Source organism: Pseudonocardia lutea (genome assembly GCF_042658055.1).
Taxonomy (GTDB): domain Bacteria; phylum Actinomycetota; class Actinomycetes; order Mycobacteriales; family Pseudonocardiaceae; genus Pseudonocardia; species Pseudonocardia lutea.
In genome coordinates this window covers 1-53,398 of sequence record NZ_JBHSQK010000062.1, presented here as the reverse complement: position 1 = coordinate 53,398, position 53,398 = coordinate 1, and the positions used below count along the sequence as shown (strand labels likewise).

General features: G+C 73.9%; 63 protein-coding genes and 1 pseudogene (1 of these 64 cut by a window edge). 9 read left to right on the top strand and 55 right to left on the bottom strand.

What is annotated here, in order from left to right; all coding sequences use genetic code 11:
• From ACFQH9_RS22705 to ACFQH9_RS22680, 6 genes are all read right to left on the bottom strand, one after another.
• Positions 1 to 330, bottom strand: the 5' end (the start) of a protein-coding gene (locus ACFQH9_RS22705; RefSeq protein ID WP_379568679.1) for an HAD family hydrolase. 381 nt of this gene lie to the left of the window's left edge; 330 of the gene's 711 nt are visible here — the first part of the coding sequence; its start codon is at positions 328 to 330; its stop codon lies beyond the left edge, outside the window.
• Positions 327 to 782 (bottom strand): tRNA (adenosine(37)-N6)-threonylcarbamoyltransferase complex ATPase subunit type 1 TsaE, encoded by a 456-nt coding sequence (gene tsaE, locus ACFQH9_RS22700; RefSeq protein ID WP_379568677.1) that lies wholly within the window; start codon positions 780 to 782, stop codon positions 327 to 329. Before tsaE ends, ACFQH9_RS22705 begins: the two co-directional genes overlap by 4 nt.
• Positions 779 to 1,897, bottom strand: a complete 1,119-nt coding sequence (locus tag ACFQH9_RS22695) for an alpha/beta fold hydrolase (RefSeq protein WP_379568675.1) — start codon at positions 1,895 to 1,897, stop codon at positions 779 to 781. Before ACFQH9_RS22695 ends, tsaE begins: the two co-directional genes overlap by 4 nt.
• A complete protein-coding gene (gene alr, locus ACFQH9_RS22690) occupies positions 1,894 to 3,066 on the bottom strand; it encodes an alanine racemase (protein WP_379568697.1) in 1,173 nt (390 codons plus the stop codon). The genes ACFQH9_RS22695 and alr overlap by 4 nt, the downstream gene beginning before the upstream one ends.
• 368 nt (positions 3,067 to 3,434) lie before the next feature.
• Positions 3,435 to 4,916 carry an NAD(P)H-hydrate dehydratase gene (locus ACFQH9_RS22685; protein WP_379568673.1) on the bottom strand — a complete coding sequence of 494 codons (1,482 nt, stop codon included), beginning with the start codon at positions 4,914 to 4,916 and terminating at the stop codon, positions 3,435 to 3,437.
• 30 nt (positions 4,917 to 4,946) lie between these two features.
• Positions 4,947 to 5,246, bottom strand: coding sequence for a DUF4333 domain-containing protein (locus ACFQH9_RS22680; protein ID WP_379568671.1), 300 nt, complete (start codon positions 5,244 to 5,246; stop codon positions 4,947 to 4,949).
• 198 nt (positions 5,247 to 5,444) lie between these two features.
• On the opposite strand from ACFQH9_RS22680, the gene ACFQH9_RS22675 reads away from it, so the two are divergent.
• The 3 genes from ACFQH9_RS22675 to ACFQH9_RS22665 all read left to right on the top strand — a co-directional run bounded on the left by ACFQH9_RS22675 (position 5,445) and on the right by ACFQH9_RS22665 (position 6,917).
• On the top strand, positions 5,445 to 6,275 hold the full coding sequence (locus ACFQH9_RS22675; protein ID WP_379568669.1) for a poly(ethylene terephthalate) hydrolase family protein: 831 nt from the start codon (positions 5,445 to 5,447) through the stop codon (positions 6,273 to 6,275).
• A 70-nt stretch (positions 6,276 to 6,345) separates the two neighbouring features.
• Positions 6,346 to 6,609, top strand: coding sequence for a hypothetical protein (locus ACFQH9_RS22670; RefSeq protein WP_379568667.1), 264 nt, complete (start codon positions 6,346 to 6,348; stop codon positions 6,607 to 6,609).
• Positions 6,606 to 6,917: a hypothetical protein gene (locus ACFQH9_RS22665; RefSeq protein ID WP_379568665.1), complete on the top strand. Its 312-nt coding sequence runs from the start codon at positions 6,606 to 6,608 to the stop codon at positions 6,915 to 6,917. The genes ACFQH9_RS22670 and ACFQH9_RS22665 overlap by 4 nt, the downstream gene beginning before the upstream one ends.
• 62 nt (positions 6,918 to 6,979) lie before the next feature.
• On the opposite strand, the gene glmM is transcribed toward ACFQH9_RS22665, so the two are convergent.
• The 7 genes from glmM to eccCa all read right to left on the bottom strand — a co-directional run bounded on the left by glmM (position 6,980) and on the right by eccCa (position 15,315).
• Positions 6,980 to 8,326, bottom strand: a complete 1,347-nt coding sequence (glmM, locus tag ACFQH9_RS22660) for a phosphoglucosamine mutase (RefSeq protein ID WP_379568663.1) — start codon at positions 8,324 to 8,326, stop codon at positions 6,980 to 6,982.
• Positions 8,327 to 8,338: 12 nt separating this feature from the next.
• Positions 8,339 to 8,875: a 30S ribosomal protein S9 gene (gene rpsI, locus ACFQH9_RS22655; RefSeq protein WP_379568661.1), complete on the bottom strand. Its 537-nt coding sequence runs from the start codon at positions 8,873 to 8,875 to the stop codon at positions 8,339 to 8,341.
• A 32-nt stretch (positions 8,876 to 8,907) separates the two neighbouring features.
• Positions 8,908 to 9,351 carry a 50S ribosomal protein L13 gene (rplM, locus tag ACFQH9_RS22650; RefSeq protein WP_379568659.1) on the bottom strand — a complete coding sequence of 148 codons (444 nt, stop codon included), beginning with the start codon at positions 9,349 to 9,351 and terminating at the stop codon, positions 8,908 to 8,910.
• 269 nt (positions 9,352 to 9,620) lie between these two features.
• Positions 9,621 to 9,908: a WXG100 family type VII secretion target gene (locus tag ACFQH9_RS22645; RefSeq protein ID WP_379568657.1), complete on the bottom strand. Its 288-nt coding sequence runs from the start codon at positions 9,906 to 9,908 to the stop codon at positions 9,621 to 9,623.
• 11 nt (positions 9,909 to 9,919) lie between these two features.
• Positions 9,920 to 10,249 (bottom strand): WXG100 family type VII secretion target, encoded by a 330-nt coding sequence (locus ACFQH9_RS22640; RefSeq protein WP_379568655.1) that lies wholly within the window; start codon positions 10,247 to 10,249, stop codon positions 9,920 to 9,922.
• 105 nt (positions 10,250 to 10,354) lie between these two features.
• On the bottom strand, positions 10,355 to 11,521 hold the full coding sequence (locus tag ACFQH9_RS22635; protein WP_379568653.1) for a type VII secretion-associated protein: 1,167 nt from the start codon (positions 11,519 to 11,521) through the stop codon (positions 10,355 to 10,357).
• A gap of 131 nt (positions 11,522 to 11,652) precedes the next feature.
• On the bottom strand, positions 11,653 to 15,315 hold the full coding sequence (gene eccCa, locus ACFQH9_RS22630; RefSeq protein WP_379568651.1) for a type VII secretion protein EccCa: 3,663 nt from the start codon (positions 15,313 to 15,315) through the stop codon (positions 11,653 to 11,655).
• Positions 15,316 to 15,425: 110 nt separating this feature from the next.
• Here eccCa and eccD point away from each other — a divergent pair, with 110 nt between their 5' ends.
• Positions 15,426 to 16,841 carry a type VII secretion integral membrane protein EccD gene (gene eccD / locus ACFQH9_RS22625; RefSeq protein ID WP_465269540.1) on the top strand — a complete coding sequence of 472 codons (1,416 nt, stop codon included), beginning with the start codon at positions 15,426 to 15,428 and terminating at the stop codon, positions 16,839 to 16,841.
• Entirely contained in the window at positions 16,835 to 18,007 is a 1,173-nt protein-coding gene (locus ACFQH9_RS22620; RefSeq protein WP_379568647.1) for a S8 family serine peptidase, read from the top strand. Before eccD ends, ACFQH9_RS22620 begins: the two co-directional genes overlap by 7 nt.
• On the opposite strand, the gene ACFQH9_RS22615 is transcribed toward ACFQH9_RS22620, so the two are convergent.
• On the bottom strand, positions 17,946 to 18,530 hold the full coding sequence (locus ACFQH9_RS22615; RefSeq protein ID WP_379568645.1) for a hypothetical protein: 585 nt from the start codon (positions 18,528 to 18,530) through the stop codon (positions 17,946 to 17,948). The genes ACFQH9_RS22620 and ACFQH9_RS22615 overlap by 62 nt on opposite strands.
• 89 nt (positions 18,531 to 18,619) lie before the next feature.
• On the opposite strand from ACFQH9_RS22615, the gene ACFQH9_RS22610 reads away from it, so the two are divergent.
• On the top strand, positions 18,620 to 19,492 hold the full coding sequence (locus ACFQH9_RS22610; protein ID WP_379568643.1) for a LysR family transcriptional regulator: 873 nt from the start codon (positions 18,620 to 18,622) through the stop codon (positions 19,490 to 19,492).
• Here ACFQH9_RS22610 and eccB read toward each other — a convergent pair.
• The gene (gene eccB / locus ACFQH9_RS22605; RefSeq protein WP_379568641.1) at positions 19,489 to 20,817 is read right to left on the bottom strand and encodes a type VII secretion protein EccB; all 1,329 of its coding nucleotides are present in this window, start codon (positions 20,815 to 20,817) and stop codon (positions 19,489 to 19,491) included. The genes ACFQH9_RS22610 and eccB overlap by 4 nt on opposite strands.
• Positions 20,818 to 20,866: 49 nt before the next feature.
• On the bottom strand, positions 20,867 to 21,319 hold the full coding sequence (locus tag ACFQH9_RS22600) for a nucleoside deaminase (RefSeq protein ID WP_379568639.1): 453 nt from the start codon (positions 21,317 to 21,319) through the stop codon (positions 20,867 to 20,869).
• A gap of 94 nt (positions 21,320 to 21,413) precedes the next feature.
• Here ACFQH9_RS22600 and ACFQH9_RS22595 point away from each other — a divergent pair, with 94 nt between their 5' ends.
• Positions 21,414 to 23,303, top strand: a complete 1,890-nt coding sequence (locus ACFQH9_RS22595; protein WP_379568637.1) for a PT domain-containing protein — start codon at positions 21,414 to 21,416, stop codon at positions 23,301 to 23,303.
• Here ACFQH9_RS22595 and truA read toward each other — a convergent pair.
• The 8 genes and pseudogenes from truA to infA form a co-directional block, all read right to left on the bottom strand.
• Positions 23,281 to 24,156 carry a tRNA pseudouridine(38-40) synthase TruA gene (gene truA, locus ACFQH9_RS22590; RefSeq protein ID WP_379568695.1) on the bottom strand — a complete coding sequence of 292 codons (876 nt, stop codon included), beginning with the start codon at positions 24,154 to 24,156 and terminating at the stop codon, positions 23,281 to 23,283. The genes ACFQH9_RS22595 and truA overlap by 23 nt on opposite strands.
• A 184-nt stretch (positions 24,157 to 24,340) precedes the next feature.
• Positions 24,341 to 24,871 (bottom strand): annotated as a pseudogene (gene rplQ, locus ACFQH9_RS22585) (50S ribosomal protein L17); the annotation flags it as partial.
• 2 nt (positions 24,872 to 24,873) lie between these two features.
• Complete coding sequence (locus tag ACFQH9_RS22580; protein WP_037046151.1) at positions 24,874 to 25,923, bottom strand: DNA-directed RNA polymerase subunit alpha; 1,050 nt, start codon at positions 25,921 to 25,923, stop codon at positions 24,874 to 24,876.
• A 104-nt stretch (positions 25,924 to 26,027) separates the two neighbouring features.
• Complete coding sequence (gene rpsD, locus ACFQH9_RS22575) at positions 26,028 to 26,633, bottom strand: 30S ribosomal protein S4 (RefSeq protein WP_379568635.1); 606 nt, start codon at positions 26,631 to 26,633, stop codon at positions 26,028 to 26,030.
• 21 nt (positions 26,634 to 26,654) lie between these two features.
• Positions 26,655 to 27,062: a 30S ribosomal protein S11 gene (gene rpsK / locus ACFQH9_RS22570; protein ID WP_013677438.1), complete on the bottom strand. Its 408-nt coding sequence runs from the start codon at positions 27,060 to 27,062 to the stop codon at positions 26,655 to 26,657.
• A complete protein-coding gene (gene rpsM, locus ACFQH9_RS22565; protein ID WP_379568633.1) occupies positions 27,062 to 27,442 on the bottom strand; it encodes a 30S ribosomal protein S13 in 381 nt (126 codons plus the stop codon). Before rpsM ends, rpsK begins: the two co-directional genes overlap by 1 nt.
• A 163-nt stretch (positions 27,443 to 27,605) precedes the next feature.
• Complete coding sequence (gene rpmJ / locus ACFQH9_RS22560; protein ID WP_015883600.1) at positions 27,606 to 27,719, bottom strand: 50S ribosomal protein L36; 114 nt, start codon at positions 27,717 to 27,719, stop codon at positions 27,606 to 27,608.
• 118 nt (positions 27,720 to 27,837) lie between these two features.
• Positions 27,838 to 28,059 carry a translation initiation factor IF-1 gene (gene infA / locus ACFQH9_RS22555; protein ID WP_010228514.1) on the bottom strand — a complete coding sequence of 74 codons (222 nt, stop codon included), beginning with the start codon at positions 28,057 to 28,059 and terminating at the stop codon, positions 27,838 to 27,840.
• A 303-nt stretch (positions 28,060 to 28,362) separates the two neighbouring features.
• Between infA and ACFQH9_RS22550 the strand changes: the two genes are divergently transcribed.
• On the top strand, positions 28,363 to 29,646 hold the full coding sequence (locus ACFQH9_RS22550) for an MFS transporter (protein ID WP_379568630.1): 1,284 nt from the start codon (positions 28,363 to 28,365) through the stop codon (positions 29,644 to 29,646).
• A gap of 76 nt (positions 29,647 to 29,722) precedes the next feature.
• Here the strand turns inward: ACFQH9_RS22550 and ACFQH9_RS22545 are convergent, their stop codons facing one another.
• From ACFQH9_RS22545 to rpsL, 31 genes are all read right to left on the bottom strand, one after another.
• Positions 29,723 to 31,117: an NAD(P)(+) transhydrogenase (Re/Si-specific) subunit beta gene (locus tag ACFQH9_RS22545; RefSeq protein WP_379568628.1), complete on the bottom strand. Its 1,395-nt coding sequence runs from the start codon at positions 31,115 to 31,117 to the stop codon at positions 29,723 to 29,725.
• Positions 31,117 to 31,470, bottom strand: coding sequence for an NAD(P) transhydrogenase subunit alpha part 2 (locus ACFQH9_RS22540; RefSeq protein WP_379568626.1), 354 nt, complete (start codon positions 31,468 to 31,470; stop codon positions 31,117 to 31,119). Before ACFQH9_RS22540 ends, ACFQH9_RS22545 begins: the two co-directional genes overlap by 1 nt.
• Positions 31,470 to 32,582: a Re/Si-specific NAD(P)(+) transhydrogenase subunit alpha gene (locus ACFQH9_RS22535; protein ID WP_379568623.1), complete on the bottom strand. Its 1,113-nt coding sequence runs from the start codon at positions 32,580 to 32,582 to the stop codon at positions 31,470 to 31,472. Before ACFQH9_RS22535 ends, ACFQH9_RS22540 begins: the two co-directional genes overlap by 1 nt.
• Before the next feature lie 101 nt (positions 32,583 to 32,683).
• A complete protein-coding gene (gene map, locus ACFQH9_RS22530; protein ID WP_379568621.1) occupies positions 32,684 to 33,508 on the bottom strand; it encodes a type I methionyl aminopeptidase in 825 nt (274 codons plus the stop codon).
• A 25-nt stretch (positions 33,509 to 33,533) separates the two neighbouring features.
• Positions 33,534 to 34,085, bottom strand: coding sequence for an adenylate kinase (locus ACFQH9_RS22525; RefSeq protein WP_379568619.1), 552 nt, complete (start codon positions 34,083 to 34,085; stop codon positions 33,534 to 33,536).
• 155 nt (positions 34,086 to 34,240) lie between these two features.
• Positions 34,241 to 35,551, bottom strand: coding sequence for a preprotein translocase subunit SecY (secY, locus tag ACFQH9_RS22520; protein WP_379568617.1), 1,311 nt, complete (start codon positions 35,549 to 35,551; stop codon positions 34,241 to 34,243).
• A 156-nt stretch (positions 35,552 to 35,707) separates the two neighbouring features.
• The gene (rplO, locus tag ACFQH9_RS22515) at positions 35,708 to 36,157 is read right to left on the bottom strand and encodes a 50S ribosomal protein L15 (protein WP_345383456.1); all 450 of its coding nucleotides are present in this window, start codon (positions 36,155 to 36,157) and stop codon (positions 35,708 to 35,710) included.
• On the bottom strand, positions 36,157 to 36,345 hold the full coding sequence (gene rpmD, locus ACFQH9_RS22510) for a 50S ribosomal protein L30 (protein WP_379568693.1): 189 nt from the start codon (positions 36,343 to 36,345) through the stop codon (positions 36,157 to 36,159). Before rpmD ends, rplO begins: the two co-directional genes overlap by 1 nt.
• A 5-nt stretch (positions 36,346 to 36,350) precedes the next feature.
• Positions 36,351 to 36,971, bottom strand: a complete 621-nt coding sequence (rpsE, locus tag ACFQH9_RS22505; RefSeq protein ID WP_379568615.1) for a 30S ribosomal protein S5 — start codon at positions 36,969 to 36,971, stop codon at positions 36,351 to 36,353.
• Between the two features lie 31 nt (positions 36,972 to 37,002).
• On the bottom strand, positions 37,003 to 37,407 hold the full coding sequence (gene rplR / locus ACFQH9_RS22500; protein ID WP_379568613.1) for a 50S ribosomal protein L18: 405 nt from the start codon (positions 37,405 to 37,407) through the stop codon (positions 37,003 to 37,005).
• 3 nt (positions 37,408 to 37,410) lie between these two features.
• Positions 37,411 to 37,950 carry a 50S ribosomal protein L6 gene (gene rplF, locus ACFQH9_RS22495; protein ID WP_379568611.1) on the bottom strand — a complete coding sequence of 180 codons (540 nt, stop codon included), beginning with the start codon at positions 37,948 to 37,950 and terminating at the stop codon, positions 37,411 to 37,413.
• A 15-nt stretch (positions 37,951 to 37,965) separates the two neighbouring features.
• Positions 37,966 to 38,364, bottom strand: coding sequence for a 30S ribosomal protein S8 (gene rpsH / locus ACFQH9_RS22490; protein WP_379568609.1), 399 nt, complete (start codon positions 38,362 to 38,364; stop codon positions 37,966 to 37,968).
• Positions 38,365 to 38,440: 76 nt separating this feature from the next.
• Positions 38,441 to 38,626, bottom strand: a complete 186-nt coding sequence (locus ACFQH9_RS22485; RefSeq protein ID WP_345383461.1) for a type Z 30S ribosomal protein S14 — start codon at positions 38,624 to 38,626, stop codon at positions 38,441 to 38,443.
• Positions 38,627 to 38,629: 3 nt separating this feature from the next.
• Positions 38,630 to 39,193, bottom strand: a complete 564-nt coding sequence (gene rplE / locus ACFQH9_RS22480) for a 50S ribosomal protein L5 (protein WP_379568606.1) — start codon at positions 39,191 to 39,193, stop codon at positions 38,630 to 38,632.
• Between the two features lies 1 nt (position 39,194).
• Positions 39,195 to 39,524 (bottom strand): 50S ribosomal protein L24, encoded by a 330-nt coding sequence (rplX, locus tag ACFQH9_RS22475; RefSeq protein ID WP_379568604.1) that lies wholly within the window; start codon positions 39,522 to 39,524, stop codon positions 39,195 to 39,197.
• 3 nt (positions 39,525 to 39,527) lie between these two features.
• Positions 39,528 to 39,896 (bottom strand): 50S ribosomal protein L14, encoded by a 369-nt coding sequence (gene rplN / locus ACFQH9_RS22470; RefSeq protein WP_379568602.1) that lies wholly within the window; start codon positions 39,894 to 39,896, stop codon positions 39,528 to 39,530.
• A complete protein-coding gene (gene rpsQ / locus ACFQH9_RS22465; protein WP_345383464.1) occupies positions 39,893 to 40,159 on the bottom strand; it encodes a 30S ribosomal protein S17 in 267 nt (88 codons plus the stop codon). Before rpsQ ends, rplN begins: the two co-directional genes overlap by 4 nt.
• Entirely contained in the window at positions 40,156 to 40,392 is a 237-nt protein-coding gene (gene rpmC / locus ACFQH9_RS22460) for a 50S ribosomal protein L29 (protein ID WP_037046106.1), read from the bottom strand. The genes rpsQ and rpmC overlap by 4 nt, the downstream gene beginning before the upstream one ends.
• A complete protein-coding gene (gene rplP / locus ACFQH9_RS22455; RefSeq protein ID WP_379568599.1) occupies positions 40,392 to 40,811 on the bottom strand; it encodes a 50S ribosomal protein L16 in 420 nt (139 codons plus the stop codon). The genes rpmC and rplP overlap by 1 nt, the downstream gene beginning before the upstream one ends.
• A 3-nt stretch (positions 40,812 to 40,814) precedes the next feature.
• A complete protein-coding gene (gene rpsC, locus ACFQH9_RS22450) occupies positions 40,815 to 41,666 on the bottom strand; it encodes a 30S ribosomal protein S3 (protein ID WP_345383466.1) in 852 nt (283 codons plus the stop codon).
• Positions 41,666 to 42,085 carry a 50S ribosomal protein L22 gene (gene rplV / locus ACFQH9_RS22445; protein ID WP_379568596.1) on the bottom strand — a complete coding sequence of 140 codons (420 nt, stop codon included), beginning with the start codon at positions 42,083 to 42,085 and terminating at the stop codon, positions 41,666 to 41,668. The genes rpsC and rplV overlap by 1 nt, the downstream gene beginning before the upstream one ends.
• A gap of 39 nt (positions 42,086 to 42,124) precedes the next feature.
• Positions 42,125 to 42,406 (bottom strand): 30S ribosomal protein S19, encoded by a 282-nt coding sequence (gene rpsS, locus ACFQH9_RS22440; RefSeq protein WP_343941366.1) that lies wholly within the window; start codon positions 42,404 to 42,406, stop codon positions 42,125 to 42,127.
• Between the two features lie 15 nt (positions 42,407 to 42,421).
• Positions 42,422 to 43,255: a 50S ribosomal protein L2 gene (gene rplB / locus ACFQH9_RS22435; RefSeq protein ID WP_379568594.1), complete on the bottom strand. Its 834-nt coding sequence runs from the start codon at positions 43,253 to 43,255 to the stop codon at positions 42,422 to 42,424.
• A 16-nt stretch (positions 43,256 to 43,271) separates the two neighbouring features.
• Positions 43,272 to 43,571: a 50S ribosomal protein L23 gene (rplW, locus tag ACFQH9_RS22430; RefSeq protein ID WP_345383469.1), complete on the bottom strand. Its 300-nt coding sequence runs from the start codon at positions 43,569 to 43,571 to the stop codon at positions 43,272 to 43,274.
• Positions 43,568 to 44,233, bottom strand: a complete 666-nt coding sequence (gene rplD, locus ACFQH9_RS22425) for a 50S ribosomal protein L4 (RefSeq protein WP_379568591.1) — start codon at positions 44,231 to 44,233, stop codon at positions 43,568 to 43,570. The genes rplW and rplD overlap by 4 nt, the downstream gene beginning before the upstream one ends.
• Entirely contained in the window at positions 44,230 to 44,883 is a 654-nt protein-coding gene (rplC, locus tag ACFQH9_RS22420) for a 50S ribosomal protein L3 (protein ID WP_379568589.1), read from the bottom strand. The genes rplD and rplC overlap by 4 nt, the downstream gene beginning before the upstream one ends.
• A 7-nt stretch (positions 44,884 to 44,890) precedes the next feature.
• Positions 44,891 to 45,196: a 30S ribosomal protein S10 gene (rpsJ, locus tag ACFQH9_RS22415; protein ID WP_003938093.1), complete on the bottom strand. Its 306-nt coding sequence runs from the start codon at positions 45,194 to 45,196 to the stop codon at positions 44,891 to 44,893.
• Between the two features lie 441 nt (positions 45,197 to 45,637).
• Entirely contained in the window at positions 45,638 to 46,831 is a 1,194-nt protein-coding gene (tuf, locus tag ACFQH9_RS22410) for an elongation factor Tu (protein ID WP_379568587.1), read from the bottom strand.
• A gap of 132 nt (positions 46,832 to 46,963) precedes the next feature.
• Complete coding sequence (fusA, locus tag ACFQH9_RS22405) at positions 46,964 to 49,063, bottom strand: elongation factor G (protein ID WP_379568585.1); 2,100 nt, start codon at positions 49,061 to 49,063, stop codon at positions 46,964 to 46,966.
• Between the two features lie 48 nt (positions 49,064 to 49,111).
• A complete protein-coding gene (gene rpsG, locus ACFQH9_RS22400) occupies positions 49,112 to 49,582 on the bottom strand; it encodes a 30S ribosomal protein S7 (RefSeq protein WP_379568583.1) in 471 nt (156 codons plus the stop codon).
• A complete protein-coding gene (gene rpsL, locus ACFQH9_RS22395; RefSeq protein ID WP_037046087.1) occupies positions 49,582 to 49,956 on the bottom strand; it encodes a 30S ribosomal protein S12 in 375 nt (124 codons plus the stop codon). The genes rpsG and rpsL overlap by 1 nt, the downstream gene beginning before the upstream one ends.
• 512 nt (positions 49,957 to 50,468) lie before the next feature.
• On the opposite strand from rpsL, the gene ACFQH9_RS22390 reads away from it, so the two are divergent.
• A complete protein-coding gene (locus ACFQH9_RS22390; RefSeq protein WP_379568580.1) occupies positions 50,469 to 52,802 on the top strand; it encodes an alpha/beta hydrolase fold domain-containing protein in 2,334 nt (777 codons plus the stop codon).
• Positions 52,803 to 53,398: the final 596 nt, after the last annotated feature.

Below are 53,398 nucleotides of genomic sequence, written 5' to 3'. Positions count from 1 at the left end.
TTCCTCCAGCATCGGGGCGGCCTCGGGATCGGTGTGCGTGGCCTGCACCCAGAACTCCCGGTACGCCTCGAGCGCGGCACCGTGCAGCTCGGAGCGCTCGTCGACGGCGGCGTCGGCCAGCACCTGGCCGAGGTGGAAGGCGCGTGCGTCGTGCTGCACGGCGGCCCAGCGGGCGGTGTCGGCCTCGGCGAGGGCCGTGGCGACCTCGCGGGCCCGCTCCGGCTCGTCCGCGTGCAGGACCTCGGTGTAGGCCCGCCAGCCGGCGTGGAAGTCCATGGTCCGCCAGGGCGTGAGCGTGCCGCCCCAGTCGAAGATCACCGCCTCGATCACGGCCCCACTCGCTCGGCCCGCGCGACCCGGACGTCGTCCTCCCGGCGCTCCAGGTGGACCAGGACGTGCTCCTCCGCGAGCCGCTCGGCCACGCCCTCGCCCCACTCCACCGCCACGACGGCCTCGGTGAGGTCGGTGTCGAGGTCCAGGTCGTCGAGCTCCGCGGCGACCGAGGCGACCGCGCCCAGCCGGTAGGCGTCGACGTGCACGAGCGGGACGCCCGGCCCGCCCGGCAACGGCCGGTGCTCCCGGGCGATCACGAAGGTCGGTGAGGTGATCGGGCCGGCCACCTTCAGTCCGCGCGCCAGACCGCGGACGAGCGCCGTCTTGCCCGCGCCGAGCGGTCCGGACAGCACCACGAGGTCGCCCGCGCGCAGCTCGCGGCCGAGCTCCTCGCCGAAGGCCTCGGTGTCGGCCGGCTCCGGGAGCTCGACCGGCTCGTCCCACGTCATGCCCGCCTCCGTCCGCGCCGGCGCGGGGCCCGGGCGGCCGCCCGCCGCACCAGCCCCGCCAGCGCCTCCTGGACCTCCTCGTGCCGCTCCAGCAGCGGCAGGTGCCCGACGCCCTCCAGCTCCAGCAGCTGCGCCTTGGGCAGCTCGGCCGCGATCCGCTCGGCGTGCGAGTACGGGATCACCTGGTCCTTCGTGCCCGCGACGATCAGCACCTCGCACTCGGCGAGGGCGGGCAGCGCCGCCAGCCGGTCGTGCGTGCCGAGGGTGTCGGCGAAGTCGGTGAGCGCGTCGAGCGCGTTGGCGCTGATCATGGTGTCGACCAGGTCGACCAGCGCCGGGTCGACGCGGCGGTCGCCGAACGCGTAGCGCCGGGTGACACCCCAGACGACGTCGCCCAGCGCCTTGCGCGCGCCCTCCACGAACCGCGGCTGCACCCGGGCGAGCGCGCCGAGGCCGCGGGTCACCGGGTTGTGCCGGGAGAGCAGGGTGCCGGGCAGGCCCGCGCTGCCCATCTCCCCCGCCGAGGTCGACACGAACCCCAGGCCGAGCACCCGCTGCGCGAACAGCTCGGGCTGCTGCTCGGCGAGGGCCATCAGCGTCATGCCGCCCATCGAGTGCCCGATCAGCACCAGCGGGCCCTCCGGCGCGAGCGCGCGGATGACCGAGTCCAGGTCGTGGCCGAGCTGCTCGATCGTGCAGCTCTCCTGCGGCGCGCGCTCCGAGCGCCCGTGGCTGCGCTGGTCGTAGAGCACGGTGTGCACGGAGGGATCGGCGAGCAGCGGGAACGCCTGCCGCTGGAAGTGCCAGGTGCGCCGGTCGAGGGCGAACCCGTGGACCAGCACCACCGTGAGCAGCGGCTCCCCGGTGCGCGAGGGCAGCTCCTCGCAGGCCAGCCGGATGCCGTCCTCGGTCATGACCGACGACGAGGTGGCCGGCGGCTCGGCGCCCGGCTGCCGCCCGGCCGCGTCCAGCTCCCCGGCGAGGCGCCGGCGCTCCTTGGCGATCTCGTGCCGCTTGTGGCTGGCCACCCCGACGCCGACCGCGGCGCCCGCGGCCCCGACGATCCCGCCCGCGACCCCGACCGCCTGCCACAGCCTGCGGCCCGCCACGCTCACGCCCCCACGCCGAGGTGCGTGCGGCGGACCCGGGCGCCGTGCACGCCGGTCGCGATCTCGTAGTGGATCGTGCCGAGCTCGGTGGCCCAGTCCTGGGCCGTCGGGCCGCCGTCCGCGCCCGCACCGAACAGGACCGCGGTGTCGCCCTCGTGGACCTCGTCGTCGCCGCAGTCGACCATCACCTGGTCCATGCAGACCCGGCCGACGACCGGCCGCACCCTGCCGGCGAGGTGCACGCGCATCCGGCCGTTCGCGTTCAGGCGCCGGGGCACCCCGTCCGCGTACCCGACCGGGACCAGCGCCAGCGTGGTCTCGTGCGGGGTGGTCCACTCGTGCCCGTAGGACACGCCCTCGCCGGCCGGGACCCGCTTGACCAGTGCGACCCGCGCCCGGAACTCCATCGCCGGGCGCAGCGGCGACTCCTCCACCGGCCGGTCCAGCGGGTCCAGCCCGTAGACCGCGATGCCGGGCCGCACGAGGTCGAGGTGCAGGTCGGGCCGGGTGAGGGTGGCCGCGGAGTTGGCGAGGTGGCGGAGCGGGGCGAACCCGCGCTCGCGGGCCTGCTCCCACGCCGCGTTCAGCCGCGCGAGCTGGGTGTCGATGACGGGGTGGTGCGGCTGGTCGGCGTGCGCGAGGTGCGACCAGACGCCGACGACCTCGGCCTCGTCGCGCGCCTTCTCCACCGCGTCGAGCAGCTCGGGCCAGTCCGCGGGCTGGCAGCCGTTCCGGGACAGTCCGGTGTCGATCTTGAGGTGCAGCCGGGCGGGGCGGCCCGCCCGGCGCGCCCCGTCGAGCACCCCGGCGAGGTGCCGCACGGAGGAGACCGACAGGTCGACGCCCGCGGCGACCGCGGGGGCGAAGTCCTCGTCCGGCAGGTGCAGCCAGGAGAGGACCGGCGCGGTGATGCCGGCCGCGCGCAGCTCCAGCGCCTCCTCGATCGTGCACACCCCGAGCCAGGTGGCGCCGGCGGCGAGGGCCGCCCGGCCGACCTCGACGGCGCCGTGCCCGTACCCGTCGGCCTTCACCACGGCCAGGGTCTCCGCACCCGACTCCCGCGCCAGCCCGGCCAGCAGCGCGACGTTGTGCCGGATCGCCCCCAGGTCGACCGCCGCCTCGGCGCGGGGCGGGACGCCCCCGGGAGCCTGGGCGGTTGCCGCCGGCCGGGTCACGTCGGTGGGCCGGGCCGTCGTGGTCGGCCGGCCTGGGTCGGTCGAGTCGGTGGGCCGGGCCGTTCCGGGGAGCGAGGACACGCCCGCATTCTGACATCCGCCCCCGACAGGAGCCGCCGTCCGTGGCGAGACGTCAGTGATCACGTCCCGCACCCCTTCAGGCCGGACACATCCTGTCGACGGCCTGTGCCGCGGACGCATCGGTTGTGCGGCGGGGTCCGAGGGGGTGTGCCACCGCGCCCCCGGTCGTGCGGCCACCTCCGATCGTGCGGCCACCTCCGGTCGTGCGGCCGCCGCAGGTCGTGCCGGCCCGAAGGGATCGAGCACCCTTCCGCCGAGAGCGAGCACCGAACCGCCGGGCACCGCCCTCACCCCATCCCCAGCGCCGCCTTCCGCACCTCGCGGATCGCGGCAGGGATCGCGGCCTGCAGGGTGGAGGCGGGGGCCGGGACGCCCGGTTCCCCACCCACCCGCTGGGCGGCGAGGGTGGCGGCCCGGGAGTGGACGAAGGCGGCGCAGCCGGCGGCCCACCACGGCTCCAGGCCCGCGGCGAGCAGCGCGCCGACGAGTCCGGTGAGGACGTCGCCGGAGCCGGCCGTGGCGGCCCACGCGTCGTCGGAGGTGTTGACCAGCGCGCGTCCGTCGGGGTCGGCGACCACCGTCGCGTTACCCTTCAGCAGCACGGTCACGCCGAGCTCGGCGGCGGCCCGGCGGGCGGCGGCGACCCGGTCCGCGCCGACCTCACCCGCGATCCGCGCGAACTCGCCCGCGTGCGGCGTGATCACGATCGGCCGCCCCCGCACCGCGGCGCGCAGGTCCCCGTGTTGCGCGAGCAGGGTGACGCCGTCGGCGTCGATGCAGGTCGGGACCTCCCGTTCGAGGACGCCGGACAGCAGCGCGTAGCCGGCGTCGTCCGTCCCGATGCCGGGGCCGATCGCCCAGGCCTGCGTGCGCCCGGCCTGGTCCAGCGAGTCCGTGCCGACGACCTCGGGCCAGTGGGAGCGGACGACGTCGGCGGCGGTGCCCGCGAACCGCACCATGCCGCTGGTCGCCAGCACCGCGGAGCCGGTGGCGAGCACCGCGGCCCCCGGGTAGGTGGCCGAGCCGGCGGCCACGCCGACCACGCCCTGGGTGTACTTGTCGTCCGTCGGCCCGGGGATCGGCCAGCGCTCGCCGACGTCGGCGGCGTCGAGGAACCACGCGTGCGGCTCGGGCAGCTGTGGGCCCAGTCCGATGTCGACGAGAACGGTCCGGCCGCACCGCGGCCGCGCCAGCACGTGCACGGGCTTGCGCGCCCCGAAGGTCACGGTCAGGGCCGCCTCGACCGCGGCCCCGGCCGTGGTGCCGGTGTCGGCGTCGACGCCGCTGGGCAGGTCGACGGCCACGACCGGCACCCCGGCCGATCCCGCGGCCTCGACCAGCGTCCCGGCCGGCTCGCGCAGCGCCCCCTTGCCGGAGATCCCCACGATCCCGTCGACGACGACGTCGGCGCCGGTCACCGCCGCCCGCGCCCCCGGGTCGTCCCCTCGCACGACCCGGCCGCGGGCCCGGCGCAACGCCGCCAGCCCCGCGGGATGGGTACGGTCCGGGGCCAGCAGGACGGCGGTGACGGCCAGCCCCCCGCGCCGCAGCCCGGCCCCGGCCCAGAGGGCGTCGCCGCCGTTGTTGCCGGCCCCCACCAGCAACGTCACCCGGCGCCCCGACCCGCGGCCGTACCGCTCCCCCACGAACCGACGGACGGCCAGGGCGAGCCCGTGCGCCGCCCGGCGCATCAGCACCCCGTCGGGCAGCCGGTCCAGGAGCACCTCCTCGGCCTCCCGGATCTGCTGTGCGGTCCACACACCCTGCATGGACCGCACGCTAGCCGCGGCACCCGGCGGCTACACCTCGTTGATGTCGAACTTGACGTCGCTGCCCTCGACCGCGGTCACCTTGGCGACCACGTCGAAGCTGCGCTGGGGGATCACGACGTGGCAGGTCAGCGTGGCGCCGACGGTCGCGTCGAGGCCCGACGGGCAGTCGACGGAGTTCGGCGCGGTCTGCAGCTGCTCCTGCACCACGCGGGTGATCTCGGACTTCACGTCGTCGCTGGAGACCGACATGCTGCAGGCGCTCAGGCCCAGGAGCAGGCCCCCGGCGGCGGCCAGCGTGCCGATGGTTCGTGCGATCCTGGCGTTCATCGTCTGTCCCTCTCGGATGGTGCCGGACCCCTTCCGGCCTGGTCAGAACGCTAGGGACACGCGGGCCGCGGAACAGGAGTGGTGCTACCACACCCGCTGCTCGCGCTGGCCACCCCGCGACGGGCGGGCTGCCCGGCCGGGTGCGCGTTCGGTGTACGCGGCTGGGCGGGGGTGATCGCGCGACGGTACGGTTCCGCTGTGAGCCCGACCAGCACGTTCACCCGTCCTCCCGCGCTGCGGAACGCCAAGGACGCGCTGGAGCAGCTGTCGCGGCCGGGCCCCAACGAGGTGCTGCGCGGCGACCTCGGGCTCGTCGGCACCCCCGGGGTCGTGTTCGCGCCGGCCGGGGGGCTCGGGCTGCCGGCCGTCGCGTTCGGGCACGACTGGATGCAGCCCGTCTCGCGCTACGCCGACCTGCTCCGCCACCTCGCGTCGTGGGGCATCGTCGCGGCGGCGCCCGGCTCGCAGGGCAGCCCGCTGCCGAGCGTGGCCCGGTTCTCCGCGGACCTGCGGACCACGCTCGACGTGTGCGTCGGCGTCCGGCTCGGCGACGGGAGGATCAGCGTCGACTCGCGGCGGACGGCACTCGCGGGGCACGGCATCGGCGCGGGCGCGGCGCTGCTGGCCGCGGCCGGGCACCCGAAGGTCGCCGCGGTGGTGGCGATCGCGGCGTCGCAGACCCGCCCGTCGCCGGTCGAGGCGGCCCGGGCGGTGTCGGTGCCGTCGTTGCACCTCCTCGCCGGGAAGGACACGGTCGCCCCGGTCAGCGGGCACGGCGAGCAGATCGCCGCGGCGTGCGCCGGCCCGACGTGGGTGCGCCGGCTGCCCAAGGTCGGGCACACCGACTTCCTCGAGGGCCTGCACTGGTCCGACCTGGTGCTGTCCGGCGGGCCGGACGCCAAGACCCGGCGCCTCACGCGCGCGCTGGTCACGGCGTTCCTGCTCAAGGAGCTGTGCGACGAGGACCGGGTCGCTGACCTGGTCGACGGCAAGGTCCCCGGCACCGTGCTGGAGACCCCGCAGGCCTGAGCCGTTCACGATCGCGAACGAGCGGCACGCGGCGGACCGTGACCGCGCGGAGCCCCCGCATGCTGTCCGGGTGCGCCCTGACCTCGACCTCGATCCCGACGGCCTCGACGCGGCCGCCGCCCACGCCGAGGCGTTGGGCGTCGATCTGGAGCACCTCGCGCGGGACCTGCACGCGGCGGCCGACGAGTGCCACGGGATCGGCCGGGTCGTGGCCGCCGCTGCGCGCGAGATGACCACGGCAGCCCGGACGTTCCGGCAGGTGACGGGCTCGGCGCGACAGGCGGAGTCCGAGGCCGCGTTGGCGCTCGACGACCGGGCGGCCGGGCCCCGGTGAGCCGCCGGGAGCTCGACGGGCTGGTCGAGCGGCTGAGCACCGCGGCCGCCGACGCCGCCCGCGTCGCCCGGACCGTGCGCGCGAGCTGGTGGGACCCCCGGGGCACCGAGTTCGCCGAGCGGCTCGCGCTGGTCGGGCGGGAGCTGGAGCGGCAGGCCGAGGCCGTTGCCGGGCTCGCGCGCAGCCTCACCTCCCCGGTCGACGCCGCCGGCCCGGTCCTGCCGGGCACGAGCGGGCGGCGGACCGGCGAGAGCCGCGGGGTGCGGCTCCCGCTGCTCGACGACGACCGGGAGCCGGGACCGCCCTGACGGGAGCCGAGAGGGCGCCGGGCCGAGAGGTCGCACCCCGGCGACCGGGTCGGGAGCCCGGGTCAGGCGGCCCCGGCCACCACGGAGGCGATCCGGCCGGCGGTCGACTCGGCGAGCTCCTGGGTGCCGGCCTCGACCATCACCCGGACCAGCTGCTCGGTGCCCGACGGGCGCAGCAGCACCCGCCCGGTCTCACCGAGCTCGGCCTCGGCCTCCGCCACCGCCTCGGCCACCGCGGGCGACGCCGCGACGGCCTCCTTGTCGGCCACCTTCACGTTCTGCAGCACCTGCGGCAGCGGCTGCACCACGGCGGCGAGCTCGGCCAGGGGCCGGCCGGTCTCGGCCATGCGGCTCATCAGCCGCATCGCCGTGAGCAGCCCGTCGCCGGTGGTCGCGTACCGGGGCAGCACGACGTGCCCGGACTGTTCGCCGCCGAGGCTGAACCCGTGGGCGCGCAGGTCCTCGAGCACGTACCGGTCGCCGACCGCGGTCGTGCGCAGGGTCACGCCCTCCGCCTTCATCGCCAGGTGCAGCGCGAGGTTGCTCATCACCGTGGCGACCAGGGTGTTCCCGGCGAGCTCGCCGGACTCCTTCATGGCGAGCGCGAGGACCGCCAGGATCTGGTCGCCGTCGACGACCCGGCCCTCGGCGTCGACGGCCAGGCAGCGGTCGGCGTCGCCGTCGTGCGCGATGCCCAGGTCGGCGCCGTGCTCGACCACGGCCGCCTGCAGTGCGTCCATGTGCGTGGACCCGACGCCGGCGTTGATGTTCAGCCCGTCCGGCTCCGCGTGCAGCGCGACGACCTCGGCGCCCGCCTTCGCGTAGGCCCGCGGCGCGGCCTGCGAGGCCGCCCCGTGCGCGCAGTCGACGACGACCTTCAGCCCGGTGAGCGGGCGCGGGGTCGCCTCCAGCAGGTGGGCGACGTAGCGGTCGAGCGCGTCCGGCAGGTCCCGGACGCGGCCGATGTCGGCGCCCGTCGGCCGGGTCCACCCGGCGTCGAGGCCCTGCTCGATCTCGAGCTCCAGCGCGTCGGGCAGCTTGTGCCCGCCCGCGGCGAACAGCTTGATCCCGTTGTCCGGCATCGCGTTGTGCGAGGCGGAGATCATGACGCCGAGGTCGGCGCCCAGGGCGTCCACGAGGTGGGCGACCGCCGGCGTGGGCAGCACGCCCAGGCGGACCGCGTCCGCCCCGGCGGAGGTGAGGCCGGCGAGCACGGCGGCCTCGAGCATCTCCCCGCTCGCCCGGGGATCGCGCCCGACGAGCGCGACGGGTCGGTGCTCGTCACCGGCGGCGCGGTGGGCGGCGAGGACACGGGCGGCCGAGGCGGAGACGGAAACGGCGAGCTCCGGGGTGAGGAGCTCGCCGTTCGCCAGGCCCCGGACGCCGTCGGTTCCGAAGAGTCGACGCATCCGGCTACCGGATCAACGCTTCGAGTACTGGGGTGCCTTGCGGGCCTTCTTGAGGCCGTACTTCTTGCGCTCGGTGGCGCGGGCGTCCCGGGTGAGGAAGCCGGCCTTCTTCAGCGGCGGGCGGTCCTCGGAGTCCACCTCGACCAGCGCGCGGGCGATGGCCAGGCGCAGCGCACCGGCCTGGCCGGAGGTGCCGCCGCCGGTGAGGTTGGCGAAGATGTCGTACCGCTCGGTCTTCTCGACCGTGACCAGCGGCTCCTTGATGAGCTGCTGGTGCAGCTTGTTCGGGAAGTAGACCTCGAGGGACTTCCCGTTCAGCGTGAACCGACCCGAGCCGGGGACGAGCCGCACCCGGACCACGGCCTCCTTGCGGCGGCCGACGGTCTGCACCGGGCGGTCGGAGACGATCGGGGCCTCGACGGCGAACTCGTCGGCCGCGACCTCGGTCTCACCCGTGTCGTACGACGCGGCGTCGCCGATGCTGTAGTCCAGGCTGTCGCCGGCCTCGGAGGTGTAGCCCTCCTGCTCGGGCGACTCGGGGGTGCTCACGCTCTGTCCCTCTTCGTTGCTCTCGGGGTTGGTCACTGCGCGACCTGGGTGATCTCGAACGGCTGCGGCTGCTGGGCCGCGTGCGGGTGCGACGGGCCGGCGTAGACCTTCAGCTTCTTGGCCATCGCCCGGCCGAGCCGGTTCTTGGGCAGCATGCCCTTGACGGCCTTCTCGACCAGCCGGTCGGGGTGCGTCTCGATCATCTCGCCGACCGAGCGCTGCTTGAGACCGCCCGGGTAGCCCGAGTGCCGGTAGACGAACTTGTCGTCCCGCTTCTTGCCCGAGACCGCGATCTTCTCCGCGTTGACGATGACGACGAAGTCGCCGGTGTCCATGTGCGGGGCGTAGGTCGGCTTGTGCTTGCCGCGCAGCAGCGTGGCGGCGTGGGTGGCCAGTCGACCGAGCACCACGTCGGTGGCGTCGATCACGTGCCAGGCACGGGTGATCTCACCGGGCTTGGGGCTGTACGTGGGCACGGGTCTACCTCGTCGTTCTCGGGCTCGGGAGCTGCCTCGAAGTCAGTCTCTCTTCTGAGTGCGCCGGTGCGGACGCCGCCCGACCACCGGCCGGAACCGGCGGCGGCGCGGGTCTCCACCCGTCGCACAACGAACAGTCAGGGTACCCGCCGCTCGGAACGGAGGTCAAAACGCCCCCTCCGGGCCGCGAACGCCCTGCACGAACAGGGTACGCGCCCCCCTCGCGGCTCCCCACCGGGGGGCCGGGGTACGCGGCCCGGCCGGGCCCGTCAGGCCCAGCGGCGGGCGTTGGCCTGCTCGACGCGACGGTAGCCCTCCTCGGCCCGGCCCAGCGCCTCGCCGATCCGGGCGAGCACGGCGGTGAGGTCGGCGGCGGCCGCGTCCCACTGCCGCTGCCGGGCGGCGTAGTCCGTCGCGGCCTCGCCCTCCCAGGTCCCGACCAGCGGGGCCAGCTCGCGACGCAGGTCGTCGAGCCGGCCGGTGATGCGCGCCGCGGTGCCCGCGACGGCCGTCCGCGCGGCGGCGAGCTCGGCGAACGTGACCCTGATCTCCCCCATGGTCTCCCCCCTCAGCCCAGCGCCGCGCGGATCGCGGACAGCGAGGCGGCCTGGTCCTCCTCGGCCTGTCGGTACGTGCGGCCCGACCCGGTGATCGCCTCGCCGATGCCGCGCAGGGCGGCGGAGAGGGCGCGGGCGTCGGCGTCCCAGCGGGCCATGAGGGACTCGAACGTCGCCGCGGCCTCCCCGCGCCAGGTGCCGGCGAGCGGGGTGAGCCGCGACCGCAGCCCCGCCAGCTCGGCCTGCACCTGCTCGTCCGTCTCCACGACCCGGGCGCCCGCCCTGGCCATCTCCTCCGGTGTGGTGCCGAACCCGCCGGCCCCGGTGGTCCCGCTCGTCATGAGGTCCTCCCTGGTCTGGTGTGGTGAGGGGTGCGGTGAGACTGGCAGCGCGGGGACCGGTGCCGGGCCGGTTCGGGCGGACCGTTCGCGATGGTGAAGGGCGGCTCAGGCCCGGATCCGCAGCGACGCGACGACGACCGCGCACGCCCGGTCCACCGCCGCGGACCCGCCGGGCGGGTACCGGCAGCCCACGCTGAGCTGGTCCGTCCCCTGCAGGCGGACGTGCCACTCGACCGCCGCGGCCCCGTCGAGCTCGCGGTAGCGCAGCTCGTCGCCCTCCTCGCGGAGGCCCGCCAGCCGCTGTCCCGCGGCGACCGCGCGGTCGTAGCGGTCGCGCAGCTCCGCACGGACCCGGGCGGCCTCGGTGCCGGCGTCGTAGCCGAGCGGCGTGCGCTCGACGGCGACGAGCCCCGTCGCGTCCGGCTCGTCCGCCGGCGCGAGCAGGGTCCGGCGGTGCTCGGGCGCGCCGCCGACGTGCGCCCAGCCCTCCGGCACGGCGACCTCGTAGCCGTACTGGACCAGGCGGTCCGCCGGCAGCGGGTCGGGCAGGAGGCGGCCGAGGGCGAGCAGGCCGGCGGCCGCGACGAGGGTGAGGACGGCCGTGAGACCGGCCCTGAGCAGGCGTCGGCGGCGGGGCGGGGGCGCCGGGAGGAGAGCGGCCCGCTCGCCCGGGACGGTTGCTCGCGCGGCGGGCACCGGGGTGGCGAGCACGGCCGCGACCTCGGGACGCGGGGCGACGGTGACCGGCCCGATCCCCGCCCCGTCGAGCAGCTCGGCGAGCAGCGGGGTGCGCGCCACGCCGCCGACCAGCAGCACGGGCCCGGACGGCCCGGCGGCCACCACCGCCGCCACGACGTCGGCCAGCAGCGGGGCGAGGGCCTCCCGCACCTGCCCGGCCGCGATCCGGACCCGACCGGCCCGGGTGCCGATCGTCGCCGCGGGCAGCAGCGAGAGGGCCTCGCGGAGCACCGTGACGTCCGCGGCACGGCGCGGCGGCGCGGGCAGCAGGGCGCGGACCGCGGCGTCGAGGAGCATCCCGCCGACCGGGAGCCGCCGGAGGGGCCGGCCGTCGCGCAGCACCCGGGTCCCGGACGCCCCGGCGTCGACGACCAGGCCCGGGAGCGGCGCCGGACCGGCCGGCTGCGCGCCGGGGACGAAGGCGGCGGCCGCCGCCCCGGGGGGCACACCCGCCGGGAGGACGCCGAGCAGGACCGGCCGCCCGTCCTCCGTGCCGACCACCCGGGTGCCGCCCGCCCCGGGGTCGACGCGCACCACGGCTCCCGGCGGAGCGGCCCCGCCCGGCCGCCGGGCCGGGTCGAGCGCCGAACCACGGCGGGGATCGGCCGCCCGGCCACGGCGCGAACCTGCCGCACCCGACCCCGGTCCGCGCGCTGCCGGGAACTTCACGGCTCCGCCCACGCCAGCTGCACCAGCCGCGGGCCCCGCCGCCGGTCGACGAGCAGGCCGCGGCCGGGCGGCCGGGGTCCGGCGCGGACCGCGGCGACCAGCGGCCCCTCGTCCGGGCTGCCGTGCAGGACGAGTGCGGGTCCGCCGAGCTCGCGCAGCCGCCCGACGACCGGGTCGAACAGCGCCCGGGCCGCCCCGCCGGCGCGCCGCGCGACCACCAGGTGCAGCCCGACGTCCGCGGCCTGCGGGAGGAACTCCGCGAGCGGGGCCAGCGGATGCGGGGCGGTGGAGCCCGCCGGGGCGACGAGGTCGTAGTCGTCGACGAGCACCCACACCTCCGGGCCGGACCACCAGTCGCGCGCCGCGAGCTGCGCGGGCGTGACCTCGGGCCCGGGTAGCCTGCGGCGCAGGGTCGCCGCCAGCTCGCGGCCCGCGGCGGCGATCGCCGCCGGGGTCCCGGCGTGCTCGATCACGTGGCTCGCGGGCAGCGCGCCGAGCAGCGACCGGCGCGGGTCGACCACCACGATCCGGGCCTGCTCGGGCGCGTGGCGCGCCGCGATCCCGCGGGCCAGGAGCCGGAGCAGGCCCGTCTTGCCGCTGCGCGCGTCGGCGAAGCAGAGCAGGTGGGGTTCGGCGGGGTCGAGCAGGACCGGCTCGAGACGCTCCTCGTCGAGGCCGAGCGGGATGCCGTCCGTCGATCCCAGCAGCGGTTCCGCCGGCACGAGCGCCGGCAGCAGGCGCACCGGCGGGAAGGCCGGACCGGGCCGGTGGACGAGCGGGCCGGGCGCGGCCAGGACCATCGCGTCGCCGTCGGGCGCGAGGCCGTGGCCGGGCCGGGCGGGCACCCCTGCGGCGCGGCGCCGGTCCACCTCGGAGTCGCCCGGCTCGCCGAGCCGCAGCTCCAGGCGCGTCCCGAGCTGGTCCTTCAGGGCCGGCCGCAGCTCGCCCCACCGGCCGACCGAGACCGCGAGGTGGATCCCGTACGCGAGGCCCCGGGCGGCGACCGCGGCGAGCCGGTCGGCGCCGGGCTCGTCCGTCGTGAGCGCGCCGTAGCCGTCGACGACGAGCAGCACGTCGGTCGCCGGCTCGTCCGCCAGCTCCCCGGCCGCCCGCCGGGCCCGGAACTCCTCGACCGAGCCGATGCCCTCCGCGCGGAACCGCGCCTCGCGCCGCGCGAGCAGCCCGCTCACCTCGGCCACCGTGCGTCGCACCAGCTCCGGATCGGCGGCGACGGTGCCGACGTGCGGGAGCTCCTCCAGCGCCGTCAGCCCTCCGCCGCCGAGGTCGAGCACGTGCACGCCGACCTCGGCCGGGGTGTGCGCGCGGGCGAGGGCGGCGACGAGGGTGCGCAGCGCCGTCGACTTGCCCGACCGCGGACCTCCGGCCACCGCGACATGGCCCGCCGCGCCCGCCAGGTCGACGACGAGCGGGTCCCGCCGTTGTCGGGCGGGCCGGTCCACGAGGCCGACCGGCACCCGCAGCCCGGTGCCGGCGGCGAGCTCGTCGAGCGGGGGCGGCTCGTCGAGCGGGGGCAGCCAGACGCGGTGCGCCGCGGGTCCGCCGAGGGCGACGACGGCGTCGACCGCGGCGTCCAGCACGGACCGGCCGCCCGGCGCCGCGCGCGGTTCCGGAGCGGTCACGGGCGCCGCCGTGAACCGGTGTGCGCGGCGCGCGACGGGCGCCCCACCCACCGGGACGGCGCCGGAGACGTAGGCGCCGCGGAACCGGACGAGCTGATCGGTCCCGGCCGCGAGGATCGCCGCGCCGGGCGTCGCGGGCAGGGTGTGGGCGTCGGGCACGCCGAGCACCGCCCGCGACTCCGGCGCGGAGAAGGTGCGCAGCGCGATCCGGTAGGAGAGGTGGGACTCCAGCCCGCGCAACCGGCCCTCGTCGAGCCGCTGCGAGGCGAGGAGCAGGTGCAGCCCGAGCGAGCGGCCCAGCCGCCCCACCGTCACGAACAGCTCGACCAGCTCGGGCCGGCGCGCCAGGAGCTCGGAGAACTCGTCGACCACGATCAGCAGCACCGGCAGCGGCGGCAGGTCCCGCCCGGCTCCGCGTTCCCGTTCGTACTCGGCGATCCCGGCGAGGTTCCCGGCCGCGCGCAGCAGCTCCTGGCGCCGGGTGATCTCGCCCTCCAGCGCGTCGGCCGTCCGGTCGACGAGGGCGAGCTCGTCGACCAGGTTGGTGATCACGGCGGACACGTGGGGCAGGCCGGAGAGGCCGAGGAAGGTCGCCCCGCCCTTGAAGTCGACGAGCACGAGGTTGAGCTCCTCGGGACCGTGCGCGAGCACCAGGCCGACGACGAGGCTCCGCAGCAGCTCGCTCTTGCCCGAGCCCGTCGCCCCGACGCACAGCCCGTGCGGCCCGCTGCCGCCGCGCGCGGACTCCTTGAGGTCCAGCAGGAGCGGGCGGCCGGCGTCGTCGAGCCCGAGCGGGACGCGCAGGTGGTCGGCCGCGGAGCGCGACCGCCGCAGCGCCGCGACCTCGGCCGGCCGGATCGCGGTGAGTCCCAGCAGGTCGGGCAGGCCGTGCGCCGCCGGTCGGGCGCGGTCGGCCCCGGCGGGCCGGTAGCGGGCGAGGCGGCGGGCGAGGGCGAGCGCGTCGGCGGCGTCGAGCTCGTCCGGGCGGGTCACCGGGCCGGGCTCGGCGAGGCGCAGGCGCACGACCGAGGCGGACTCCCGTCGCGCGGGCGGTACCCCGACCCGCAGCACGGTCACGCCTTCGGCCGCGGCCCACGCCCCGGGCCCGTCGACCGGCCCGTCGACGACGACGAGGAGGTGCCGCGGCCCGGGGTCCGCGGCCCACCAGCGGCGGAGCACGTCGGTGTCGGCGGTGATCATCCGGACGGGGCCGAGGGCGTCGCACTCGACGGCGTGGGCGTTGTGCGGCAGCCACTTCAGCCAGTCCCACGCGCCGGCGCCGCTGAGCGCCGCGACGCCGACGTCCGTCGGTGCGTGGCCGAGCACGAGCCCGGCGACGACGGCGCGACCGACCGCCCGCGCGCGCTCGGGCGGTCCGTCGAGCCACACCGCCGAGGACGCCCGCAGGTCGACCGCGACGGGCAGGTCCGGCACCACGGAGTGCCGCGCCAGCAGCCGGCGCAGCGCGCGAGCGCTCACCGGCTCGACGCCGTCGACGGGCCCGGTGCGGGGCGGCACCAGCGGGGTCGCCAGCCCCTGCGGGCCGAGGCCGACCCGGACGCGGGCGAAGTCCTCGTCGCCCGGATCGCGCTCCCACAACCGGCCGGCGGCCAGCACCTCCGCCCAGGCGGCCGGGTCCGGGTGCCGGTCCTCCAGCGCCGCCCGCTGGGCTCCGGCGACGCGTCCGGCCCGCGCCCGCAGCCGGGCCAGGTAGCGGAGGTAGTCGCGGCGGTCCTCGTCGACGGTCGCGGTGCGCTCGGAGCCGCGGCCGGTGCCCCCGGTGAGCAGCAGGCCGACCGACGAGAGCGCGAACATGCCGCCGAACACCCACGCCGTCGGCTCGCCCCGTCCCACGGCGACCACGCCGAGCGAGCCGAGCAGCATCGCCACCGGCAGTGCCCGCGCGAGCAGCCCCGGCGGGACCGCCCGCTCCGGTTCGGGCGGCGGCTCCACCCGGATCTCGCCGGAGGGCGGCGCCGGCACCCGCCGGCGGCGCCGCGCGACCTCGACCGTCCCCAACTCGCGCCCCCACTTTCGCCGAACGGCCCCGGGCGGGCGCCCGTTCGGCCGATACTGCGCCCGGATGATCGCAACCCCGTCCCGCTCCGCGGGGCGGTTCCGCCGAAGTCGTGCCGAGGTCCGCCGAGGTCGTGCCGGGGTCGAGGAGGTCGTGGGTGGACGCCTACCGCCGGGTGACGGTGCTGGCCCCGGCCTGCCGGCTCGACGTCGCACTGCCCGCGGACCTCGCGATCGCCGAGCTGGTGCCGATGGTGCGGGAGCTGCTGGGCGAGCCCCGGCCCGGCGCCGGACGGGGACCGGCGCCCTGGCGGCTCGACGGCGCGGCCGGGGCGCCGCTGCCGCCCGGCGCCACACTCGCCCAGCTGGGCATCCACGACGGCGAGCTGCTGCGGATCGGTCCGGCCGTCGCGCCGCCGCCGGCCCCGCGGTTCGACGACCTGCCCGAGGCGCTCGCCGCGGCGGTCGAGGCCGCGGCGGCGGGCGACGACGACCGGGCGCTCCCCCTCGCCGTCCTCGGCGCGGTGACGGGGGCGTCGGTCCTGCTCGGGGCGCTGCGCGGGAGCGGGCTGCTCGTCGTCGCGGCCGGGGTGGTCGGCGGGCTCGGGGCGGTCGCGGGGGCTCTGGTGCTGTCGGCGCGGGCGCGGAGCACCGCAGCCGCGACAGGCCCGCGGGGGTGGACCGGCCTCGTCCCCGCCCTGTGTGCCCTCCCGCCCGCGGCAGCGGTCGGCTGGCTGCTGGCGCCCGGCTCACCGACCGCGGCGACCCTGGGCGCGGCGCTGCTCCTCACCCTCGCCGCGGCGGCGGCGCAGGCGGTCGTGCGGGTCCTCGCGCCCCTGCTGACCGCGGTGCTTCTCGTCGGATCGACGACGGCCCTGGCCTGCGCGGTCCTGCTGCTCACCGGCGGCACGGCGGCGACGGCCGGAGCGGCGTGTGCGCTCGCCGCCGTGCTGGCCGCGCCNGCGCTCGCCGGGGTGCTGGCCGCGCCCCTGCTGCCGCGGGTGGCGCTGCGGTTCGCCGGACTGTCCGCGGCCGACGCCGCCGAGCCGCCGGGGCGCCCGGCCGACGGGGCGTCCCGCCCGGCGGGGCAGGCCGATCTCGCCCGCCGGCACCTCGCCGGTCTGGTGCTCGGCACGGCCGCCGTCACCGCGGGCGGTGCGGTGCTCGCCGCGACCGTGCCGAGCCGGTGGGGACCGCTCCTGGCCGTGGCCCTGTGCGCCGTGCTCCTCCTGCGCGCGAGGGGGTTCGCCGAGCCACTGCCCGTCCGCGCGTTGCGGCTGGCGGGGCTGCTCGGCGGGTGCGGCGCGGCGGTGGCGGGCACCCTGGCCGCTCCGGCGGCCGTCCGGCTCCTGGCCGCCCTCGCCACCCTCGGCGCGCTCCTCGCGGTGCTCGCGCTGCACGGCCGGCCGAGCCGGTTCGGGCCGGTCGGCCGGCGCGGCGTCGACCTCGCCGAGCTCGTCCTGACCGCCCTCTGCGTCCCGCTCGCCGCCGCGGCGCTCGACCTGTTCGCGCTGGCCCGCGGATGGTGAGCGCACTGGTGCCGGTCGCCGCGCTGCTGATCGCGCTGGCGCCGGGGCCGGAGGGCGGGCTGAGCCAGGTGACCGAGTGCGTCGGCGCGGGCGGCGCCGGGCGGGGCGGCGGGCTGCCGCTCGCCGCGGTGCACGCGCTGGCCGACGGCGGCGGCGTGCGCGTGGCGGTGATCGACACCGGGGTCGCGCCGCACCCCCGCCTGCCCCGGCTGACCGGGGGCGGCGACTACCTCACCGGCGGCGACGGCCTCACCGACTGCGACGGCCACGGCACCGCGGTCGCGGGGCTGCTCGCCGCGGCCCCGAGCCCGGACGACGACGTCGTCGGCGTGGCGCCGGGGGTCGAGGTCGTCGCCATCCGGCAGGCCAGCCCGTCGTTCACGGTGACGGGACCGGGCGGGGCGACCCGGCCCGCCGGCGACACCGCGTCGCTCGCCGGGGCGGTGCTCCGGGCGATCGGCCTCGGCGCCTCGGTGGTGACGATCAGCGAGGCCGTGTGCCTGGACGCCGCCCGCGCCGCCGTCGTCGGGCGGCCGCTACGGGCCGCCCTGCAGGCGGCGAGGATCGCGGACGTGCTGGTGGTCGCGGCGGCCGGCAACGTCGGCTCCGGCGGCTGCACCGGCGAGCCCGGCGAGGTACCGCTCCCCGCCGCGGCGGGCTACGCAGGCGGCGCCGGCCTCCTCGCCGACGGGGTGCTCGCCGTGGCCGCCACGACCCCGGACGACGCGCCCGCCCCCTTCACCGTCCACGGCCCCTGGGTCGATCTCGCCGCGCGCGGGACGGACCTGCGCTCGCTCGCGCCCGGCTCCGGCCTGACCGGCCCGGACCTGCAGGGCACGAGCCTCGCGGTGCCGATCGTCGCGGGCACGGCCGCGCTGGTCCGGCAGCGCTTCCCCGCGCTCGACGCGACGGCTGTCGCCGAGCGCCTGGTCGCCACGGCCCGGCGGGTCCCGGGCGGCCGGTCCGACGCACTCGGTGCCGGCGTCGTCGATCCGCTCTCCGCCCTGACCCTCCTCACCGCGGCCGATCCGCACCCGGCCGCCTCCGCGGTCGCGTCCCGCCCGCCCGCGCGCCCGACGCCCGCCTGGGTGCCGATCGCCGCGGTCACGGCGCTCTGCGTCCTCGCCGCCGCCTCTCCGCTCCTGGTGCGTCGGCTCCGTCCCTGATCCGACGCCCGCTCCACAGCGGCTCCGCCGCCGCCCATTCCGCAGCGAGCCGGCGGGAACGCTGCCGGGCGGCGGCCGCCGCCGTGAGCCACACCGCTGCGGCGATCGCCGCCCCGCCGAGCAGCACGATCAGGCCACCGACGACGACCGCGTCGGCCGTGCCCGTCGCCGGCGGAGCCACGGGGCGCCCGGCGGCGTCGACCCACAGCGGCACGGTCCGGCCCGCGGGGGTGCCCGGCTCGACCGTCACCGGCCCGAGGCGACCCGTGCCGTCCGGGGCGAGCCACACGGCCTGCACCGGGACCTGCGAGACCAGGGCGTTCTCGTCCGGCGCGCGGACGGGGGCGCCGGCGACGGTGGTCGCCTCGGTGCGGTGCAGGTCTGGCGCCGCGCGGGACACCGCCCGTGCCCCGGCCGCGTCGCCGAGGAGGACCGCTGCAACCAGCACCACGAGTGCCGCGGCCGGCGCGATCCGCCGCACCACGGCTGCCACCCACTCGACGTCGAACCCGGTGTGTGCCACGGATCGAGGATCGGCTGGTCGGGACGGAAGCACAATGTGCCGGTCGTCGAGTGAGACTTCGGCGGATCCGAAGGCTGTACGGTCCGGGCATGGCGTTCGACCTGCTCGATCTCCGGCTCTTCCTCGCGGTGGCCGAGCACGGCAGCATCACCCGCGCCGCTGAGCTCGTGCACCTCTCGCTGGCCTCGGCGAGCGGCCGGATCCGGGCGATGGAGGCGGCCTCGGGCGCGCCGCTGCTCGACCGGCACCGGCGCGGGGTCGTCCCCACGCGCCCCGGTGTCCTGCTGCTGACGCACGCGCGGGAGATCGTCGAGCGCCACGACCGGATGCGCCTGGAGCTCGCGGACCTCGCGGGCCGCCCGGCGACGGTCACCGTGCTGGCCAACACCTCCGCGGCGACCCTGCTACCGGACGTCCTCATCGGCTTCCTGGCCGACCATCCCGACGCCGAAGTCGACCTCCTCGAGCGGCCGAGCCACCGGATCGTCGTCGGGCTGACGTCCGGGCGGGCCGAGTTCGGGCTCCTCGCCGACACCGTCGACCTCACCGGGCTGGAGACGGTCCGGCTCTGCCCCGACCCGCTGCAGGTCGCGTGCACCCCCGACGACCCGTTGGCGAGGGCCACGAGCCTCAGGTTCGCCGAGGTCCTCGACCGGCCCTTCGTCGGCTACGCCGAGGGGAGCGCGTTCGAGGAGCACCTCCGCCGCCAAGCCCTGCCGCTGGGCGCGCATCCCCGGCACCGCGGCCGCTTCCCCGACGCGGCGTCCGTCTGCCGGGCGGTCGCGGCCGGCGTCGGGATCGCGGTCCTGCATGCGCGCAGCATCGCCGACGGGCTCGTCCGCGTTCCCCTCGCCGACGCCTGGGCCGACCGCGACCTCGTCCTGGCGACCCGCGACCTCGCCGGGCTCAGCCGGCCCGCGCGTGCCCTGGCCGACCGGGTCCGCAGCGAGCTGAGGCCTTAGGACCCGACGGCGCGGCGGGCGTCGGCGAGGTCGAGGCGCCCGCCCTGCGGGAGCAGCCGCAGCGCGGCCTCGGGCGCGGCCGGCAGCGCGGGCGGCAGGCCGAGGGCCGTGGCGGTGTCGGCGTCGGCGACGCCGTGGGCGATCCCGCTCGCGGAGACGAGCCAGACCGTGCCGCCCCCGGTCGGCGACACCGCCCGCACCGGACCGCCGCCGAGCAGCACGGCCGCGGCCGCCACGCCACCGCGGAGCGGCACCCGCACGCCCTGCGGGACCGCCGGGAGCTCCGGGCTCAGGCTCACCCCCGCCCGCCCGCCGGCCCAGGTCGCGCAGAGGGCTCCCGGCGCAGGCGACCACGCCGGCACCCGGTCCGGCCAGCCGGCGGGCGGCAGCGTGGTGAGCCGCGGGGCCTCGGCGACGACGGCGGGTGCGATCTCGCGCGGGCCCGTGCCGCCCTGCGCCCGCAGCACCTCGGCGAGGGTCGCCGGCACCTCCTGGACCCCGCCGGGCACGATCGCGAGGTAGGTGCGGCCGCCGTCGAGACCGGCGGTCGTGAGGACGTCGCCGGGGCGGCCGTGCGCGCGGCGCGGGCCCGGGCCGTCGGGCAGGACGGGCGGCGCCCACGCCGGTCCCTCGGGGACGGCGGACAGCGTCGGCGCGCCCACCCGCCGGGGTGCGACGCCGGCGAGGCCGAGCCCGGCCGCGACGGCGGGATCGGTGCCGATCGCGTGCCGGACGCCGTCGAGCACGGCGAAGCGCTCCCCGCCGGGTGCCTCGACGACCACCGCCGGCGCCCCGCGGGGCTCGGGCGCCAGGGTCCCCGCCAGCACCGTCGTGCCGTCCGGCCCGTCGCACACCGCCCAGCGCTCGGGGACCCCAGGACCGCCGGGCGTCACGCCCACGGCCGCGGGCAGCGCGGCCGGAGCGGTCCGCGCCACCTCGGCGAGCTCGGAGTCCGGCACCATCCGCGGTTCGCCGCCGGGCAGCCCGAGGGCGGCCCGCACGAGTCGCCCGGCGACGGCGTCGGGCACCGGGACCAGCCGGTCGGGCTCGTGCGCGACGGCATACACGGCACCCGACGGCGTGCCCACCACCAGGGCCTGCCGGGTCCACTCCGGCCGCGGCGCCAGCGCGGCCTGCACCGCCGCGGCGCCCAGCCCGAGCAGCGCGAGGACGACGCCGACCAGCGTCGCCCGCCGCTGCGCGCGCAGCTGCTCGTGCAGCGGCACGGGATCGGCGCGCACCAGCGCCGCCTCCAGCCGCCGCAGGCCGTAGCGGTGGGCGTCGGCCTGGTCGCGGGTGGCGGGCGGCGGGACCGGGAACGGCACCACCGGACGCTAGCCCGGTGACCCCTCGGTCCGAGGCGGAACGGGAGAACTAGTCCGCCACCCCGATGTCCTCGTTCCACAGCTCGGGGCGGGCGGCGATGAACTCCTCCATGAGCCGGACGCAGCGCTCGTCGTCGAGCAGGGTGACCCGGACCCCGTGCTCGGCGAGCCAGCCGTGGCCGCCGGTGAAGGTCCGGCTCTCCCCGATGACCACCGCGCCGATGCCGAACTGCCGGATCAGCCCGCTGCAGTACCAGCAGGGCGACAGCGTGGTGACCATCGTGGTGCGCCGGTAGTCGCGCTGCCGGCCCGCGTCGCGGAAGGCCGCGGTCTCGCCGTGCACGGACGGGTCGTCGTCCTGGACCCGGCGGTTGTGCCCGCGGCCGAGCACCTCGCCGTCGGGCCCGAGCAGCGCGGCGCCGATCGGGATGCCGCCCGACGCGAGCCCGGCCCGGGCCTCCTCGAGCGCGATCTCCAGTGCGGCGGCGGGGTCGACGGTCACGCCGCCCAGCCTACGGAGACCACGCCACCCGTCGCGTCGCCCCGCCGTTCGCAACCCCCGCGGAACACGCCGCCCGCTGGCTACTGTGGGAGACGTGGACACACCCCTCGATCACCCCGGCGCGTCCACCGCCGATCCCACCGCCGATCCCACCGCCGCGCCCACCGACGCTCCCACCGACGCCGCCCCGGCCGGCCCGACGGACGATCGCGCGCTGCTGCGCCGGTACGAGCCCGTCCTGCGCTACACCGAGGGCGAGCTGTTCCTCCCGGTGACGGTGGCGGACTACGTCACGCGGTGCAGCCTGTGGGAGGAGCCGGAGGGCGACCGCAAGCGCAGTGGCGAGCCCCTCGTCCCCGCCGGGGAGCTCACCCTGGAAGGCCTCGGCGAGGCCGGCCGCCGCTACCGGGAGCGGCGACTGCACCTGCGGTTCGTGCAGGAGTCCCTCGGTGCGCGCGAGGTCCGGCGGTGGCGCCGCGCCGAGCGGCCGCGGCTGGGCGGCATCGGCCGCTTCGCCGCGGTCGGCGTGATCGCCCGGCTGATCGACGTCGTGCTGCGGCTGTCCCTGCTCGTCCGCGGCAAGGTGCCCAACGGCCTCGTGGCGGCCGCCCACCAGCGCTCCCGCGAGCTGACCGGCGCGACCTACTACGGGCGTGTCGTGCGCACCGCGGGCTACACGGTGCTGCAGTACTGGTTCTTCTACGCCTTCAACGACTGGCGCTCGACCTTCCACGGCGTCAACGACCACGAGGCCGACTGGGAGACCGTCGCGGTCTACCTGGTGCCGGACGGGTCCGGCGGGCTCGAGCCGGCCTGGGTCGCCGCCTCCACCCACGACCACCACGGCGACGACCTGCGCCGCCGCTGGGACGACCCGATGCTCGACCGGGACGGCACCCACCCCGTGCTCTACCCCGGCGCCGGCTCCCACTCGCACGCGTTCGTGGCCGGGGACTACGTGGTCAGCGTCGGGCTGCCCGCGCTGCGTGCGGTGCTGCGCACGATCCAACGGGTGCGGCGCTGGCTGATGCCCTTCGCGCCCGAGCCCAGGACCGGCGGGTTCGACGTCCCGTTCATCGACTACGCCCGCGGCGACGGCGTCCGGCTCGGTCCCGGCGGCCGGTCGTGGTCGGTGGAGCTGGTCGACGACACCACGGGCTGGCTCCGCGACTACCGCGGACTGTGGGGGCTGGACACCCGCGACTCCTTCGGCAGCGAACGCGCACCCGCGGGGCCCCGCTACGAGCGCGACCGGACGGTGCGCCGCTCGTGGGCCGACCCGCTCGGCTGGGCGGGCCTGGACAAGGTCGCCCCGACCGCCGAGGAGGAGGCGGCGGCCCTGCAGGAGCGGATGAAGGTCCTGCAGGCCCGCGTCGACGAGCTGGAGACCGAGATCGAGGCCGAGCGGGTGGGCGTCCGGGGCCTGCACGCCGAGCTGCGGTACCTGGCCGCGCGCTCCGACGCCGCGCCCGGCCGGCCGGTGCACCTGGAGGAGCTGCGGCAGCGGGAGGACGGGCTGGCCGCGCTGGTGGCCGAGCGGGTGCGGCTGCTGGAGGAGATCGACGTCCAGGCGGACCGGTTGGCCGGCCCGCGCCCGCCCGGACCCCCCGACGCCCACCTGCACCAGCCGCACCTGCCGTACGTGGTGCACGCGGACTTCCGCTCCCGCTTCCTGCGGGTGTGGGCGGCACTGTCCATCCCGGTGCTGATCGGCGGGCTCGGCGCGCTGCTGTTCTGGCCCCACCTGTCGACGCTGCTGTGGTTCGCGCTGGGTCTGCTGCTGTTCGCCCTGGTGGAGGCCGTGGCGCGGCGCCGGTCGATCGAGTTCGCGGCCAGCATGGCCGGGCTCGCGCTCAGTGCGCTCGTGATCACCGGTGGGGTGATCGCGCTGCTCTCCGGCTGGAAGATCGTGCTGGCCGGTTCGCTCGCCCTGGCGGCCCTGGTCCTGCTGGTGGTGAACGTCAGGGAGCTGCGGGGGCGGTAGCCCCGCCGGGCACCCGGAGGTTGCGGGTGACCTCCGCACGCGCGCCGAGGGCGGAGTCCGGCGGGTAGTCGACGCCGACGAGCGTGAGCCCGTGCGCCGGGGCGACCGCCACCCCCTGGCCCCGCTCCCGGCGGGTGAGCAGCTCGGCCGGCCAGTCGACGCCGCGGCGCCCGCGCCCGACGTCGAGCAGGGCGCCGACCAGGCTGCGGACCATCGAGTGGCAGAAGGCGTCGGCCGACACCGCCGCGGACACCACGCCGTCGGCCGCGCGGGTCCAGGAGAAGCGCTCCAGCGCCCGGACCGTCGTCGCGCCCTCGCGACGCTTGCAGAAGGCGGCGAAGTCGTGCTCGCCGAGCAACCGCTGCGAGGCGGCGTTCACGGCGTCGACGTCGACGGGGTGCGGCCAGGAGAGGGTGTCCCGCGCACGCAGCGGCTCGGCCCCGTACGGGGCGGTGGCGACGCGGTAGACGTAGTGCCGGCGCAGGGCCGAGAAGCGGGCGTCGAACGCCGCGGGGACGGGCGTGACGGTCCGGACCCGGACGTCCGGCGGCAGGAAGCGGGCGAGCCGGCGGACCAGCCGCGCGGGATCGACCTCCACGGGCAGGTCGGCGTGCGCGACCTGGCCGGTGGCGTGCACCCCGGCGTCCGTGCGCCCGGCGACGGTCAACCCGACGTCGGTGCGCAGGATGCGGCCCAGGGCGTCCGTCAGCACGCCGCACACGGTGCGGCGGGTGGGTTGCACGGCCCACCCGGAGAAGTCCGTGCCGTCGTAGGTGATGTCCAGGCGAAAGCGGGCGAGCCCGCCACCCCGGGGGGTGGCGGGCTCGTCCGGATACTGCTCGGAGTACTGCACGGTCACGCGGGAGGACCCTGAATCAGGCCTTCTCGGTGCCCTTGTCGCCGTCGGCCGCGTCCTCGGCCTTCGCCGGCTCGCCGCCGGCGGACTCCTCGGCGTCGGACGCCGGGGCGGTCGCCGCCTCGGCCTCCTCGATCGCTTCGGTGTCGGTCGGCTGCGGCTGGCCCGCCGCGGCCACCGTCTCGCCGGACGGCGCCGAGGTCTCGGAGGTCCCGGAGGCCTCGGAGGCCTCGGAGGTCTCGGAGGCCTCGGTCGACCCGGCCGACTCGGTGGTCGCCGTCTCCTCGGTCGCGGCGGGCTGCGCGGCCTGCGAGGCCGCCGCACGGCGGGCGCGGTTCGCCTCGTCGGTGACGGTCTTCTGCTGGATCAGCTCGATCACGGCCATGGGGGCGTTGTCGCCCTTGCGCGGCAGCGTCTTGGTGATCCGGGTGTAGCCACCGTTGCGGTCCGCGTAGAACGGCCCGATCTCCTCGATGAGGCGGTGGACGACGCCCTTGTCGCGGATGACCTTGAGGATCTCGCGACGGTTGTGCAGGTCGCCCCGCTTGGCCTTGGTGATCAGCCGCTCGGCGTAGGGCCGCAGCCGGCGGGCCTTGGCCTCCGTCGTGGTGATCCGCCCGTGCTGGAACAGCGCGGTCGCCAGGTTGGCCAGGATCAGCCGCTGGTGAGCGGGCGAACCGCCGAGGCGGGGCCCCTTGGTGGGCTGAGGCATGGCTACAACTGCTCCGTTTCTGCGTAGTCCTGGCCGTCGTCGGAGAACGGGTCGGCGTCGTAGCCGCCGGTGTCGGTCCCGTAGTCCGAGGCGGCCGCAGACGGGTCGAACCCGGGCGGGCTGTCCTTGAGCGCGAGGCCGAGGCCGACGAGCTTCATCTTGACCTCGTCGATCGACTTCGCGCCGAAGTTGCGGATGTCCAGCAGGTCCGCCTCGCTGCGCCCGACGAGCTCACCCACGGTGTGGATGCCCTCGCGCTTGAGGCAGTTGTACGAGCGGACGGTGAGGTCGAGCTCCTCGATCGGCATCGCGAAGGCCGCGATGGTGTCCGCCTCCTGCGGCGACGGACCGATCTCGATGCCCTCGGCGTCGACGTTCAGCTCGCGGGCGAGGCCGAACAGCTCGACGAGGGTCTTGCCCGCCGACGCCAGGGCGTCCCGCGGGCCGATGCTCGGCTTGGTCTCGACGTCCAGCACGAGCTTGTCGAAGTCCGTGCGCTGCTCGACACGGGTGGCCTCGACCTTGTAGGTCACCTTGAGGACCGGCGAGTAGATCGAGTCGACCGGGATCCGGCCGATCTCGGCGCCGGTGGCCTTGTTCTGCATCGCCGGCACGTAGCCGCGGCCCCGCTCGACGACGAGCTCCACCTCGAGGCGGCCCTTGTCGTTGAGCGTGGCGATGTGCAGGTCCGGGTTGTGCACGGTGACACCGGCCGGCGGGACGATGTCCCCCGCGGTGACCGCGCCCGGGCCCTGCTTGCGCAGGTACATCGTCACCGGCTCGTCCTCCTCGGAGCTGACGACCAGCTCCTTGAGGTTGAGGATGATGTCGGTGACGTCCTCCTTCACCCCCGGCACGGTGGTGAACTCGTGCAGCACGCCGTCGATGCGGATGCTGGTCACGGCCGCCCCCGGGATGGAGGACAGCAGGGTGCGCCGGAGCGAGTTGCCCAGCGTGTAGCCGAAGCCCGGCTCGAGCGGCTCGATGACGAACCGGGAACGGGTCTCGGTGACCGAGTCCTCGGTCAGGGTGGGGCGCTGAGAGATCAGCACTGGTGTGTCTCCTTAGTGTGCCGCGGCACCCACCATTTGATGCCGCAGTGAGCCCCCCGCCCCACTGCAGGGCGGGGGGACGAGTCAGGAGACCGCGGGCACTACTACTTGGAGTAGAGCTCGACGATCAGCTGCTCGGTGACCTGCGTGTCGATCTGCGCCCGCTCCGGGAGCTGGTGCACGAGGATCCGCAGGGTCGACGGGACGACCTGGAGCCAGGCCGGGACCGGACGGTCGCCGAGGGTCTCCTTGGCGATGACGAACGGGTCCATGCCCAGCGACTTCGGCCGGACGTCGATGATGTCGTACTGCGAGACGCGGAAGCTGGGGATGTTCACCTTCTGGCCGTTGACCAGGAAGTGCCCGTGGTTCACCAGCTGGCGCGCCATGCGCCGGGTGCGGGCCAGGCCGGCCCGGTACACGACGTTGTCCAGCCGCGACTCGAGGATCTGGAGCAGCTCGTCACCGGTCTTGCCGGGACGGCGGTGCGCCTCCTCGTAGTACGAACGGAACTGCTTCTCCAGCACGCCGTAGGCGAAGCGCGCCTTCTGCTTCTCCTGCATCTGCAGGAGGTACTCCGTCTCCTTGATCCGGATCCGGCCGTGCTGGCCGGGCGGGTAGGGACGGCGCTCGAACGCCTGGTCGCCGCCGACGAGGTCGACCTTCAGCCGGCGGGACTTGCGGGTCATGGGGCCGGTGTAACGAGCCATGAGTTGTTACTCCCTTCCCACTCAGACCCGGCGCCGCTTGGGCGGGCGGCATCCGTTGTGCGGCTGGGGGGTCACGTCGGAGATGGTGCCGACCTCGAGGCCGGCGGCCTGCAGCGAGCGGATCGCCGTCTCGCGGCCCGAGCCCGGGCCCTTCACGAAGACGTCGACCTTCTTCATGCCGTGCTCGGCGGCCTTGCGGGCGGCGTTCTCGGCGGCCATCTGCGCCGCGAACGGCGTCGACTTGCGCGAGCCCTTGAAGCCCACGTGGCCGGCGGAGGCCCACGCGATCACGGCACCGGTCGGGTCCGTGATGGACACGATCGTGTTGTTGAAGGTGCTCTTGATGTGCGCGTGGCCGTGCGCGACGTTCTTCTTCTCCTTGCGGCGGACCTTCTTGGGTCCGGCCGCGCCACGGGTACGGGGCGGCATTACTTCTTACCTGCCTTCTTCTTGCCGGCCACGGTCTTCTTCGGGCCCTTGCGGCTGCGCGCGTTGGTCTTGGTGCGCTGGCCGCGGACCGGGAGCCCGCGACGGTGGCGGATGCCCTGGTACGAGCCGATCTCGATCTTCCGGCGGATGTCGGCCTGCACCTCGCGGCGCAGGTCGCCCTCGACCCGGAAGTTGTTCTCGATGTACTCGCGCAGGGAGGCCAGCTGCTCGTCGGTCAGGTCCCGCGAGCGCAGGTCCGGGCTCACGCCCGTGGCGGCCAGGATCTCGAGCGAACGCGACCGCCCGATCCCGTAGATGTAGGTCAGCGCGATCTCCATCCGCTTGTCGCGGGGGAGGTCGACACCTGAGAGTCGTGCCATGCGGCTGGTGTCTCCTTGTCGTGCCGGGTACTCCCGACGGCCGTCCCCGAGTGACTAGTTCGGGGCCCCGGCCCGGTACCGGGGGTGTCACCGCGCCTCGTGTGGCGCGGCAGGTCCGTCGGGTTCCTCTGTTGAGCTGTGCCTCCCGCGACGAGCGCGGTGATCAGCCCTGGCGCTGCTTGTGGCGCAGGTTCTCGCAGATCACCATGACCCGGCCGTGACGGCGGATCACCTTGCACTTGTCGCAGATCGGCTTGACGCTCGGCTTGACCTTCACGTCCGGTCCTTCTGCTGTCTGCCGGGAGGCGGGGCCTTCCGGCGGGGTCTCTTGTCCTGCCCGCCCTCGCCGTGCTGTCCACGGGTCGGCGGGTTCCGGGGGCGGGGCCCCCGGATGTTCACTTGTAGCGGTAGACGATGCGGCCGCGGGAGAGGTCGTAGGGGGAGAGCTCCACGACCACCCGGTCCTCGGGGAGGATCCGGATGTAGTGCTGCCGCATCTTCCCGCTGATGTGCGCGAGGACCCGGTGCCCGTTCTCCAGCTCCACGCGGAACATCGCGTTCGGCAGGGGTTCGACGACCCGGCCCTCGACCTCGATCGCCCCGTCCTTCTTGGCCATGTCCTCCGCGTTCCGTGACAGGTGACTGTGTTTCGGTCGTGCTGTAGTGCTGGTACCGCAGGCGCACCACGGGGCGGGGACGGGACCGAAGGGTGCGGATGAGCACGACCGGAACCGGCGCCACACGGCGCGCCGAGGACCCAGTGTACGTGTGCTTTACAGGTGCCGGCACATGGGGTACGCGCGCGGGGGGTGATCCACGCCCGCACCGACCCGGCGCCCACGGGGTGCGGCCCGCGTCCCTGTCCGCTTCGCCGGAATCAGGTTGACCTGGACCCCGGTCCAGGTGCTGCAGTATGCCGTGTGAGCACCGGTACGGCCCCCCGCCCGCAGCGCCGCCTCCCGCGGCCGCTGCGGCCCTTCCGGCACCGCGACTACGGCCTGCTCGCGGTGTCGATGGCCGCGTCGCTGTTCGCGAGCGGGCTGTGGATCGTCGCGCTGGTCTACCAGGTGATCGCGCTGGGCGGCGGCCCGTCGGACCTGTCGCTGGTCTCGGCGGCCGCGGCCACCGGCCTGCTGGCGAGCGTGCTGCTGGGCGGGGTGGCGGCCGACCGGGTCTCCCGGCGGCTGCTGCTCCGGCTGGTCGAGACCGTCCGGATCGTGATGGCCGGCCTCGCCGCCGCGCTGGCGGTCACCGGCGGCCTGCGGCTCTGGCACCTGGCGCTGATCGCGTTCGTGGTCGGCGCGGCGGAGGCGTTCTTCTACCCGGCCTACTCGGCGATCCTGCCGACGCTGCTGCCCGCCGACGAGCTGCTGGCCGCGAACGGCCTCGAGGGCGTCCTGCGCCCGGTCGCCATGTACGCCGCGGGCCCCGCGCTGGCCGGCGGGCTGGTGGCCGCGTTCGGCCCGGGCGTCGCGCTGGGGGGTGCGGCCGCGGGGTACGCGCTGGCCCTGCTGCCGCTGCTCGCCATGCGGGTGCCGCCCTCGGTCGACGAGGAGCGGGAACGCACCTCCGTCCTCGCCGACCTGCGCGAGGGCTTCGCCTACCTGCTGCGCACCGGCTGGCTCTTCGCGACGCTCGCCTTCGCCGTGCTGCTGGTGCTGGTCGTGATCGGCCCGATCGAGGTGCTGCTGCCCTTCGCCGTCCGCGAGCAGACGGCGAGCGGACCGGGCGGGTACGCGCTGGTGCTGGCCGCGTTCGGGCTGGGCGGCGCGGCCGGGTCGCTGATCGCCTCGGCCGGCCGGATGCCGCGCCGCTATCTCACGATCATGATCCTGCTCTGGGGCGTCGGCGGCGTCCCGCTGGCCGCGATCGGCTTCACCGACCGGCTCTGGGTCATGGGCGCGATCGTCGGCGTGGTGGGGGCGGCGCACGGGGCGGCGATGGTGATCTGGGGGACGCTGCTGCAGCGCCGCGTCCCGCCGCACCTGCTCGGCCGGGTCTCGAGCCTGGACTTCTTCGTGTCGCTGGCCCTGATGCCGGTGTCCACCGCGCTGGCCGGGCCGGTCGGCGAGACGATCGGCATCCCGGCCACCTTCGTGATCGCCGGCCTCGGCCCGGTGCTGCTGGCCGTGGCCGCGGTCGTGGGCTGGCGCCTGCACCGCGACGAGCTCGCCCATCCCCTCGACCCCGCCCCGACACCATGAGCGAACGGCACTCCCGCTCGGCAGGACCGAGCGGGAGTGCCGTTCGCGCAGCGGAAGTGCCGCTCGGGCACCGGGGTCAGAGCGCCTTGAGCTCCTCGGTGACCTCCATGACGGACTTCTTGGCGTCGCCGAAGAGCATGCTCGTGCGCTCCGCGTAGAACAGCGGGTTGTCGATGCCGGCGAAGCCGCTGTTCATCGAGCGCTTCAGCACGATGACGGTGCGGGACTCGTCGACGTTGAGGATCGGCATGCCGTGGATGGGCGAGCTGGGGTCGTTGCGCGCCGCCGGGTTGGTGACGTCGTTGGCCCCGATGACGAGCGTGACGTCCGTGCGGGCGAACTCGTCGTTGATCTCGTCCATCTCCTTGAGCGCGTCGTAGGCCACGTCGGCCTCGGCCAGCAGCACGTTCATGTGCCCCGGCATGCGCCCGGCGACCGGGTGGATGGCGTACTTGACCTCCACGCCCTTCGCCTCGAGCAGCTTGGCCATGTCCTTGACCGCGTGCTGGGCCTGCGCGACCGCCATCCCGTAGCCCGGCACCACGATGACCTGCGAGGCGTAGGCCATCTGGATCGCCGCGTCCGAGGCCGAGGTCGACTTCACGGTCCGCTCCACGCCGTCGTCCGACGCCGCCACGCCCGTGCCGCCGAACCCGCCGGCCACGATCGCCGGGATGGTCCGGTTCATCGCCACGGCCATCTGGTTGGTCAGGATGGAACCGGACGCGCCGACGATCATGCCGGCCACGATCATCGCCGTGTTGTCCAGCGCGAGGCCGGCGGCCGCGGCCGAGAGCCCGGTCAGCGCGTTGAGCAGCGAGATCACCACGGGCATGTCCGCGCCGCCGATCGGCAGCACCACCATCACGCCGAGGACGGCGGCCAGCAGCAGCACCAGCACGATCCACAGCTGGGAGGCCCCGCCCAGCCCGGCGACCACCGCGCACACGATGGCGGCGACCAGGAGCAGCGCGTTGACCGCCTGCTGCGCCTTACCCAGCCCCATCGGCCGGCCCGGCAGGATCTCCTGCAGCTTGCCGAAGGCGATCAGCGAGCCCCAGAAGGACACCGACCCGATGATCGCCGCGAACAGCGACGCGACGACGACGTAGGTGGCGGTGTCGAGGAAGCCGCCGGAGGTGCGGAACTCCGACCACGCGATCAGCGCGACCGCGCCGCCGCCGACGCCGTTGAACAGCGCCACCATCTGCGGCATCGCGGTCATCTTGACCTGCCGCGCGGACGGCACGCCCAGCGCCGCGCCGACGACCAGGCCCACCACGACCAGCACCCAGTTGTGGTGCACCCGCAGCAGCGTCGCGACGACCGCGATCAGCATGCCGACCGCGGCGATCTTGTTGCCGCGCACCGCGGTCTTCGGCCCGGTCAGGCCCATCAGCCCGTAGATGAACAGGGCGAACGCGATGATGTAGAGGATCGGGACGAGGACGTCCAGGACCGCCGTGTCCATCAGCGCTTCACCTGGCCGTTGCCCGAGGCGCGCTCGGGGTCGCCGGCCGACACCTTCTCGGCGGGCTTCGCCTTGAACATCCCCAGCATCCGGTCGGTGACCAGGAAACCACCGACGACGTTGATCGTGCCGAAGGCGATCGCGACGACCAGGATGACCGCGTCGAGCACCGACGGGTTCTCCAGCTCGCCGAGCACGATCAGCCCGCCGAGCAGCACGATCCCGTGGATCGCGTTCGTGCCGGACATCAGCGGCGTGTGCAGCGTGTTCGGCACCTTCGAGATGACCGCGAACCCGACGAACCCGGCCAGCACCAGGATCGCGATGTTCGCCAGCAGGGACCCGCTCTGCATCACTCCGCCTCTCGCGTCACGCAGGACTTCGCCAGCACCTCGTCCGACCAGTCCGGCGCGACCGCGCCGCCGTCGTCGAGCATGAGTTCCAGCAGGGCCGAGACGTTGCGGGCGTAGAGCTCCGACGCGTGCTCGGGCATCCCGGCCGGCAGGTTGAGCGGCGAGGCGATGGTGACGTCGTGGCGCACCACGGTCTCGCCCGGCTCGGTGAGCTCGCAGTTGCCGCCGGTCTCCCCCGCGAGGTCGACGACGACGCTGCCCGGCTTCATCCCCTCCACCGCCTTCGCGGTGACCAGGGTCGGGGCCTTGCGCCCGGGCACGAGCGCCGTGGTGATCACGACGTCGAACCCGGTGATGGCCTCCTCGAGCCGCTTCTGCTGCTCGGCGCGCTCCGCCTCGGTCAGCTCGCGGGCGTAGCCGCCCTCGCCGGCGGCGTCGATGCCCAGGTCCAGCCACTGCGCGCCCAGCGACCGCACCTGGTCGGCCACCTCGGGGCGCACGTCGTAGCCGGTGGTGCGGGCGCCGAGCCGCTTCGCCGTGGCCAACGCCTGCAGCCCGGCCACGCCCACGCCGAGGACCAGGGCGGTCGCCGGCTTCACCGTGCCCGCCGCGGTCGTCAGCATCGGGAAGAACCGGGTCGAGCGCTCCGCCGCCAGCAGCACCGCCTTGTAGCCGGCGACGTTGGCCTGCGAGGACAACGCGTCCATCGACTGCGCCCGCGAGATGCGCGGGATCGACTCCATCGCGAACGCCGTGACCCCGGCCTCCCGCAGCGCCGCGACGGTCTCGGGGGAGGTCAGTGGGGCCAGGAACCCGATCAGCGTCGACCCCGACCGCAGCCGCCCGATCTCCTCCGCGGTCGGCGGCGCCACCTTCACCAGCACGTCGCACGACCACGGATCGCCGATCGTCGCGCCCGCCTCGACGTACAGCTCGTCGGGGATCAGGGCACCCAGCCCGGCCCCGGGCTCCACGACCACCGAGACGTTCTTCGACCGGAGTCGTTCCACGACCTTCGGCACCAGCGCGACGCGACGCTCACCGGAGCCCGACTCGCGGGGCACGCCCACGGTCGCTCCCGGGGGCCGCTGCTCTGCGGCATCAGCACTCATGCGAGGAACCTAGACCAGTCGAGCGCCGAAAGGTCCTCTCCGGATCATTCTTCAGCCCCTGCCCGACCGGGCGGTTTCCGGGCCGAGCGCGGGGGGCCGCGTCAGGCGGGGAGGGTGAGGACCGAGTACCCGTCCTCGGTGACGGCGACGGTGTGCTCCCAGTGCACGGCCCGCCCGCCGTGCTCGGTGACGACGGTCCAGCCGTCCTCGAGCTCGCGGGTCTCCGGGTCGCCCGCGGTCAGCATCGGCTCGATCGCCAGGGCCATGCCGGGGCGGAGCTTGGGGCCGTGCCCCGGCTCGCCGTGGTTGGGCAGGAACGGGTCCATGTGCATGGACGTGCCGATGCCGTGCCCGCCGTACTCGGCGACGATCCCGTAGTCCGCCCGGTCCGCGTTCGCGGCCCGCCGGCAGGCCTCCTGGACGGCGTACGAGATGTCGGTCAGCCGGCCGCCGGGCCGCACGGCCTCGATGCCCGCCCACATCGCGGCCTCGCACGCCTTCGACAGCGCGAGGTCCTCGGGCGACACCTCCCCGACGGCCAGCGTGACGGCGGAGTCGCCGTGCCAGCCGTCGAGGATCGCGCCGCAGTCCACGGACACGAGGTCCCCGTCCGCCAGCACCTGGGCCGACGAGGGGATGCCGTGGACGATCTGCTCGTTCACCGACGCGCAGATGCTCGCCGGGAACCCGTGGTAGCCCTTGAAGGAGGGGACGGCGCCGGCGTCGCGGATGACCTGCTCCGCCAGTGCGTCCAGCTCGGCCGTGGAGACCCCCGGCTTGGCGAGGTCGGCGACCGCCGCCAGCGCGGCGGCCACCACGGCACCCGCCGCCCGCATGGCCTCGATCTCGGCCGGATCCTTGAGCTCGATGTCCCGCCCCCGCAGCCGTGCGATCGCGCCGCGCACGCCGCCCTTCCTGCCGGTCATGCGGGCCTCCCGTCGATCGCGTCTCCTACTTGCGTGCCTCGAGTGCGCTGGTCACCCGCTGGGTGATCTCGGGGACCTCGCCGACGGCGTCGACCGTGACGAGCTTGTCCGCGTAGTAGCGCAACAGCGGGGCCGTCTCGTCCCGGTAGACCTGCTGCCGGTTCCGGATGACCTCTTCGTTGTCGTCCGAGCGGCCGCGGCCGAGCAGCCGCTGCACGACGACCTCGTCGTCCACCTGGAACTCGACGACGGCGTCGAGCTCGACACCGTACTCGGCCAGGATCCCGGCCAGCGCGTCCGCCTGCGGCACCGTCCGCGGGAAGCCGTCGAGGATGAAGCCCTTCGCGGCGTCGGGGTCCGCGAGGCGGTCCTTCACCATCGCGACGGTGACGGAGTCCGGCACGAGGTTGCCGGCGTCCATGTACGACTTGGCCTCGAGACCGAGCGGCGTCTCGTCCTTCAGGTTCGCCCGGAACAGGTCCCCGGTGGAGATGTGCGGGACGTCCAGCTGCTGCGCCAGGCGCTCGGCCTGTGTCCCCTTACCCGCGCCCGGCGGACCGACAAGAACGAGTCGCACTTGGAACCCGACCTCCCTGCTTGTTTCTGCTCTGCCGCCGGCTCTGGCGGCGAACGGGGTGACCCCGGCGGGACCGTCGGGCTGGAGGGCCCGCTCGCCGAGGCGTCGATACTGCATCTTCGACGGCCCGTCGAACAAGGCCCTCTTCCCCGACTCTAACGCAGGAAACCCTCGTAGTTGCGCTGCATCAGCTGGCTCTCGATCTGCTTGACGGTGTCCAGCCCGACCCCGACCATGATCAGCACGGCGGTGCCGCCGAACGGGAAGTTCTGGTTCTGCCCGCTGCCCGTGACGCCCAGGAAGAAGTTCGGCAGGACGGCGATGATGCCCAGGTAGAGCGATCCCGGCAGGGTGATGCGGCTGAGCACGAAGTTCAGGTACTCGGCGGTCGGCCGGCCCGGCCGGATGCCCGGGATGAAGCCGCCGAACTTCTTCATCTCGTCGGCCCGTTCCTCCGGGTTGAAGGTGATGCCGACGTAGAAGTACGTGAAGAAGATGATGAGCGCCACGTACAGGGTGATGTGCAGCCAGTTGGACTGGTCGACCAGGTAGGTCTGCACGAACCGCTGGAAGGCGCCGCCCTCGTTGCCGAGCAGCCGCGACACCAGGTCCGGCAGGTACAGCAGCGAGCTGCCGAAGATCACCGGGATGACGCCGGCCTGGTTCACCTTCAGCGGCAGGTACGTGGACGTGCCGCCGTACATCCGCCGCCCGACCATCCGCTTGGCGTACTGCACCGGGATCCGGCGCTGGCCCTGCTCCACGAACACGACGCTGACGATGATGGCCAGGCCGAACACGCAGACGGCCGCGAAGGCCAGCGGGCCGGCGTTGTCGAGGATGTTCTTGCCCTCGGCCGGGATGCGGTGCGCGATCGACGCGAAGATCAGCAACGACATGCCGTTGCCGATGCCCTTCTCCGTGACCTGCTCGCCCAGCCACATGACGACCGACGTGCCCGCCGTCATGACGATGACGATGATCGCCAGGGAGAAGACGTCGGAGTCCGGGATGATCGGCCGGTCGCAGTTGCCGAGCAGCGCCCCGCGGTCGGCCAGCGCCACGATCCCGGTGGCCTGCAGGATCGCCAGCGCGATCGTGAGGTAGCGGGTGTACTGCGTGAGCTTGGCCTGCCCGGACTGGCCCTCCTTCTTCAGCACCTCGAACCGCGGGATGACCACGGTGAGCAGCTGGACGATGATCGACGCCGTGATGTACGGCATGATCCCGAGGGCCAGGATCGACAGCTGCAGGAGCGCGCCGCCGGAGAACAGGTTGATGAGCGAGTAGATGCCCGCGTTGTCGCTGCCCTCGACCTGCCGGATGCACTCCTGCACGTTGGGGTAGGACACGCCGGGCGACGGGATGTTCGCCCCGAGCCGGTAGACGGCCACGACCCCGAGGGTGAAGAGGATCTTCTTCCGGAGATCCGGGGTCGTGAGGGCCGCCCGGAAAGCGCTGAGCACCTCGGTGATCCTCCTGGTCTGCTGCCCGCACGGCCGTACGTCGACGGCCTGGGCGGAAGACGACTCTAACAGCGACGACGCCGCCCGCTCGGCCGCCCCTCGTCGGGGGCGGGCCGCTCGGACGGCGTCGCCGGGTGAAGCCCTGTCGTCGACAGGTCAGAGCTCGGTGGCGGTGCCACCCGCGGCCGCGATCTTCTCCTTGGCCGAGCCGGAGAAGGCGTGGGCGCTGACGGTGAGCGCGACACCGTCGAGGTCGCCGGTGCCGAGGACCTTGACCGGCTTGCCCTTGCGGACCGCGCCGGCCTCGGCGAGGGCCTCGGGGGTCACCTCGCCGCCCTGCGGGAACAGGGTGGCCAGGTCGCCGACGTTCACGACCTGGTACTCGGTCCGGAACCGGTTCTTGAAGCCCTTGAGCTTGGGCAGCCGCATGTGCAGCGGCATCTGCCCGCCCTCGAAGGCGGAGGGCACGGTCTTGCGGGCCTTCGTGCCCTTGGTACCGCGACCGGCGGTCTTGCCCTTGCTGCCCTCACCGCGACCGACGCGGGTCTTGGCGGTCTTGGCGCCGGGCGCCGGCCGCAGGTGGTGAACCTTGATCGTCTCGCTCATCAGGACACCTCCTCCACGGTCACCAGGTGACGCACGGTGTTGATGAGCCCGCGGACCTGCTGCGTGTCCGGCCACTCCTGGGACTGGCGGATCTTGCGCAGGCCGAGGGCCTTCAGCGACTCACGCTGGTTCGCCTTGCCGCCGATGGCGGAGCGGACCTGCGTGATCCTCAGCTTCTTGTCGGCCATGACGCTCACACCCTCGCAGCCTGGGCGGCCTCGGCCCGGGCGCGCAGCATCGAGGCGGGGGCCACGTCCTCGAGGGGCAGGCCGCGGCGGGCCGCCACCTCCTCGGGCCGCTGGATCTGCTTCAGCGCGTCCACCGTGGCGTGCACGATGTTGATCGCGTTGTCGCTGCCCAGCGACTTCGACAGGACGTCGTGGATGCCCGCGCACTCCAGGACGGCGCGCACGGGGCCACCGGCGATGACACCGGTACCGGGGCTGGCCGGGCGGAGCATGACCACGCCCGCGGCCGCCTCGCCCTGGACCCGGTGCACGATCGTGCCGCCGATGCGCGGGACGCGGAAGAAGTTCTTCTTCGCCTCCTCGACACCCTTGGCGATCGCGGCCGGGACCTCCTTGGCCTTGCCGTAGCCCACGCCGACCAGGCCGTCGCCGTCGCCGACGATCATCAGGGCGGTGAAGCTGAAGCGACGACCACCCTTCACGACCTTGGCCACGCGGTTGATCGTGACGAGTCGCTCGATGTACGGGGTCTTGTCCTGGGCCGCCCCGCCACGGCCACCGTCGCGGCGGTCCCGGCGGTCGTTACCGCCCGGGCCGCCGCCCTCGCGCCGCGTACGTCCCGGCATCAGACGGTCCCTTCCATCTCGTTGGTCTGCATCAGAACTTCAGGCCTCCCTCGCGGGCGGCGTCGGCCAGCGCCGCGATCCGGCCGTGGTAGCCGAAGCCACCGTGGTCGAACACGACGGCCTCGACGCCGGCGGCCTTGGCCCGGTCCGCGATGAGCTCGCCGACCTTGGCGGCCTTGGCCTTCTTGTCGCCCTCGAGCGCACGCACGTCGGCGTCGAGCGACGAGGCGGCGGCCAGCGTGTGGCCCGCGACGTCGTCGATCAGCTGCACGTGCACGTGGCGCGAGCTGCGCTTGACCGCCAGCCGCGGACGCGCCGGCGTCCCGCTGATCTTCTTGCGCAGCCGGGCGTGCCGGCGCGCCAGCCCCGTGCGGCGGGTGGCGGACACCCGCGAGGCGGTGCGCTTCTTCGCGTTCGCAGAAATCGTGTCGGCCATGGCTTACTTACCCGTCTTCCCGACCTTGCGGCGGACGTTCTCGCCGGCGTACCGCACGCCCTTGCCCTTGTAGGGCTCCGGCTTGCGGATCTTGCGGATGTTCGCCGCGGTCTCGCCCACCAGCTGCTTGTCGATGCCGGCCACCGAGAACCGGGTGGGCGACTCGACGGCGAAGGTGATGCCCTCCGGCGCCTGGACCACGACGGGGTGGCTGAAGCCGAGCGCGAACTCCAGGGAGTTGCCCTTGAGCGCGACGCGGTAACCGACGCCGACGATCTCGAGCTTCTTCTCGTAGCCCTTGGTGACGCCCTCGACGAGGTTGTTGATGAGCGTCCGGGACAGGCCGTGGTAGGCCTTGGTCTTCCGCTCGTCGTCCGGCCGCTTGACCAGGACCACGCCGTCGTCACTGCGCTCGACGGTGATCGGCGCGATGACGGTGTGCGACAGGGTGCCCTTCGGGCCCTTGACGGTGACCGTGCGGCCCTCGATGGTCACGTCGACGCCGGACGGAACGGTGATCGGCAGCTTCCCGATGCGGGACATCGCTCTACTCCCTTCTCACCAGACGTAGGCGAGGACTTCCCCGCCCACGCCGTTCCGGTAGGCCTGCTTGTCCGTGAGGAGGCCCTGGCTGGTCGAGATGACCGCGATGCCCAGGCCGCCGAGGACGCGCGGCAGGTTGGTCGACTTCGCGTAGACCCGCAGGCCCGGCTTCGAGACCCGGCGCAGGCCGGCGATGCTGCGCTCGCGGTTGCGCCCGTACTTGAGCTCGATCACCAGGGACTTGCCGACCTCGGCGTCCTCGGTGTGGTGGCTCGCGATGTAGCCCTCCTTCTGCAGGATCTCCGCAATGGCGACCTTCAGCTTGGAGTGCGGCATCACGACCTGGTCGTGATAGGCCGAGTTCGCGTTCCGCAGACGCGTGAGCATGTCTGCGATCGGATCGGTCATCGTCATGTCGGTGTCTCTTTCCCGCCGTGGTTCCCCCCGGACGTCCGGGGGGCCTGCGGCGAACGAAACGACAGCTGGAGTGTTACCAGCTGCTCTTGTTGACGCCCGGCAGCTCGCCGGCGTGTGCCATCTCGCGGACGCACACGCGGCAGAGGCCGAACTTGCGCAGGACCGCGCGCGGACGCCCGCACTTCTGGCAGCGGGTGTAGCCGCGGACCTTGAACTTGGGGGTCTTGGCCGCCTTGATGACCAGCGCCTTCTTCGCCATCTCTCAGTTCTCCTTGAAGGGGAAGCCGAGCTGGCGCAGGAGCGCCCGGCCTTCCTCGTCCGTGGTCGCCGTGGTCACGACGGTGATGTCCATGCCACGCGGCCGGTCGATCGAGTCCGGGTCGATCTCGTGGAACATGGACTGCTCCGTGAGACCGAACGTGTAGTTGCCCCGCCCGTCGAACTGGTTCGGCGAGAGGCCGCGGAAGTCGCGGATACGCGGCAGCGCGATCGTCAGCAGCCGGTCCAGGAACTCCCACATCCGGTCGTTGCGCAGGGTGACCTTCGCGCCGATCGGCATGCCCTCGCGCAGCTTGAACTGCGCGATGGACTTGGTGGCCCGGCGGACCTGCGGCTTCTGGCCGGTGATGGTGGCCAGGTCGCGGACCGCGCCGTCGATCAGCTTCGAGTCACGGGCGGCGTCGCCGACACCCATGTTCACGACGACCTTCACGACGCCGGGGATCTGCATGACGTTCCCGTAGGAGAACTGCTTCTGCAGCTCGCCCCGGATCTCGTCGCGGTAGCGCTGCTTGAGGCGCGGGTCGACCTTCTCGGCAGTGGTCATCTCAGATCTCCTTCCCGGACTTGCGGGAGATCCGGACGCGCCTGGCCTTGCCGCCGTCCTCGGACTCGACGAGCTTCTTCCCGACCCGGGTCGGGTTGCCGTCGGAGTCGACGACCATCACGTTCGAGACGTGGATGGGCGCCTCCTGGGTGACGATCCCGCCGGACTGCGCGCCCCGCTGGTTCTGGCTCACCCGCGTGTGCTTCTTGATGCGGTTCACGCCCTCGACGAGGACCCGGTCGCGCTCCGGGTAGGCCTGGATGACCTTGCCCTTCGCGCCCTTGTCCTTGCCGGCGATGACGAGGACCGTGTCGCCCTTCTTGACCTTCATGTCCTACAGCACCTCCGGGGCGAGGGAGATGATCTTCATGAACCGGCGGTCGCGGAGCTCGCGACCGACCGGGCCGAAGATGCGGGTCCCCCGCGGCTCGCCGTTGTCCTTGATCAGGACGGCGGCGTTCTCGTCGAACCGGATGTAGCTGCCGTCCGGCCGGCGCTTCTCCTTGACCGTGCGCACGACGACCGCCTTGACGACGTCACCGCGCTTCACGCCGGCCGCGGGGATCGCGTCCTTGACGGTGGCGACGATCGTGTCGCCGATCCCCGCGTAGCGCCGCGCCGAACCGCCCAGCACCCGGATGCACAGGATCTCCTTGGCACCGGTGTTGTCGGCGACGCGCAGCCGCGACTCCTGCTGGATCACTTCGCCTTCTCCAGGATCTCGACCAGCCGCCACCGCTTGGTGGCGGACAGCGGCCGGGTCTCCATCAGCCGGACGCGGTCGCCGACGCCGGCCGTGTTGGCCTCGTCGTGCGCCTTGACCTTGCTGGTCCGCCGGATGACCTTGCCGTACAGCGGGTGCTTCACGCGGTCCTCGAGGGTGACCACGATCGTCTTGTCCATCTTGTCGGACACGACCAGGCCCTCGCGGACCTTCCGCTCCCCGCGCGTGCTCTTGTCGCTCATGCCGCGCCCTCGTTGTCGCTCGGGGCGGCCGAGAGGCCCAGCTCGCGCTCGCGCATGACCGTGTAGATCCGCGCGATGTCGTGCCGGACGGTACGCAGCCGCCGGTTGTTGTCCAGCTGCCCGGTCGCCATCTGGAAGCGGAGGTTGAACAGCTCCTCCTTGGCCTCCTTGACCCGCAGCACGAGCTCCTCGTCGGTCAGCTCACGCAGCTCGGCAGCAGTGGTGGCCGCCATCAGATGTCACCACCCTCACGGGTCACGATCCGGCACTTCATGGGCAGCTTGTGGATGGCGCGACGCAGGGCCTCGCGCGCCGTCTCCTCGTTCGGGTAGCTCATCTCGAAGAGCACCCGGCCGGGCTTGACGTTGGTCACCCACTTCTCGGGCGAGCCCTTACCGGAACCCATGCGGGTCTCCGCGGGCTTCTTGGTCAGCGGGCGGTCCGGGAAGACGTTGATCCACACCTTGCCGCCACGGCGGATGTGCCGGTTGATCGCGATACGCGCCGACTCGATCTGCCGGTTGGTGACGTAGGCGGGCTCCAGCGCCTGGATCCCGAAGTCGCCGAACGTGACCCGCGTGCCACCGGTGGACATCCCCGTCCGGTGCGGACGGTGCTGCTTGCGGTGCTTCACCTTGCGGGGGATCAGCATGACTCAGGCCTCCCCACCGGTCTGCTGGCCCGACGACTGCGCGGCCTGGTCGGCCTCGATCGTCGCGACCCCACCCTCGTTGCCAGGAGCGTCGGCGCGGGCGGCGGCGCGCCCGGCGTCCGTGCTCGTCGCGGTCGTGCCCGAGGCGCCCGAACGACGACGGGCCGGCCGCTCGCGGCGCGGGCCGCGGCCCGGCGCCTCGGCGGCGGGAGCGTTCTCCCGGCGCCCGCCGACGACGTCGCCCTTGTAGATCCAGACCTTCACGCCGATCCGGCCGAAGGTGGTCCGGGCCTCGAACAGGCCGTAGTCGATGTCCGCGCGCAGCGTGTGCAGCGGGACCCGACCCTCGCGGTAGAACTCCGAGCGCGACATCTCCGCGCCGCCGAGGCGGCCGGAGCACTGCACCCGGATGCCCTTCACCTGCGGCGAGCGCATGGCCGACTGGATGGCCTTGCGCATCGCGCGGCGGAAGGCCACGCGGTTGGACAGCTGCTCGGCGACGCCCTGCGCCACGAGCTGCGCGTCCGACTCCGAGTTCTTGACCTCGAGGATGTTGAGCTGGACCTGCTTCTTGGTCAGCTTCTCGAGGTTGCCGCGGATGCGGTCGGCCTCGGCGCCGCGGCGCCCGATCACGATGCCCGGGCGGGCGGTGTGGATGTCCACCCGCACGCGGTCCCGGGTCCGCTCGATCTCGACCTTGGAGATGCCGGCCCGCTCCATGCCCTTGGAGAGCATGCGGCGGATCTCGACGTCCTCCTTCACGTACTCCGCGTACTGCTTGTCGGCGTACCAGCGCGACTTCCAGTCCGTGGTGATGCCCAGGCGGAAGCCGTGCGGGTTGATCTTCTGCCCCATCAGCGGGCCCTCCCCTTCGCACCACGACGGCCGGCCTTCTGCGGGACGGACTCGACCTCGATGGTGATGTGGCTCGTCCGCTTGCGGATCCGGTACGCGCGGCCCTGGGCCCGCGGCCGGATGCGCTTGAGCGTCGGCCCCTCGTCGACCATGGCGACGGCGACCACGAGGGTCTCCGGGTCCATGTCGAAGTTGTTCTCGGCGTTGGCCGCGGCGCTCGCCACGACCTTGGCCACCGGCTCGGCGGCGGCCTGCGGCGAGTACCGCAGGATCGCGAGCGCCTCGTTCACCGGCAGGCCGCGGACCAGGTCCACGACGCGCCGGCACTTGGTCGGCGACATGCGCACGAACCGGGCCTTCGCCAGCGCTCGAGCGGGCTCGAGCGCGGCGTCGGCGGTGCTGCTGGCTGTGTCGGCCATGCTGTTCTCCACCTCTCCCTAGTCGCTACTCGGTCCGCCTCAGCGCCTGCGCGCCTTGCGGTCGTCCTTGATGTGACCCCGGAAGGTCCGCGTCGGGGCGAACTCCCCGAGCTTGTGGCCCACCATCGAGTCCGAGATGAAGACCGGCACGTGCTTGCGGCCGTCGTGCACCGCGATCGTGTGGCCGATCATGTCGGGGATGATGGTCGACCGACGGGACCAGGTCCGGATGACGGTCTTCTTGCCCGACTCGTTGAGGGCGTCCACCTTCTTGAGCAGGTGGTCGTCCACGAAGGGGCCCTTCTTCAGGCTGCGCGGCATCTCTTACCTCCCTGCTCAGCGCTTCTTGCCGGTACGGCGCCGGCGGACGATCAACTTGTCGGACGGCTTGGTGCGGCGGGTGCGGCCCTCCGGCTTGCCGGCCGGGTTCACCGGGTGGCGGCCACCCGAGGTCTTGCCCTCACCACCACCGTGCGGGTGGTCGACCGGGTTCATGGCCACACCGCGGACGGTCGGGCGCTTGCCCTTCCACCGCATCCGGCCGGCCTTGCCCCAGTTGATGTTGGAGTGCTCGGCGTTGCCCACCTCGCCGACGGTCGCGCGGCAGCGCACGTCGACGTTGCGGATCTCGCCGGACGGCATGCGCAGCTGCGCGTAGGGGCCGTCCTTCGCCACCAGCTGCACGCTCGAGCCGGCCGAGCGTGCGATCTTCGCGCCGCCGCCGGGGCGGAGCTCGATCGCGTGCACCACGGTGCCGGTCGGGATGTTGCGCAGCGGCAGGTTGTTGCCGACCTTGATGTCGGCCTTCGGGCCGGCCTCGACCTTGTCGCCCTGCTTCAGCCGCGCCGGCGCGAGGATGTAGCGCTTCTCGCCGTCCGCGTAGTGCAGCAGCGCGATGCGGGACGTCCGGTTGGGGTCGTACTCGATGTGCGCGACCTTGGCCGGGATGCCGTCCTTGTCGTTCCGCCGGAAGTCGATCAGGCGGTACGCCCGCTTGTGGCCGCCGCCCTGGTGGCGGGTGGTGACCTTGCCGTGCGCGTTGCGGCCGCCCTTGCTGTGCAGCGGACGGATCAGCGACTTCTCCGGCGTGGACCGGGTGATCTCCGCGAAGTCGGAGACGCTGGAACCGCGGCGGCCGGGAGTCGTCGGCTTGTACTTACGGATACCCATGGGTCAGCTCGCTCCCTCAGCTCGCCCGGGCACCGAAGACGTCGATGTCCTTGCTCTCGGCCGAGAGCGTGACGATCGCGCGCTTCGTGTCCTTGCGCTTGCCGTAGCCGGTGCGGGAGCGCTTGCGCTTCCCGGGGCGGTTCAGCGTGTTGACGCTGGTCACCTTGACCCCGAACACCTGCTCCACGGCGATCTTGATCTGGGTCTTGTTCGCGTCGGGGTGCACCAGGAAGGTGTACTGCTTCTCGTCGAGCAGTCCGTAGCTCTTCTCGGACACCACCGGCGCGAGCAGGATGTCGCGCGGGTCGGGGATCACTTCGCAGCCTCCTCGGCACGCTTCGTCTTGACGGCGATGGGGCCGGCGAGGAACGCGTCGAGCGAGGCCTGCGTGAACACGACCGCGTCGTTGACCAGCACGTCGTAGGTGTTCAGCTGGTCGGGCGCGATGAGGTGCACCTGCGGCAGGTTGCGCAGGCTCAGCAGGTTCACCGTGTCGTCCCGGTCGACCACCGCGAGCACGCGGGTGTCGGCGCCGGCGACGGCCTCGATGGCCTGGCGGGCGGACCTCGTCGAGGGGGTATCCCCGTCGACGAGCCCGGAGACGACGTGGACGAGGCCCGCGCGGGCCCGGTCCGACAGCGCGCCGCGCAGCGCGGCGGCCTTCATCTTCTTCGGGGTCCGCTGGGTGTAGTCGCGCGGCGTCGGGCCGTGGACGGTGCCACCGCCGGCGAACTGCGGCGCGCGGGTCGAGCCCTGGCGGGCGCGGCCGGTGCCCTTCTGGCGGTACGGCTTCTTGCCGCCGCCGCGGACCTCGCCGCGGGTCTTGGTGTCGTGCGTGCCCTGGCGGGCGGCGGCCTGCTGGGCCACCACGACCTGGTGCATCAGCGGGACGTTGGCGGTGACGTCGAAGACGTGGTCCGGCAGCTCGACGCTGCCGGTGCCGTTGCCCGTGGCGTCCTTCACCTCGACGGTGCTCACTTCGCACCACCCTTCGCGGCGCTCTTCACCACGACGAGGCCGCCGCGGGGGCCGGGGACGGCGCCCTTGATCAGCAGCAGGCCGCGCTCGGCGTCGACGCGGTGGACCTTCAGGTTCTGCGTGGTCTGGCGGGCGACGCCCATGCGGCCGGCCATGCGCAGGCCCTTGAACACGCGGCCCGGGGTGGCGCAGCCACCGATCGAGCCCGGGGAGCGGTGCTTGCGCTGGGTACCGTGCGAGGCACCCAGACCGCCGAAGCCGTGCCGCTTCATGACACCCGCGGTGCCCTTGCCCTTGGTGGTGCCGACGACGTCGACCACCGTGCCGGTCTCGAAGACCTCCGCGGTGATCTCCTGGCCGAGCTCGTAGTCCGCGGCGTCCGTCGTGCGCAGCTCGACGGTGTAGCGGCGCGGCGTGACGCCGGCCTTCGCGAAGTGCCCGGTCTCCGGCTTGTTCACCCGGCGCGGGTCGACCGCACCGAAGGCGAGCTGGACGGCGGTGTACCCGTCCTTCTCCTGCGAGCGGATCTGGGTCACGACGTTCGGCCCGGCCTGGACCACGGTGACCGGAACCACCCGGTTGTTCTCGTCGAATACCTGGGTCATCCCGAGCTTCCGGCCCAGGATCCCGGTGATCTGCCTGTCGCTCATCGGTGCCCTACTGGATGTTGACGTCGACGCTGGCCGGCAGGTCGATGCGCATGAGCGCGTCGACCGTCTTCGGCGTCGGGTCGAGGATGTCGATCAGCCGCTTGTGCGTGCGCATCTCGAAGTGCTCGCGCGAGTCCTTGTACTTGTGCGGCGAGCGGATGACGCAGTACACGTTCTTCTCGGTCGGCAGCGGCACAGGACCGACGACACGGGCACCGGTGCGCGTCACCGTCTCCACGATCTTGCGAGCAGACGCGTCGATTGCCTCGTGGTCGTAGGCCTTGAGCCTGATGCGGATCTTCTGTCCCGCCATGGTCGTGGGTCGTCCTCTTCTTCCTGCCGCTGCTTCACGGTGTCTCCGGGTGTCCCACCCGAGGGGAGCCCCGACCAGGTCTACGTCGCACCACCGGCACCGACGCGCGCGAAGCCGTGCGGGCTCGGGCATCCGATGCGGACCGGGCGTCCGCGCTCTGTTCAGGTCTCACCCTCTGGGCTCCGGTCCACGAGGTCGGGCGTGTCGCCCTACTACCCGCACACCGGTCCCCGGGTCACCGCTTCCCCCAGGGGGTCGCCTGTCGATCCGGGGTCGGCGCGTCCGAGGGACCCACTCCAGTTCCGGGAGACCCGGCTTGGTGTGTGCCCGCCGTCCGCGCGCAACCCGTCAAGGATGCCACACCGGTTCGTGCGGCCCTCGACCGGGGTGCGGCCCGTGGACCTCGGGTCTCCCCGAAGGTCCACGGGCCGCGGAAGGGTCTTACTTGTTGATCTTGGTGACCTGGCCGGCGCCGACGGTCCGACCACCCTCGCGGATGGCGAACTGCAGGCCCTCCTCCATGGCGATCGGCTGGATCAGCTGAACGCTCATGGTGGTGTTGTCACCCGGCATGACCATCTCGGTGCCCTGCGGGAGGGTCACCACGCCGGTCACGTCCGTCGTCCGGAAGTAGAACTGCGGACGGTAGTTGTTGAAGAACGGCGTGTGCCGGCCGCCCTCGTCCTTGCCCAGGATGTAGACCTGGCCCTCGAACTCGGTGTGCGGGGTGATCGAGCCCGGCTTCACGACGACCTGGCCGCGCTCGACGTCCTCGCGCTTGATGCCGCGGAGCAGCAGACCGACGTTCTCGCCCGCGCGACCCTCGTCGAGGATCTTGCGGAACATCTCGACACCGGTGACCGTGGTCTTGGTCGACTTCTCGCGGATGCCGACGATCTCGACCTCCTCGTTCACCTTGACCACACCGCGCTCGATGCGGCCGGTGACGACGGTGCCACGACCGGTGATCGTGAAGACGTCCTCGACCGGCATCAGGAACGGCTTGTCGGTGTCGCGCTCCGGCTCCGGGATCGCCTCGTCGACGGCGTCCATGAGCTCGAGGAGGCGGGCGCCCCACTCGGCGTCGCCCTCGAGCGCCTTGAGCGCCGAGACACGGACGATCGGGAGGTCGTCGCCCGGGTAGTCCTGCGAGGACAGGAGCTCGCGGACCTCCAGCTCGACGAGCTCGAGGATCTCCTCGTCGTCGACCATGTCGGCCTTGTTCAGCGCGACCACGATGTAGGGCACGCCGACCTGACGGGCGAGCAGCACGTGCTCACGCGTCTGCGGCATCGGGCCGTCGGTCGCCGCGACCACCAGGATGGCGCCGTCCATCTGCGCCGCACCGGTGATCATGTTCTTGATGTAGTCGGCGTGACCGGGGCAGTCCACGTGCGCGTAGTGCCGCTTCTCGGTCTGGTACTCGACGTGCGCGATGGAGATCGTGATACCGCGCTGGCGCTCCTCCGGCGCCTTGTCGATGTTCTCGAACGCCGAGGCCTCGTTGAGGTCCGGGTACTTGTCGTGCAGAACCTTGGTGATGGCCGCCGTCAGCGTGGTCTTGCCGTGGTCGATGTGACCGATGGTGCCGATGTTGACGTGCGGCTTGGTCCGCTCGAACTTCGCCTTCGCCACTGCAGTGTCCTCCTGGACTTGTTCTTCGTCTCCGCCGAGCTGACGGCAGGTCTTGGGGGTTCGAGGTGCGGGCCGCGAACAGGCGGGTGACCCTACCCGTCCGCGGACCGCGCCTCGCGAGAGGGGTCCGGACTACTCGCCGGTCGCCTTCGCGATGATCTCCTTGGCGACGTTCGAGGGGACCTCGGCGTAGCTGTCGAAGACCATCGTGTAGTTGGCCCGGCCCTGGGTCCGCGACCGCAGGTCGCCGACGTAGCCGAACATCTCCGAGAGCGGGACCAGCGCCTTGACGACGCGGGCGCCCGCCCGCTCCTCCATCGCCTGGATCTGGCCGCGGCGGGAGTTGAGGTCGCCGATCACGTCGCCCATGTAGTCCTCGGGCGTCGTGACCTCGACGGCCATCATCGGCTCGAGCAGCGCCGGGCTGGCCTGCCTCGCGGCCTCCTTGAGGGCCATCGAGCCGGCGACCTTGAACGCCATCTCGGACGAGTCGACCTCGTGGTACTGGCCGTCGAGCAGGGTCAGCTTGATCCCGGTCAGCGGGTAGCCCGCCAGCACGCCGTACTGCATGGCGTCCTGGGCGCCGGCGTCGACCGACGGGATGTACTCCCGCGGCACACGCCCACCCGTGACCTTGTTGTCGAACTCGTACAGCGCACCGTCGGCCGTGTTCAGCGGCTCGAGCTTGATGATGACCCGGGCGAACTGCCCCGACCCACCGGTCTGCTTCTTGTGCGTGTACTCGTACTTGTCGACGGTCTTGCGGATCGTCTCCCGGTAGGCCACCTGCGGCTTACCGATGTTGGCCTCGACCTTGAAGTCGCTCTTCATCCGGTTGACGAGCACCTCGAGGTGGAGCTCGCCCATGCCGGCGATGATCGTCTGCCCGGTCTCCTCGTCCAGCGAGACCTGGAAGGTCGGGTCCTCCTCGGCGAGCTTCTGGATCGCCGTGGAGAGCTTCTCCTGGTCCGCCTTGGTCTTCGGCTCGACCGCGACCTGGATGACCGGGTCCGGGAAGGTCATCGACTCGAGGATGATCGGCGCCTGCGGGTCGCAGAGCGTGTCACCCGTGGTCGTGTCCTTCAGGCCGATGACGGCGTAGATGTGGCCCGCCATGGCCTCGTCGACCGGGTTCTCCTTGTTGGCGTGCATCTGGAAGAGCTTCCCGATGCGCTCCTTGCGGTCCTTGGTCGAGTTGACGACCTGCGAACCGGCGGCGACCCGGCCCGAGTACACCCGGACGTAGGTCAGCTTGCCGAAGAACGGGTGCGCGGCGATCTTGAAGGCGAGCGCCGAGAAGGGCTCCTCCTTCGAGGGCTTGCGGCTGGCCGGGGTCTCCCCGTCCGGCAGCGTGCCCTCGACCGGCGGCACGTCGTAGGGCGACGGCAGGTAGTCGATCACCGCGTCGAGCATGGGCTGGACGCCCTTGTTCTTGAACGCGGAGCCGCAGAGCACCGGGTAGGCGGCGCGGGTGCGCACGATCTCCCGGATGCCGTGCTTGATCTGGTCGACCGTCAGCTCCTCGCCGCCGAGGTAGAGCTCCATGAGCTCGTCGTCGGTCTCGGCGACGGCCTCGAGCAGGGCGGTGCGGTACTCCTCCGCCTTGTCCTTGAGGTCGGCCGGGATCTCCTCGACCGCGTAGTCCTCGCCCTTCTGGACCTCGCCGCGCCAGGTCAGCGCGCGCATCTGGACCAGGTCGACGACGCCGACGAAGTCGCTCTCCGAGCCGATCGGCAGCTGCAGGGGCAGCGGCGTGGCGCCGAGACGCTCACGGATGGTGCCGACGGTGAAGTAGAAGTCCGCGCCCAGCTTGTCCATCTTGTTGACGAAGCAGATGCGGGGGACGTCGTACTTGGTGGCCTGCCGCCAGACCTGCTCGGACTGCGGCTCGACCCCCTCCTTGCCGTCGAAGACCGCGACCGCGCCGTCGAGCACGCGCAGCGAGCGCTCCACCTCGACGGTGAAGTCGACGTGGCCGGGCGTGTCGATGATGTTGATCTGGTGGTCTTTCCAGAAGCAGGTCGTCGCGGCGGACGTGATCGTGATGCCGCGCTTCTGCTCCTCCTCCATCCAGTCCATCGTGGCGGCGCCGTCGTGGACCTCACCGATCTTGTAGTTGATCCCGGTGTAGTAGAGGATCCGCTCGGTGGTGGTGGTCTTGCCGGCGTCGATGTGCGCCATGATGCCGATGTTGCGGACCTTCGTCAGGTCCGTCAGCACGTCCCGTGCCACGTTCAGCTCACTTCCCCTGGGAAAAGGTTGGCGCGGACGGTCGGCCCGTCACCAGCGGTAGTGGGCGAAGGCCTTGTTGGACTCCGCCATCTTGTGCATGTCCTCGCGCCGCTTCACGCTGGCGCCGAGGCCGTTGCTCGCGTCGAGCAGCTCGTTCATGAGGCGCTCGACCATGGTCTTCTCGCGGCGCTGCCCGGCGTAGCTCACCAGCCAGCGCAGGCCGAGGGTCGTCTGCCGGGTGGCGCGGACCTCGACGGGCACCTGGTAGGTCGCGCCACCGACGCGGCGGCTGCGGACCTCGAGGGCCGGCTTGACGTTGTCCAGCGCGCGCTTGAGCGTGACGACCGGGTCGGTGCCGGTCTTCTCGCGGGTGCCCTCGAGCGCGGCGTACACGATCCGCTCGGCGAGCGAGCGCTTGCCGTCCTTGAGCACCTTGTTGATCAGCTGGGTGACCAGCGGCGAGCTGTAGACCGGGTCGGACACCAGCGGCCGCTTCGGAGCGGGGCCCTTGCGAGGCATCAGCTCTTCTCCTTCTTGGCGCCGTAACGGCTACGGGACTGCTTCCGGTTCTTCACACCCTGGGTGTCCAGCGACCCGCGGATGACCTTGTACCGGACGCCCGGCAGGTCCTTCACACGGCCGCCGCGGACGAGCACGATGCTGTGCTCCTGCAGGTTGTGGCCCTCGCCGGGGATGTAGGCCGTGACCTCGATCCCGCTGCTGAGCTTGACGCGGGCGACCTTCCGGAGCGCCGAGTTCGGCTTCTTCGGGGTCGTCGTGTACACGCGGGTGCAGACACCGCGGCGCTGGGGGCTGCCCTTGAGCGCGGCCGTCTTGGTCTTGGCGACCTTGTCCTCGCGGCCCTTGCGGACCAACTGCTGGATAGTGGGCATGAACCCTCTGCTTCTTCCCTACTCGTGATGCTCAGGTGTCTCGCCCGTGCGGCTGCCCGGGCGGGCGGGTCGTGCGCCGCCCGATCGTGGTCACGGGCCGCTTCCACCCCGGCCCGCCGGACCGCGAGGTCGGGCGTGTCGCGCCCTGCGCACCGGCCCCGGAGTCGGGGAACTCCGCGGAGGCGTCCAGGGCGGACGAGGGCACGCGTGATCGCGCGCAAGTACCAAGGGTACGCGGCCCGTCTGACGAGGGTCAAAACGGGTCCGCCCAGGGACCGTGGCGGGGCCTGCGGACTCCCGCCGGCCATCTCCGGGCCACTCTCGCGTCAGCTGGGAGGCTGCCTCAGCCCCGCCGGCGACGCAAGCAGGCTCACCCGCTCGTCGCAGATCGGCCCGCGCTCGTCGCGCCCCGCCGCCCTGCGGACGCCCGGCTCCCCGGCTGGCCCGCGCGGGCCGCCGTTGCCCCCGGCGCCCCCGTCCGCGGGCCCGGGCCGCGGCCCTACGGTTCGATCATGCGCCTCACACTGCCGTGCGCCGCCGTCCGGCTCGCCACCCGGTTGCTGGTGGCCCCCGCGCTCTCGCCCCGGCTGCCGACCCCGGTCTCGCGGGCGCTCGTCGACCTCCAGGGCCGACTGCTCCCCGTCCCCCGTGGCACCCGCTCCACCCCCTCGTCGCTCGGCGGCCGGCCGTCGGTCCGCGTGTCCGTCCCCGGCAGCCGCGACGACCGCCCCGTGCTCTTCCTGCACGGCGGCGGCTACGTGGTCGGCTCCCCCGCCTCGCACCGATCGCTCGGCGCGTGGCTGGCCGAGGCGACCGGCGGGACCGTGCACCTGCTGGACTACCGGCTGGCGCCCGAACACCCGTACCCCGCCGCCCTCGACGACGCCGAGCGCGCCTACCGGGCGCTCCTCGACGCGGGACACCCTGCACAACGCATCGCCCTCGCCGGAGATTCCGCGGGCGGCGGACTGGCCGTGGCGCTGCTGCTGCGGCTGCGCTCGGCGGGCCTCCCGCTGCCCGCGGGCGTCGGGCTGATCTCGCCCTGGCTGGATCTCGACCTCACCGACCCCGCCATCGCCCGCAACACCGGGCGGGACGCGATGCTCGGGCCCGGCCTGCTGGAGGAGGGGCGGCGGTCCTACCTGCGTCGCGGCGGCGCCGCCGACCCGGAGCTGCGGCCGCTGGAGGCCGACCTGTCCGGCCTGCCGCCGCTGCACGTCGTCGCCGGGGCGGACGAGGTCCTGGTGGGCGACGCCGACCGGCTGGTCGAGCGGGTCCGCGCGGCGGGCGGGCGGGTCACCTACACCCGCGCCGAGGGCATGTGGCACGACCACGTGCTCGAGGCCGGGCTGCTCGGCCGGGCCCACACCGACCTGCGCGAGCTCGGGGCGGCGCTGCGCCGCGACCAGGCGGACCGGCGGGTGCGGGTCGCGGTCGTCGGCGCCGGCTTCGGCGGGATCGGGATGGGCGTGGCCCTGCGCGAGGACGACCTCGCCGACGTCACGATCCTGGAGAAGGCGTCGCAGGTCGGCGGGGTCTGGCGGGACAACACCTACCCGGGTGCGGCCTGCGACGTCCCGTCGAACCTGTACTCGTACTCCTTCGCCCCCGGCGACTGGAGCCGCCGCTTCGCGCCGCAGCCGGACATCCTGCGCTACCTGCGCACGGTCGCGGCCGACCACGACGTGGAGCGGGACATCAGGCTCGGCACCGAGGTCACCGACGCCCGGTGGGACGAGGACGCCGCCGTCTGGCGGATCCGGACCAGCGGCGGCGACCTGGAGGCCGAGGCCCTCGTCGCGGCGTGCGGGCAGCTCTCGCGCCCCGCGATGCCCGACCTGCCCGGCATCGAGCGGTTCCCGGGCCCGGTGTTCCACTCCGCCCGTTGGGACTCCTCGGTCGACCTGCGCGGCAAGCGGGTCGCCGTCGTCGGGACGGGGGCGAGCGCGATCCAGTTCGTGCCGGCGATCGCGCCCGACGCCGACCAGGTCACCGTGTTCCAGCGCTCCGCGCCCTACGTCATCCCGAAGCTGGACCGCCCGTACGGTCCGCGGGCCTTCAGCCTGCGGTTCCGCGCCTGGAGCCGCGCCGCGCGGGCCTTCTGGACCGGGTTCTTCGAGTTCGGCGCGCTGGGCTTCACGGTGGTCCGCCCCTTCGCCGCCACCTTCGGCCTGCTGCACCGGCTGCAGCTGCGGCTGCAGGTCCCGGACGTGGAGCTGCGCGAACGCATCGCGCCGGACTACCCGGTCGGCTGCAAACGCGTGCTGATCTCCTCGGACTGGTTCCGGGCCCTGGCCCGGCCGGACGTCGAGGTCGTCACCGAGAAGATCTCCGAGGTCACCGAGGAGGGCGTCGTCGCCGCCGACGGCACGCTGTACCCGGCCGACGTGATCATCTTCGGCACGGGCTTCCGCACCCAGGACTTCCTGGCGCCGATGCAGGTGGTGGGCCGCGGGGGCCGCGAGCTGTCCGAGGAGTGGCGGGAGGGGGCCCGGGCGCACCTGGGGATCACCGTGCCGGGCTTCCCGAACCTGTTCCTGCTCTACGGCCCGAACACCAACGTCGGCTCGGGCTCGATCGTGCACATGCTCGAGTGCCAGATCCGCTACGCCCGCGAGGGCATCCGGCGCCTCGCCACCGGCACCCGCTCGCTGGAGGTGCGGCCGGACGCCGCCACCGCCTACGACACCGAGATGCAGTCGCGGCTCACGGACAGCGTGTGGACGGAGTGCGTGAGCTGGTACCGCACCGACTCGGGCCGGGTGACCAACAACTGGCCGGGCACGATGCTGGAGTACCGCCGCCGCACCTCCCGGCTCGACGAGGGCGAGTACGTCACCACCTGACGCGGTCAGGCACCAGGACGCTCGCAGATCGGCTGCCCTCGGAACGCGTTGTGGCTCCATAACACGTCCAGAACGGCCATCAGAGCGCGTCATGGCTCCATGACGCGGTGCACCCCTCCGGTATGTGCCCGCCGGAGGGGTGCGTCGTTCTCAACGCCGCACACCTCGTCGGGCGTTCCGCACCCCGTGTGGCACGCCGGCACACCCACGCCGGCGCTCGCACAGGTCGTCGACGGGATGTGCCGCGCTCGGCGGGGTGTGCCGGCCCCGGGCGGGACGACGAACGATCGCGTCGACCGGTCCGTCAGCTCCCGGGATCGCCGCCGGGCCGGCACAACCGACGGTGCGGCCCACACCCGGTCGACGGCATGTGCGGCCGACCTCCCGGGTGTGTCGCCGCCAGAGGGGGTGTGCGAGGCCTGCCCGGGTGCGGCGCGGCCAGGTGGGCGCTGCACGGCCCGGTGCGGCCGGGCCCGGTGCGCGAGTTGCGCCGGTGTGCGGGCCGTCGGCCGGTGGGCGGGGCGCGGTGCGGGCGGCGCGGTCCGGTGAGCGAGGTGCGGCCGGGTGCGCGAGGCACGGCCGGGTGCGCGAGGCAC

Excerpts from the sequence above, each read along its gene's own strand:
- tsaE (WP_379568677.1), bottom strand. The coding sequence starts at position 782 with ATGACGTGGGACGAGCCGGTCGAGCTCCCGGAGCCGGCCGACACCGAG.
- ACFQH9_RS22685 (WP_379568673.1), bottom strand. The coding sequence starts at position 4,916 with ATGCAGGGTGTGTGGACCGCACAGCAGATCCGGGAGGCCGAGGAGGTG.
- ACFQH9_RS22680 (WP_379568671.1), bottom strand. The coding sequence starts at position 5,246 with ATGAACGCCAGGATCGCACGAACCATCGGCACGCTGGCCGCCGCCGGG.
- glmM (WP_379568663.1), bottom strand. The coding sequence starts at position 8,326 with ATGCGTCGACTCTTCGGAACCGACGGCGTCCGGGGCCTGGCGAACGGC.
- ACFQH9_RS22645 (WP_379568657.1), bottom strand. The coding sequence starts at position 9,908 with ATGGGGGAGATCAGGGTCACGTTCGCCGAGCTCGCCGCCGCGCGGACG.
- ACFQH9_RS22640 (WP_379568655.1), bottom strand. The coding sequence starts at position 10,249 with ATGACGAGCGGGACCACCGGGGCCGGCGGGTTCGGCACCACACCGGAG.
- ACFQH9_RS22620 (WP_379568647.1), top strand. The coding sequence starts at position 16,835 with ATGGTGAGCGCACTGGTGCCGGTCGCCGCGCTGCTGATCGCGCTGGCG.
- ACFQH9_RS22610 (WP_379568643.1), top strand. The coding sequence starts at position 18,620 with ATGGCGTTCGACCTGCTCGATCTCCGGCTCTTCCTCGCGGTGGCCGAG.
- rpsD (WP_379568635.1), bottom strand. The coding sequence starts at position 26,633 with ATGGCTCGTTACACCGGCCCCATGACCCGCAAGTCCCGCCGGCTGAAG.
- rpsK (WP_013677438.1), bottom strand. The coding sequence starts at position 27,062 with ATGCCGCCCCGTACCCGTGGCGCGGCCGGACCCAAGAAGGTCCGCCGC.
- rpsM (WP_379568633.1), bottom strand. The coding sequence starts at position 27,442 with ATGGCACGACTCTCAGGTGTCGACCTCCCCCGCGACAAGCGGATGGAG.
- infA (WP_010228514.1), bottom strand. The coding sequence starts at position 28,059 with ATGGCCAAGAAGGACGGGGCGATCGAGGTCGAGGGCCGGGTCGTCGAA.
- ACFQH9_RS22545 (WP_379568628.1), bottom strand. The coding sequence starts at position 31,117 with ATGGACACGGCGGTCCTGGACGTCCTCGTCCCGATCCTCTACATCATC.
- ACFQH9_RS22540 (WP_379568626.1), bottom strand. The coding sequence starts at position 31,470 with ATGCAGAGCGGGTCCCTGCTGGCGAACATCGCGATCCTGGTGCTGGCC.
- ACFQH9_RS22535 (WP_379568623.1), bottom strand. The coding sequence starts at position 32,582 with ATGAGTGCTGATGCCGCAGAGCAGCGGCCCCCGGGAGCGACCGTGGGC.
- map (WP_379568621.1), bottom strand. The coding sequence starts at position 33,508 with ATGACCGGCAGGAAGGGCGGCGTGCGCGGCGCGATCGCACGGCTGCGG.
- rplO (WP_345383456.1), bottom strand. The coding sequence starts at position 36,157 with ATGAGCGAGACGATCAAGGTTCACCACCTGCGGCCGGCGCCCGGCGCC.
- rpmD (WP_379568693.1), bottom strand. The coding sequence starts at position 36,345 with ATGGCCGACAAGAAGCTGAGGATCACGCAGGTCCGCTCCGCCATCGGC.
- rpsE (WP_379568615.1), bottom strand. The coding sequence starts at position 36,971 with ATGCCGGGACGTACGCGGCGCGAGGGCGGCGGCCCGGGCGGTAACGAC.
- rplR (WP_379568613.1), bottom strand. The coding sequence starts at position 37,407 with ATGGCCGACACGATTTCTGCGAACGCGAAGAAGCGCACCGCCTCGCGG.
- rplF (WP_379568611.1), bottom strand. The coding sequence starts at position 37,950 with ATGTCCCGCATCGGGAAGCTGCCGATCACCGTTCCGTCCGGCGTCGAC.
- rpsH (WP_379568609.1), bottom strand. The coding sequence starts at position 38,364 with ATGACGATGACCGATCCGATCGCAGACATGCTCACGCGTCTGCGGAAC.
- ACFQH9_RS22485 (WP_345383461.1), bottom strand. The coding sequence starts at position 38,626 with ATGGCGAAGAAGGCGCTGGTCATCAAGGCGGCCAAGACCCCCAAGTTC.
- rplE (WP_379568606.1), bottom strand. The coding sequence starts at position 39,193 with ATGACCACTGCCGAGAAGGTCGACCCGCGCCTCAAGCAGCGCTACCGC.
- rplX (WP_379568604.1), bottom strand. The coding sequence starts at position 39,524 with ATGAAGGTCAAGAAGGGCGACACGGTCCTCGTCATCGCCGGCAAGGAC.
- rpsQ (WP_345383464.1), bottom strand. The coding sequence starts at position 40,159 with ATGAGCGACAAGAGCACGCGCGGGGAGCGGAAGGTCCGCGAGGGCCTG.
- rpmC (WP_037046106.1), bottom strand. The coding sequence starts at position 40,392 with ATGGCGGCCACCACTGCTGCCGAGCTGCGTGAGCTGACCGACGAGGAG.
- rplP (WP_379568599.1), bottom strand. The coding sequence starts at position 40,811 with ATGCTGATCCCCCGCAAGGTGAAGCACCGCAAGCAGCACCGTCCGCAC.
- rpsC (WP_345383466.1), bottom strand. The coding sequence starts at position 41,666 with ATGGGGCAGAAGATCAACCCGCACGGCTTCCGCCTGGGCATCACCACG.
- rplV (WP_379568596.1), bottom strand. The coding sequence starts at position 42,085 with ATGGCCGACACAGCCAGCAGCACCGCCGACGCCGCGCTCGAGCCCGCT.
- rpsS (WP_343941366.1), bottom strand. The coding sequence starts at position 42,406 with ATGCCGCGCAGCCTGAAGAAGGGCCCCTTCGTGGACGACCACCTGCTC.
- rplB (WP_379568594.1), bottom strand. The coding sequence starts at position 43,255 with ATGGGTATCCGTAAGTACAAGCCGACGACTCCCGGCCGCCGCGGTTCC.
- rplC (WP_379568589.1), bottom strand. The coding sequence starts at position 44,883 with ATGAGCGACAGGCAGATCACCGGGATCCTGGGCCGGAAGCTCGGGATG.
- rpsJ (WP_003938093.1), bottom strand. The coding sequence starts at position 45,196 with ATGGCGGGACAGAAGATCCGCATCAGGCTCAAGGCCTACGACCACGAG.
- rpsG (WP_379568583.1), bottom strand. The coding sequence starts at position 49,582 with ATGCCTCGCAAGGGCCCCGCTCCGAAGCGGCCGCTGGTGTCCGACCCG.
- rpsL (WP_037046087.1), bottom strand. The coding sequence starts at position 49,956 with ATGCCCACTATCCAGCAGTTGGTCCGCAAGGGCCGCGAGGACAAGGTC.
- ACFQH9_RS22390 (WP_379568580.1), top strand. The coding sequence starts at position 50,469 with ATGCGCCTCACACTGCCGTGCGCCGCCGTCCGGCTCGCCACCCGGTTG.